The 57671-nt window shown below is 40.7% G+C and carries 54 protein-coding genes and 3 pseudogenes (2 of these 57 cut by a window edge); 24 read left to right on the top strand and 33 right to left on the bottom strand.

Going from position 1 to position 57671, the window contains the following annotated elements:
* On the bottom strand, positions 1-671 hold the 5' portion of the coding sequence (locus tag HUK62_RS08235; protein WP_058869696.1) for a phosphoglycerate kinase. 520 nt of this gene lie to the left of the window's left edge; 671 of the gene's 1191 nt are visible here — the first part of the coding sequence; it begins with the start codon at positions 669-671; the stop codon falls past the left edge of the window.
* A gap of 139 nt (positions 672-810) precedes the next feature.
* Between HUK62_RS08235 and HUK62_RS08230 the strand changes: the two genes are divergently transcribed.
* A complete protein-coding gene (locus tag HUK62_RS08230) occupies positions 811-1197 on the top strand; it encodes a DUF2237 domain-containing protein (protein ID WP_004984725.1) in 387 nt (128 codons plus the stop codon).
* Positions 1194-1787, top strand: coding sequence for a Maf family protein (locus tag HUK62_RS08225; RefSeq protein ID WP_176537596.1), 594 nt, complete (start codon positions 1194-1196; stop codon positions 1785-1787). Before HUK62_RS08230 ends, HUK62_RS08225 begins: the two co-directional genes overlap by 4 nt.
* A 115-nt stretch (positions 1788-1902) precedes the next feature.
* Here HUK62_RS08225 and HUK62_RS08220 read toward each other — a convergent pair whose 3' ends face one another.
* On the bottom strand, positions 1903-2325 hold the full coding sequence (locus HUK62_RS08220; RefSeq protein WP_176537595.1) for a hypothetical protein: 423 nt from the start codon (positions 2323-2325) through the stop codon (positions 1903-1905).
* A 193-nt stretch (positions 2326-2518) separates the two neighbouring features.
* Here HUK62_RS08220 and HUK62_RS08215 point away from each other — a divergent pair, with 193 nt between their 5' ends.
* On the top strand, positions 2519-3685 hold the full coding sequence (locus HUK62_RS08215) for a cupin domain-containing protein (protein WP_078425057.1): 1167 nt from the start codon (positions 2519-2521) through the stop codon (positions 3683-3685).
* 26 nt (positions 3686-3711) lie between these two features.
* On the opposite strand, the gene HUK62_RS08210 is transcribed toward HUK62_RS08215, so the two are convergent.
* Entirely contained in the window at positions 3712-5610 is a 1899-nt protein-coding gene (locus HUK62_RS08210; RefSeq protein ID WP_176537594.1) for a 7TM diverse intracellular signaling domain-containing protein, read from the bottom strand.
* Entirely contained in the window at positions 5607-6293 is a 687-nt protein-coding gene (locus HUK62_RS08205) for a response regulator transcription factor (protein WP_125281639.1), read from the bottom strand. The genes HUK62_RS08210 and HUK62_RS08205 overlap by 4 nt, the downstream gene beginning before the upstream one ends.
* A gap of 298 nt (positions 6294-6591) precedes the next feature.
* On the opposite strand from HUK62_RS08205, the gene HUK62_RS08200 reads away from it, so the two are divergent.
* Complete coding sequence (locus tag HUK62_RS08200) at positions 6592-8262, top strand: FMN-binding glutamate synthase family protein (protein WP_176537593.1); 1671 nt, start codon at positions 6592-6594, stop codon at positions 8260-8262.
* A gap of 59 nt (positions 8263-8321) precedes the next feature.
* Here the strand turns inward: HUK62_RS08200 and HUK62_RS08195 are convergent, their stop codons facing one another.
* From HUK62_RS08195 to HUK62_RS08180, 4 genes are read right to left on the bottom strand one after another with little or no spacing between them, the layout of a single operon-like run.
* Entirely contained in the window at positions 8322-9353 is a 1032-nt protein-coding gene (locus tag HUK62_RS08195; protein WP_004696940.1) for an alpha/beta hydrolase, read from the bottom strand.
* Entirely contained in the window at positions 9353-10465 is a 1113-nt protein-coding gene (locus HUK62_RS08190) for a YdcF family protein (RefSeq protein WP_176537592.1), read from the bottom strand. The genes HUK62_RS08195 and HUK62_RS08190 overlap by 1 nt, the downstream gene beginning before the upstream one ends.
* Before the next feature lie 4 nt (positions 10466-10469).
* Positions 10470-11507, bottom strand: coding sequence for a UDP-N-acetylmuramate dehydrogenase (murB, locus tag HUK62_RS08185; RefSeq protein WP_176537591.1), 1038 nt, complete (start codon positions 11505-11507; stop codon positions 10470-10472).
* Positions 11508-11520: 13 nt separating this feature from the next.
* Complete coding sequence (locus tag HUK62_RS08180) at positions 11521-12030, bottom strand: low molecular weight protein-tyrosine-phosphatase (protein WP_176537590.1); 510 nt, start codon at positions 12028-12030, stop codon at positions 11521-11523.
* 114 nt (positions 12031-12144) lie between these two features.
* On the opposite strand from HUK62_RS08180, the gene HUK62_RS08175 reads away from it, so the two are divergent.
* Together HUK62_RS08175 and HUK62_RS08170 are read left to right on the top strand one after the other, a co-directional pair.
* Positions 12145-13305 (top strand): iron-containing alcohol dehydrogenase, encoded by a 1161-nt coding sequence (locus tag HUK62_RS08175; protein ID WP_176537589.1) that lies wholly within the window; start codon positions 12145-12147, stop codon positions 13303-13305.
* Between the two features lie 51 nt (positions 13306-13356).
* Entirely contained in the window at positions 13357-13800 is a 444-nt protein-coding gene (locus HUK62_RS08170) for a thioesterase family protein (RefSeq protein WP_176537588.1), read from the top strand.
* Here HUK62_RS08170 and dnaX read toward each other — a convergent pair.
* From dnaX to HUK62_RS08145, 5 genes are all read right to left on the bottom strand, one after another.
* Entirely contained in the window at positions 13793-15880 is a 2088-nt protein-coding gene (dnaX, locus tag HUK62_RS08165; protein ID WP_176537587.1) for a DNA polymerase III subunit gamma/tau, read from the bottom strand. The genes HUK62_RS08170 and dnaX overlap by 8 nt on opposite strands.
* Positions 15881-16140: 260 nt before the next feature.
* The gene (locus tag HUK62_RS08160) at positions 16141-16596 is read right to left on the bottom strand and encodes a copper resistance protein NlpE N-terminal domain-containing protein (RefSeq protein WP_176537586.1); all 456 of its coding nucleotides are present in this window, start codon (positions 16594-16596) and stop codon (positions 16141-16143) included.
* A gap of 71 nt (positions 16597-16667) precedes the next feature.
* Positions 16668-17918 carry a serine hydrolase domain-containing protein gene (locus tag HUK62_RS08155; protein ID WP_176537585.1) on the bottom strand — a complete coding sequence of 417 codons (1251 nt, stop codon included), beginning with the start codon at positions 17916-17918 and terminating at the stop codon, positions 16668-16670.
* A gap of 67 nt (positions 17919-17985) precedes the next feature.
* The gene (locus HUK62_RS08150) at positions 17986-18840 is read right to left on the bottom strand and encodes a MaoC/PaaZ C-terminal domain-containing protein (protein ID WP_176537584.1); all 855 of its coding nucleotides are present in this window, start codon (positions 18838-18840) and stop codon (positions 17986-17988) included.
* A gap of 151 nt (positions 18841-18991) precedes the next feature.
* The gene (locus HUK62_RS08145; protein WP_176537583.1) at positions 18992-20383 is read right to left on the bottom strand and encodes a 3-oxoacyl-ACP reductase; all 1392 of its coding nucleotides are present in this window, start codon (positions 20381-20383) and stop codon (positions 18992-18994) included.
* A 241-nt stretch (positions 20384-20624) separates the two neighbouring features.
* Between HUK62_RS08145 and HUK62_RS08140 the strand changes: the two genes are divergently transcribed.
* Positions 20625-22142, top strand: coding sequence for an acetyl-CoA C-acetyltransferase (locus HUK62_RS08140; protein ID WP_078388861.1), 1518 nt, complete (start codon positions 20625-20627; stop codon positions 22140-22142).
* Between the two features lie 255 nt (positions 22143-22397).
* Here the strand turns inward: HUK62_RS08140 and HUK62_RS08135 are convergent, their stop codons facing one another.
* The 3 genes from HUK62_RS08135 to HUK62_RS08125 all read right to left on the bottom strand — a co-directional run bounded on the left by HUK62_RS08135 (position 22398) and on the right by HUK62_RS08125 (position 24891).
* Entirely contained in the window at positions 22398-24044 is a 1647-nt protein-coding gene (locus HUK62_RS08135; RefSeq protein ID WP_034595387.1) for an IS66 family transposase, read from the bottom strand.
* A 74-nt stretch (positions 24045-24118) separates the two neighbouring features.
* Entirely contained in the window at positions 24119-24454 is a 336-nt protein-coding gene (gene tnpB, locus HUK62_RS08130) for an IS66 family insertion sequence element accessory protein TnpB (RefSeq protein WP_004669045.1), read from the bottom strand.
* Positions 24451-24891 (bottom strand): transposase, encoded by a 441-nt coding sequence (locus tag HUK62_RS08125; protein ID WP_004669044.1) that lies wholly within the window; start codon positions 24889-24891, stop codon positions 24451-24453. Before HUK62_RS08125 ends, tnpB begins: the two co-directional genes overlap by 4 nt.
* 144 nt (positions 24892-25035) lie before the next feature.
* On the opposite strand from HUK62_RS08125, the gene HUK62_RS08120 reads away from it, so the two are divergent.
* The 4 genes and pseudogenes from HUK62_RS08120 (at position 25036) to HUK62_RS08105 (ending at position 27694) form a co-directional block, all read left to right on the top strand.
* Positions 25036-25401 (top strand): hypothetical protein, encoded by a 366-nt coding sequence (locus HUK62_RS08120; RefSeq protein WP_176537582.1) that lies wholly within the window; start codon positions 25036-25038, stop codon positions 25399-25401.
* Positions 25402-25473: 72 nt separating this feature from the next.
* Complete coding sequence (locus HUK62_RS08115; RefSeq protein ID WP_176537337.1) at positions 25474-25878, top strand: transposase family protein; 405 nt, start codon at positions 25474-25476, stop codon at positions 25876-25878.
* 37 nt (positions 25879-25915) lie between these two features.
* Positions 25916-26308 (top strand): annotated as a pseudogene (locus HUK62_RS08110) (transposase family protein); the annotation flags it as partial.
* Between the two features lie 148 nt (positions 26309-26456).
* Positions 26457-27694 (top strand): annotated as a pseudogene (locus HUK62_RS08105) (IS3 family transposase).
* A gap of 32 nt (positions 27695-27726) precedes the next feature.
* On the opposite strand, the gene aceI reads toward HUK62_RS08105, so the two are convergent.
* On the bottom strand, positions 27727-28167 hold the full coding sequence (aceI, locus tag HUK62_RS08100; protein WP_176537581.1) for a chlorhexidine efflux PACE transporter AceI: 441 nt from the start codon (positions 28165-28167) through the stop codon (positions 27727-27729).
* 99 nt (positions 28168-28266) lie between these two features.
* Between aceI and HUK62_RS08095 the strand changes: the two genes are divergently transcribed.
* From HUK62_RS08095 to HUK62_RS08080, 4 genes are all read left to right on the top strand, one after another.
* Complete coding sequence (locus HUK62_RS08095; protein ID WP_228723752.1) at positions 28267-29214, top strand: LysR family transcriptional regulator; 948 nt, start codon at positions 28267-28269, stop codon at positions 29212-29214.
* A 33-nt stretch (positions 29215-29247) separates the two neighbouring features.
* Positions 29248-30234 carry a transaldolase gene (tal, locus tag HUK62_RS08090; RefSeq protein ID WP_004984782.1) on the top strand — a complete coding sequence of 329 codons (987 nt, stop codon included), beginning with the start codon at positions 29248-29250 and terminating at the stop codon, positions 30232-30234.
* Between the two features lie 70 nt (positions 30235-30304).
* The gene (gene leuE, locus HUK62_RS08085; protein ID WP_176537580.1) at positions 30305-30955 is read left to right on the top strand and encodes a leucine efflux protein LeuE; all 651 of its coding nucleotides are present in this window, start codon (positions 30305-30307) and stop codon (positions 30953-30955) included.
* 125 nt (positions 30956-31080) lie between these two features.
* Positions 31081-32256, top strand: coding sequence for a benzoate/H(+) symporter BenE family transporter (locus tag HUK62_RS08080; protein ID WP_176537579.1), 1176 nt, complete (start codon positions 31081-31083; stop codon positions 32254-32256).
* Positions 32257-32321: 65 nt separating this feature from the next.
* Here the strand turns inward: HUK62_RS08080 and HUK62_RS08075 are convergent, their stop codons facing one another.
* The 3 genes from HUK62_RS08075 to HUK62_RS08065 form a co-directional block, all read right to left on the bottom strand.
* Positions 32322-32879, bottom strand: a complete 558-nt coding sequence (locus HUK62_RS08075; RefSeq protein ID WP_176537578.1) for a TetR/AcrR family transcriptional regulator — start codon at positions 32877-32879, stop codon at positions 32322-32324.
* Between the two features lie 5 nt (positions 32880-32884).
* The gene (locus HUK62_RS08070; protein WP_005401176.1) at positions 32885-33229 is read right to left on the bottom strand and encodes an SMR family transporter; all 345 of its coding nucleotides are present in this window, start codon (positions 33227-33229) and stop codon (positions 32885-32887) included.
* Between the two features lie 83 nt (positions 33230-33312).
* A complete protein-coding gene (locus tag HUK62_RS08065) occupies positions 33313-34326 on the bottom strand; it encodes an alpha/beta hydrolase (protein ID WP_176537577.1) in 1014 nt (337 codons plus the stop codon).
* 302 nt (positions 34327-34628) lie between these two features.
* Between HUK62_RS08065 and HUK62_RS08060 the strand changes: the two genes are divergently transcribed.
* On the top strand, positions 34629-35072 hold the full coding sequence (locus HUK62_RS08060) for a universal stress protein (protein ID WP_125281140.1): 444 nt from the start codon (positions 34629-34631) through the stop codon (positions 35070-35072).
* Between the two features lie 84 nt (positions 35073-35156).
* Entirely contained in the window at positions 35157-35600 is a 444-nt protein-coding gene (locus HUK62_RS08055; RefSeq protein ID WP_004696899.1) for a universal stress protein, read from the top strand.
* Positions 35601-35666: 66 nt separating this feature from the next.
* On the opposite strand, the gene HUK62_RS08050 is transcribed toward HUK62_RS08055, so the two are convergent.
* Complete coding sequence (locus tag HUK62_RS08050) at positions 35667-35882, bottom strand: hypothetical protein (RefSeq protein ID WP_004696898.1); 216 nt, start codon at positions 35880-35882, stop codon at positions 35667-35669.
* Positions 35883-36129: 247 nt separating this feature from the next.
* Positions 36130-38739: an aminopeptidase N gene (gene pepN / locus HUK62_RS08045; RefSeq protein WP_176537576.1), complete on the bottom strand. Its 2610-nt coding sequence runs from the start codon at positions 38737-38739 to the stop codon at positions 36130-36132.
* A 423-nt stretch (positions 38740-39162) separates the two neighbouring features.
* On the opposite strand from pepN, the gene HUK62_RS08040 reads away from it, so the two are divergent.
* From HUK62_RS08040 to thiM, 3 genes are all read left to right on the top strand, one after another.
* Positions 39163-39420, top strand: coding sequence for a hypothetical protein (locus tag HUK62_RS08040; RefSeq protein WP_058869723.1), 258 nt, complete (start codon positions 39163-39165; stop codon positions 39418-39420).
* A 186-nt stretch (positions 39421-39606) separates the two neighbouring features.
* Positions 39607-40770 carry a hypothetical protein gene (locus HUK62_RS08035; RefSeq protein ID WP_176537575.1) on the top strand — a complete coding sequence of 388 codons (1164 nt, stop codon included), beginning with the start codon at positions 39607-39609 and terminating at the stop codon, positions 40768-40770.
* 11 nt (positions 40771-40781) lie between these two features.
* Positions 40782-41657: a hydroxyethylthiazole kinase gene (thiM, locus tag HUK62_RS08030; RefSeq protein WP_176537574.1), complete on the top strand. Its 876-nt coding sequence runs from the start codon at positions 40782-40784 to the stop codon at positions 41655-41657.
* A gap of 24 nt (positions 41658-41681) precedes the next feature.
* On the opposite strand, the gene HUK62_RS08025 is transcribed toward thiM, so the two are convergent.
* Together HUK62_RS08025 and HUK62_RS08020 are read right to left on the bottom strand one after the other, a co-directional pair.
* Complete coding sequence (locus HUK62_RS08025; RefSeq protein ID WP_176537573.1) at positions 41682-42413, bottom strand: hypothetical protein; 732 nt, start codon at positions 42411-42413, stop codon at positions 41682-41684.
* 245 nt (positions 42414-42658) lie between these two features.
* On the bottom strand, positions 42659-44185 hold the full coding sequence (locus tag HUK62_RS08020; protein ID WP_176537572.1) for a TerC family protein: 1527 nt from the start codon (positions 44183-44185) through the stop codon (positions 42659-42661).
* A gap of 539 nt (positions 44186-44724) precedes the next feature.
* On the opposite strand from HUK62_RS08020, the gene HUK62_RS08015 reads away from it, so the two are divergent.
* Together HUK62_RS08015 and HUK62_RS08010 are read left to right on the top strand one after the other, a co-directional pair.
* Positions 44725-45042 (top strand): hypothetical protein, encoded by a 318-nt coding sequence (locus HUK62_RS08015; protein WP_004696886.1) that lies wholly within the window; start codon positions 44725-44727, stop codon positions 45040-45042.
* A 153-nt stretch (positions 45043-45195) separates the two neighbouring features.
* Positions 45196-45660: a MarR family winged helix-turn-helix transcriptional regulator gene (locus HUK62_RS08010; RefSeq protein WP_176537571.1), complete on the top strand. Its 465-nt coding sequence runs from the start codon at positions 45196-45198 to the stop codon at positions 45658-45660.
* Positions 45661-45665: 5 nt separating this feature from the next.
* On the opposite strand, the gene HUK62_RS08005 is transcribed toward HUK62_RS08010, so the two are convergent.
* The 4 genes from HUK62_RS08005 to HUK62_RS07990 form a co-directional block, all read right to left on the bottom strand.
* Positions 45666-46328 carry an SOS response-associated peptidase family protein gene (locus HUK62_RS08005; RefSeq protein ID WP_176537570.1) on the bottom strand — a complete coding sequence of 221 codons (663 nt, stop codon included), beginning with the start codon at positions 46326-46328 and terminating at the stop codon, positions 45666-45668.
* A 260-nt stretch (positions 46329-46588) separates the two neighbouring features.
* Complete coding sequence (locus HUK62_RS08000; RefSeq protein WP_176537569.1) at positions 46589-48751, bottom strand: malate synthase G; 2163 nt, start codon at positions 48749-48751, stop codon at positions 46589-46591.
* A 362-nt stretch (positions 48752-49113) separates the two neighbouring features.
* On the bottom strand, positions 49114-50265 hold the full coding sequence (gene zapE, locus HUK62_RS07995; protein WP_176537568.1) for a cell division protein ZapE: 1152 nt from the start codon (positions 50263-50265) through the stop codon (positions 49114-49116).
* An 85-nt stretch (positions 50266-50350) separates the two neighbouring features.
* A complete protein-coding gene (locus tag HUK62_RS07990) occupies positions 50351-51358 on the bottom strand; it encodes an AraC family transcriptional regulator (RefSeq protein ID WP_176537567.1) in 1008 nt (335 codons plus the stop codon).
* A 148-nt stretch (positions 51359-51506) separates the two neighbouring features.
* Between HUK62_RS07990 and HUK62_RS07985 the strand changes: the two are divergent.
* Positions 51507-53011 (top strand): annotated as a pseudogene (locus tag HUK62_RS07985) (NAD(P)/FAD-dependent oxidoreductase).
* Between the two features lie 45 nt (positions 53012-53056).
* Positions 53057-53965 carry a lysine exporter LysO family protein gene (locus tag HUK62_RS07980; RefSeq protein ID WP_176537566.1) on the top strand — a complete coding sequence of 303 codons (909 nt, stop codon included), beginning with the start codon at positions 53057-53059 and terminating at the stop codon, positions 53963-53965.
* 126 nt (positions 53966-54091) lie between these two features.
* On the opposite strand, the gene pyrF is transcribed toward HUK62_RS07980, so the two are convergent.
* The 5 genes from pyrF to cmk all read right to left on the bottom strand — a co-directional run.
* Positions 54092-54787: an orotidine-5'-phosphate decarboxylase gene (gene pyrF, locus HUK62_RS07975; protein WP_176538462.1), complete on the bottom strand. Its 696-nt coding sequence runs from the start codon at positions 54785-54787 to the stop codon at positions 54092-54094.
* A gap of 223 nt (positions 54788-55010) precedes the next feature.
* A complete protein-coding gene (locus HUK62_RS07970; RefSeq protein WP_004696867.1) occupies positions 55011-55376 on the bottom strand; it encodes a LapA family protein in 366 nt (121 codons plus the stop codon).
* 17 nt (positions 55377-55393) lie between these two features.
* Positions 55394-55699, bottom strand: a complete 306-nt coding sequence (locus HUK62_RS07965) for an integration host factor subunit beta (protein WP_004696865.1) — start codon at positions 55697-55699, stop codon at positions 55394-55396.
* 161 nt (positions 55700-55860) lie between these two features.
* Positions 55861-57537: a 30S ribosomal protein S1 gene (gene rpsA / locus HUK62_RS07960; protein WP_004696863.1), complete on the bottom strand. Its 1677-nt coding sequence runs from the start codon at positions 57535-57537 to the stop codon at positions 55861-55863.
* A gap of 113 nt (positions 57538-57650) precedes the next feature.
* Positions 57651-57671, bottom strand: partial view of a (d)CMP kinase gene (gene cmk, locus HUK62_RS07955; protein ID WP_176537565.1) — the final stretch only. The gene runs 663 nt beyond the window's last position; 21 of the gene's 684 nt are visible here — the last part of the coding sequence; the start codon falls outside the window, past its right edge; it ends in the stop codon at positions 57651-57653.

Raw genomic sequence — 57671 nt, 5'->3', positions numbered from 1 at the left:
GCAGCCAAGAACGTATTGGCAATACCACCACCCACGATCAATTGATCGCAAATATCAGAAAGTGATGTCAACACATCTAACTTAGTCGATACTTTAGAACCCGCAACAATAGCAACCATTGGTTTTTCAGGCGTTTGTAATGCACGGCCAAGTGCATCTAACTCAGCCGCCAATAAAGGACCAGCCGCCGCAACTTTCGCTAAACGTGCCACACCTTCAGTTGATGCTTCTGCACGGTGCGCTGTACCGAATGCATCCATCACAAATACATCGCATAGTGCTGCATATTTTGCAGCAAGTTCTGGATTGTTTTTCTTTTCACCCGCGTTAAAACGGCAGTTTTCAAGGAGTACCACTTGACCTGCTGCAACTTCAACACCATCAAGGTAATCCGTCACTAATTGAACGTCTTGACCCAATGCTTCAGTCAAATACGCAGCAACAGGCGCTAATGATTGTTCTGGTTTTGGCTCACCTTCAACTGGACGACCAAGGTGAGAATAAACCATTAGTGCTGCGCCTTGTGCTAACGCTGCTTTAATTGTTGGTAAAGCGGCACGTAAACGTGCATCGCTTGTAATCACACCATTTTTAACAGGAACGTTTAAATCTTCGCGAATAAGAACACGTTTACCCGTTAAATCGAGGTCAGTCATACGCTGAAAATTCATGTAGAGCTCTCTTTCTATATATAAAAATCGCGTCGATTTTAAATGATTATGCAGAAAAAGGTTAGCTTCTTTTGCAGAAAAGCAAACGAAAGGCAAAGTTTTGCTATCATAGTAAAAAGTCTCACTAGATTTAGCATTTATGTCTATTCATCCTGATCCAAATCTAAACCGTTTAAACGTTTTGGGTGAACCTTTAGCCAGCTGTTGTTATTCCCCGATCACGGGATATTTCCGTAATGGTTTTTGTCATACAGCACCTTCTGATTTGGGACAACACACGATCTGTGTCGAAATGACCTCTGAGTTTTTAAATTTTTCTCAGCGAGTGGGTAATGATCTCATTACCCCCGTACCTGAAGTTGACTTTCCAGGTCTACAACCTGGCGATTTTTGGTGTATCTGTGTGACCCGTTGGGTAGAAGCATATCAGGCCGGTTTTGCGCCTCCTGTTAAAGTTCAAGCTTGCCATCAAGCTGTACTCTCCTATGTACCGCTGAATGTGCTTATGGAATATGCAGTCGAATGAATACTTCAGAAATCATCTTGGCATCAAGCAGTCAAACTCGTAAAGACCTCATGAATCGTTTACGTCTAGAGTACCGCTGCGTTGTGCCTGATATAGACGAATCGCCTCGCGGTGAAAGCCATGCCGATGATTTAGCCAAACGACTGGCTTTTGAAAAAGCGCATGTCATTGCGTCACAGAACCCTGAAGCAATCGTAATTGGTTCAGATCAAGTGGCATGGCGTGAAGGTGCACCCGATATTTTTATTGGTAAGCCATTGAGTACTGAAAAAGCCATTAAACAGCTACAGGCCAATTCGGACAAAATTGTGTACTTCAGTACCGCACTCAGCGTGCAGCAACACTCAACTGGATTTGAACGTAGTCTAGTTGAACACTATAAAGTCAAATTCCGTAAACTGGGACTGCCTGAAATTCAGCGTTATGTTGACGTTGAACAGCCACTGATGTGTGCTGGAAGCTTCAAGTGTGAAAGTCTTGGTATCAGCTTATTTGAACAAATGATAGGACAAGATCAAACTACATTGATGGGTATGCCTATGATTCAGTTGTGTCATATTCTGCGTGAATTAAAAGTGCTTGTGCCATAATTATGTAGAAGTATTTTTAGTTGATTCCTCAATAAATTGAACAGCAGCAGATGTTGCTGTTCAATTTTGAGCATTAAATGTAACAACAGCATGAATAAAATATATAGCCAATCGCTCAAAGCTTTTTAGACAAATTTACTGAGAGATAAGCTTGTATGAGTCGTTTAAAGTACATTCGAATTAATAAACTACGGTATAGCGTCATCAGCATAAAAAGAATAAGAAATGAAAATAGACCAATATTATTAGGGTCAAAGCTACTCACACTTTCCCTCTGTCTAAAGAGATATTTGACAAATAACAATGCCAATACCAAATAGCCATACCACATTTTATTATATAGCGGATGATCTTCAGCAAGACTTTTGGCTTGTCTAAAAAGTAAGATATGCTGATATTGGGGCACCTTAGCCAAATTTTTTGTTTTATATATCCTATCGATTGAGGATGATTTTTCCGCTAATTTGGACTGACTTTTCTCTCTTTCTTTTTGCAATATCTCATTCGCCATTTTCTCGGCATCTTCTTTACTTAACATTATTTTTCTTCACTATATTTTAGACCTATTATGCTGTAAAAATTTTGATGCCTGCAATCATAACGACTCAGACAAACTTAATTTATTTAAATCAACCAAGCGCATTTAAATAAATCTAACGATACTTGCGCATAGGCCTTCGATCATAAGACAATAGTCACAATATTGTTTTAAATTTGCTTAGGCTATTTTCATGTCCCAATCTCTTGATGTTCTTGGCGGTATTACAGCTGAACAATTCCTTGCCGAATATTGGCAAAAAAAGCCATTATTGGTCCGCAACGCGCTGCCTGAAATTATCAATATTTTAGAACCTAGCGATATTATGGAACTGGCTTTAGATGAAAATGTCACAGCTCGTCTCATCAAACAAAAAGACCGTGACCCAAATCAGTGGTCGGTAAAGTCTTCACCGCTGTTAAAAGCTGATTTCCAAAAGATGCCAAAACTCTGGACTTTATTGGTTCAAGCCGTAGATCACTACTCTTTTGACTTAGCAGCACTGTGGAAAAAATTTCCTTTTATTCCGCAGTGGCGCCGTGATGACATCATGGTGTCTTATGCGCCTAAAGGTGGCTCTGTCGGAAAGCATTTTGACTTTTACGATGTCTTTTTAGTTCAAGGTTATGGACACCGTCGTTGGCAATTGGGTCAAATGTGCGATGCTGAATCTGAGATTGTTGCAGGCCAACCTTTAAAATTACTACCTGAAATTGACGTACATTTTGACGAAGTATTAGCACCAGGTGATCTACTTTATGTACCACCAAGTTTATCACATTTTGGTGTAGCTGAAGATGACTGCCTGACCTTCTCTTTTGGCTTCCGTATGCCAAACGTCACCGACATGGTAGACCGTGTAGGCGATAAACTATCTGATAACGCTCTGCTGCGTAATCCTTTGCTCGATATTGTCCGTGATCAACAAAGCCCGATCGGTCAATTAACACAAAACGAATTGGATTATTTAAAAGCAGAAATTTTGGCTCAGCTACAAAATTCAACTTTGCTTGAAGATGCTATTATGACCTTGATATCAGAGCCGAAATACCCTGAAAATATTCCTGAAGCTGAAGAAATTGGCACAGGAGATTTAGAAGGTATTTTAGACCAAGGCTATCAGCTGATCTTAGAACCCGCTTCTCGCCTACTTTATACTCACGATGAAGATGAATTCTTATTTTGGGCAAATGGTGAAGGGCTATGCATTTCGGAGCAATTTGCACCATTACTCAAGAATTTAGCAGATGGTGAAGCACTGTTACTTGATGAAAGCTTATATGATGCCGATATTCTAGAAGACATTGCAATGCTGATGAACGAATCCGTCTTAATGCTACTCCCACCTGACGAAGCTTAAGCAAACCAAGTGCTGAGGAATCTAATCTACTCAGCACTTTCTCCCTCACCAAACCTTAAACTGGCAATAATTTTGGTACAGCCTTTTTCAGATTCGATATTGAGCTCAGCACCAATTTTTTCTAAACGCATTTTCATACTGCGCATACCAATGCCCATCCCGTGGTTAAGCACACACTCCACATTAAAACCTACGCCATCATCCTGAATAATCATGACCAAGTGAGTTGTACTTGGATAATACATTTTTACATCAATATGCCGTGCTTGACTGTGCTTCATAATATTAGTCAAACTTTCTTCAAGAACACGAATTAAAGTCAAACATTGTAGTGCTGTCGGTTGTATTTCCCATGCCTCAGGAATGCTCCAAGTCGCCTCAATGTCCAACTCATCCATGATCTGACTAAACCGATGCCGAACAGGAGCAATCCATAACACTGGATTATCTGGCGTTTTGTTATTGGTTAAAGAACCACTATCAATAATTTGTCTTAAATCATCTCGAAGCAATTTGAGGATGGATAAAAATTGTTGATTCGACATGGTGCTGGAGCTCTGATCCACCAAAATCATGGAACGAACCAAAGATGCACCCAAACCATCGTGCAAATCATGTGCTAAATGAATACGCTCTTGTAAGCGGACATTTTCAAGCTCTAATTGGTGTCGAGCATATAAACTAGAGGACAGGTTACTGGTCACAAAGCTCACTCGTTGCTCAAGTTCACTATTAAATCTTTGTATCTTTTTAATATTTTTATCTAACCGCGTTGCGAGAATAATCACAATAAAAAAAGTGATCACCGGTGAGGTATACGGCGACAAAGGCTGATGGTCATTAATATGCCCATCAAAAAGTAGTGAAATATCGTAAAGCATGACGATAAGAATCACACTTAAACAAACCACCAACAAGATATAATCACGGCGCTTGGTCTTATAAGCACGATAAATCACAAAGCAGAATGATGCGATAAATAATGCAATACATAACAGGAAAATCACAGCAAATACGATATTGACCATCAAGCTCGGGATAAACAAGATAGTGACAATACACACTGCAGCAACTAAAAATAAGGTTTTCTCTAACTCAGCAAACTTTGTCTTCACAAAACGCAGCAAGTAAATGCAAAAGCAAACATTGTATAAAACAAAAAAAGTCAGGTTAGTTTTCATGACCCACAAGGAGTTTGGATATGGAAACACTTCTCGGTTGATGACATTCCAAATAAACAATACCCAAAACAAACAGCTAACAGAAAACCACAGAAATGTCGTTTCATTGCGTCTAAAAAACCAAATGACAAAGCACACCAAGCCTAAGGTGGTGGAAATGACTAAATTAACTTGAAACAGCGCCCTTTTATTCCAAATTCGTTTTTGTTGTTTATCATATGCTGTTGTGATGTCAGAAAATTCTAAATTACCTAAACCCGGACTTTCATAACTATTACCAACCACATAGACCCAAATGTCATTGTTTTTTTGTTTTAAGCTTTCGACAGGAAGGATCCAAAAACGCGGAGTATTCCAACTTTTTGATAGGGGTTCAACTAAATGCTTATCTTTCCAAAGCAGGTTTCGATTAAAAAAAACAGCGCCTGCGCTACTCATGCCTTCCACAGAAAATGCTAAAGGCTGCTTCAGTTCATTACTGTCGTTACAACTCCAATGCCAATTAAAATGGTACCAAACGCCACCATCGTAATGTGGCCAGCGTTCTGTCCACACGTCAGGGTTTTTGACCTCTACCCATCCAGTCTTCGGAACAACATCGACAGAACTAGTTTTCACCGCAGAAATTTTATCGACATTCACTTTACAAGTTGGACTAACAGCAAAGTTGGTTTGCGCATAACTGGCAAAACTAAGCACACACAAACACAGTGTGACAAAAATGCTCAGCCAGCCATTTCTCATAAAATACCTAAAGAACGCGCAGTGCTGACAGCTTTGGTTCTTTTTGAAACAGAAAGCTTGCGGTAAATATGCTTAATATGGCTTTCAACGGTATAGCGCGAAACAAATAATTGCTCAGCAATTTCGCGGTTACTCAGGCCTTGTGCCACCAAGTTTAGAATTTCAGTTTCTCGATTAGTGAGTTGGTCATAGTCCTGACCATCTAACTGCTCTACACGCTCAGTTTGGGGGGTATTTGAGGTTGAGATTTGATTTAATATTTCACGAGCAATAAAGGGGTCAATCGGTGCACCACCGCGCAAAATACTCCGTATCGACATCAGCACTTCGGCATCATCACGTTCTTTCAATACATAGCCATTCGCTCCAGCCTTAATCGAGGCAAATAAGCTTTGCTGTGTACTCCATGCCGAAATCACTAGAATTAATGCACTTTCATCTATGCCTCTGAGTTTTTCAATTAAAGTGATGCCATTTCCATCAGGCAACCCTAAATCGACTAAGGCTAAAGAAATGGGTTGTGAGGCAATGATTTGCATGGCTTCAGCTAAATTTTTAGCAAAAATCAGCATATCTTGACTATAGCCCAGTTCTGACAGAATTAGATCTAGACGTGAGCGAATCATGGCTTCATCTTCCACGATTAAAACAGGTGCAGGCAAAACAGTTTCCTTATTTTTCACTGAAGCTTCCCCTTTTTCTTATCATTCTTGAACCACACTATACCGATGAAAGCTTGGCCTAACCTATCCCTAGAAGTAAGTAATTTATAATTTTTTCTTTTGAACAATAAGCGCTTGTTCATATTCATTTTATATACTTTAAATTCTTAAAGATATCAATCTATATAAAATTTATCCATTATTTTAATATTGGATTGCTCCTGCGAATAATAACGGGCTTAACAACAATTTATTACTTGTAGATGAAACAGAGACTTGGCACATTAGGTCTAAACAATCAGGAAGGATGCCCAGCCATATGTCTAGCCCTGCTCAATCCATACGTCATAAATTACTCAATACTTTTTTTTCACGGCACTCCATTTGGCTATTGTGTATTTTTATTTTTTTGAGCATTACTTTTTTTCATAATAGCCATACGCCCCTCTATATTAATTATTTTATTTCGGATACTTTCCTGAACAGTCTTTGGCTAATCACAGGTTTACTGAGTCTTGTTGGCTTGCATGATGTTTTACAAAATAAACATTCGATCTTAAAGAACTATCCGATTATGGGGCACTTTCGTTTTATTTTTGAAGATTTCCGCCCTGAAATTCGCCAATATTTTATTGAGGCCGATCAAGATGCACTGCCTTTTTCGCGTATGCAACGCAGTTTGGTCTATCAACGTGCAAAAAACCAAAATGCAGATAAACCCTTCGGCTCCATTATCGATGTCTATGCAGACAACTACCGCTTCATGACTCATTCACTGAGCCCATGTACACCTGCTGACCCTAAAACCTTCCGTATTTTGGTGGGCAATTCGCAATGCTCACAACCTTATAGTGCTTCTATTTTCAATATTTCAGCCATGAGTTTTGGCAGTCTGAGTGCCAATGCTATTCGCGCTTTAAATAAAGGAGCACAAATGGGTGGTTTTTACCATGATACTGGCGAAGGCAGTTTAAGTCCGTACCATCTTGAATATGGAGGCGATATTGTTTGGGAGTTAGGCAGTGGTTATTTCGGTTGCCGTACTCTAGATGGTCAATTTGACCCTGAAAAATTTGCCGTTCAAGCCAAGCGACCTCAAGTCAAAATGATCGAAATCAAGCTCTCTCAGGGAGCAAAGCCCGGTCATGGCGGGATCCTACCGAAAGATAAAATTTCTGAAGAGATTGCCGAAATACGAGGTGTCAGTCGTGATCATGACTGTGTTTCCCCCTCAAGTCACTCTGCCTTCAAAACGCCAATTCAGATGATGCATTTTATTCAAAAACTGCGTGAGTTATCTGAAGGCAAACCTGTCGGTTTCAAGCTGTGTATTGGTCAGCCTTGGCAATTTATGAGCATTGTCAAAGCCATGCTGCATACTCAAATTATTCCTGATTTTATTGTCGTAGATGGCTCCGAAGGCGGTACTGGTGCAGCACCTATCGAGCTGATAGACAATATGGGCGTACCACTACGTGAAGGCTTACTTTTTGTACACAACACACTGGTCGGTGCTGGTTTACGTGATCAGATCAAAATTGGTGCCAGTGGCAAATTGGTTAGTGCCTTTGATATTGCCAGTACCATGGCAATTGGGGCAGATTGGGTCAATTCTGCACGAGGATTTATGTTCGCGGTGGGCTGCATTCAAGCGCAAAGTTGTCATACCAACCAATGCCCTGTTGGTGTTGCAACGCAAGACAAAGAGCGTCAGAAAGCAATACATGTGCCCACCAAAGCCGAACGTGTACTTCATTTTCATGACAACACATTAAAAGCACTTTCGGAAATGATTGCTTCAGCGGGCTTAAAACATCCAGCAGAAATTAAAGCACGCCATTTAGCACAGCGCATTAATGACCGAGAAATTCGAAACTATGCGCAGCTGCATTTTTGGTTAAAAGATGGTGAACTGCTGTCTTGTGAAAATAAAGATGAAGAGAACTTCTATTTCCGTATGTGGAATATGTCTAAATTAGAACATTTCTAAATAAAAAGGAGGCTCTATCAGCCTCCTTTTTTATTTTCGATAAGAGAAATCACAGAATGTTAGTAATATCCACTCGATGAACCCTGCGCATGTAAAAAGGCTGGAATTAGACCTGTTAAGGCCGCACGAATATCCGAACGCTCATTGATCAATTGATGCGAACCTTCCTCCAACATCAATAAAGTTTGTAAGCGGAACTTTTCACGAATAAACTCAATGTTATAACGCCAGTCTACCGTCTGATCCAGCGCACCTTGGGCTAACCAGACAGGAATGCGGCAAGCTGGGCGCTGCTCCATTTCCAACATCCATTTAGACATAGCCAAAATCCAGTCCATACCCATCATGCGAGGTTGTAGTGGATCTTTTAAACGGACAAAACGTAAGAACTCAGGGTTATGGTTATTCCGCCTAAAATGACGCGGCACTTGACGTTTAATCCGTCGAATAATGCCTAGTCCAACCGAGTTATGCCACCAAGCGGATTTTGCAGGTCGAATGAGTGGCGACAACAACAAAACACGTTGCACATAAGGGTTTTCACGGCGCTCAGCAAATTCAAGCAAATGATGCATCAAAATTGCACCACCCGTGCTCTGCCCTATGCCTAACCACGGTTGCGGTAGCTGTTCTGCATGTTTGACATAGCGCACAACAGCATGTAACACATCTTGATAGTGATCAAAATTTTGGATATTCGCAGGTGACCCATCACTGAGTCCATGCCCCGGAAGATCATAGGTCAGTACACTAAAGCCTTGTTCAAGCAACTCTTTAATAATGGGTTGATAAATTCCGCTATGCTCTAAATAACCATGCAACAGACAGACTGAACCTTTGATTTTTTCAATTTTTGGTGCAAAAACTTGGACATGCAGCTTAAACAAAGGCATTTGAACATAACCTTGCCAGTGATCACAGTCCAACGCATCTAAACCATATAAACGACGATAAGATACCATCTCCACCGATGCTTCATACGGCTGGTTTAGATTCAAAGGCATTAAAAGCTGTGGTGTCGTCTCACGACTCGGCACAGGAAGTTCAAGTTGTTTGAGTACGGAAGGATTTAAAAAAGGAAGTTCAGGCATTATGGAATCTCCCTACAGTCACTCGAACCCAACAGTACATCGCGTATCGTTGCGAGCATTTCATAATTGGCACGGCGACTATGATCATAATTTTGTTCACTTGGACGCCATTGGGTTAATTGGGTCGGCATTGGCGCCTCTATCGGCTGTGTTTCGATACCATTTAAAGCAAATAAACGGCGTGTACGTGGCATATGATATTGATCTGTAATTAAAATCACTCGTGGTGCGCCACCTTTTTTCTGCAACAGCAAAGAGCTAAAGCGCGAGTTTTCGCAGGTATTCATACTACGATCTTCCAATAGTTTCGCATCGACTCCACGTGCCTTTAACCATCTTTGCATATACGGGGCTTCGACACCGCTAAGCACAATGGGGAGCTTGAACTGTTGTTCGACCTGCAATGTGGTTTCAAGACGTAATCGCGTATATTCATTCACTACAATATCTTTACGATTTTTGTCTAAAGTTAATCCACCGCCCAAAACAACTATGGCATTCGGCATGTTTAATGCCGCTTTTCTCTCTTCATTTTGTGCATGTATTTGTGCGATGTCCTGATAGATTTGTTCATCTATCGGCTCTTCCCCTACAGTCTCAACTTTATGTGTTTTTAAAAAGTCGAGATAATGTTCCATCAGGGCTTTATTTTCTTTGCTATTCAGCTCTAGCAGTTCTTTGACATTTTCAGTCGGGTCAACCTCAGAACTTGCTGTCTCAATCACCAAAGGAATTTGAGGCTTTTGCTCTTTTTCTTGCTCTTCACGCTGTTCAGAAATAATTAACTGTTGTAGTGCTTTATAACGTGCCTGAATCGTGGTTAGGTTTTGCGAATTATGTTCTTTAATTTGCTCTTCCATCAACTGTAAATACGCTTGACGGGCAATCCACAAATCAGAACCTGGTTCTAAGCTCTCTTGCTCACTGAGTGCCGCCATTTTTTGACTTTGTGCTGCAACTTCATTGACGTCTACAGGGACAAAGGCATTTAATGTCGCCACAATCAGCTTAGAGTAAAAAGGCGTATAAATAAAAATCATTAAACAGCCGAAAAATGCAAACAGCACCGAAGTGATTTGCATTAAACGTACCATTTTATGGGTTTTACTCATACTTTTAACGATCCTGATGAGATTGGATGAGACCCGCCGAATTAAATAGCACAGGCTCAGGTTCCAACAAAACTTTAAATTTATTATACACATCCTGCTGTACTGCACGGTATGTGCTCTGTACATCGTTCAAATCTGCATTGGCATAATTCACTAAAACCAAGGCTTGTTTGGCAAACATCCCGACCACACCAAGCTGCTTACCTTTCCAGCCCGATTGATCAATCAACCAACCTGCTGCAATTTTAACATCACCATTCGCCTGCGGATAATGTGGCAGTTTTTCAAATTGTTGGGCTAAAAGGTCATAAGCTTGCTGACTAATAATTGGGTTCTTAAAAAAACTGCCTACGTTAGGAAATTCTTTCGGATCAGGCAATTTACTTTGACGAATCTGAATCACTTGTTGTTGTAAATTAAAAGCAGTGAGCTCATCACCCACAGCTTGTTTTAAGTCACCATAGCTAATTTTCAAATCTTCTTTTTTCAATAACTTGAAAGTCACATGTGTAATCACATAGCGATTTGGATCATCTTTAAAAATACTATGACGATAACTAAATGCACAGTCTTTAGCTTGAATATCGCTAAATGTTTTCAACTGTCGGTCATAGACTTGCACGCTTTCGATGAACTCACCGGCCTCTACACCATAAGCGCCAATATTTTGTACAGGAGATGCACCCACGAGCCCTGGAATCAACGCCAAATTCTGTAAGCCAAATAAATGGTGTTCTGTCGTCCAAAGCACAAAGTCATGCCAAACTTGACCCGCACCGACCCGTATAGTTTTGGTATTCGCATCTTCAGACAGGTTTTCTACGCCTAAAATGTTCATATGCACAACCAGAGCATTAATTTGTGCAGGAAGCAGCATATTACTTCCACCAGATAGAATCATGACATTCAAAGCGTGTTGCTGTGCATAATCCAATGCTTCTACAAGCTCATCTGGACTGTGAATTTGAACATAATGAGAGGCTATCGCATTTAAGCTTAACGTATTAAAAGGTTTAAGCTGTTTTTGTGTTTCGATTTGCATGCACGAACCTTAATTACTGTTCAAATTGTTGTTTAAAAATACTGATCCACGCTTGGCTGCTCGACTCACATTGGTCAAGAACACGTTCAAAACCATCAAAGCCACCATAGTAAGGATCAGGTAATGCTTGCTGCGGATACTGCGCGTCATGTTCAGACATCAGTGCAACTTTAGCGCGGAGAGGTTGAGTACCAAATTCAGTTTGCGCTGTTTGATACAAGGCTTGAATATCATCATAATTACGATGATCCATCGCCAGAATTAAATCGAAATGGACAAAATCACGGGTCTGTAACTGTCGTGCGCGTAAGCTGGATAAATCATAGCCCCGTTTTAAAGCATGTTCTTGACTACGTAAGTCAGGTGCTTTGTTGGGATGGTAGTTACTGGTTCCCGCCGAATCGACTTCGATGTTGAGCTGATGTGCATCACAAAAATGTCTGAGAACAACTTCTGCCGTGGGAGAACGACAAATATTTCCTAAACAGACACATAACACCTTATAGGGCGCTGTGAATGACATAACCACCTCGAAACAGCTTTATTTTCAAGTGTCTTATGTTAAGTTATTTAGAGGATGAATCCTATAGAAGTACAAAACAATATTGTTGGATAAGATATAAAAAAGGATGCTGATATGAACCAATTTCAATTTCAAACTGTGCCGAATATTATTTCAGGCTTAGGCAGCATTCAGCAACTCAGAGGCATTTTAACAGCACGTCCTTATCAGCATCTGTTATTGGTTACCGATGCTGGCATGTTAAAGCATCAGCTTCACCTTCCCATCTTAGAAATATTAGAAGATCTCTCTCTGACTTACAATATTTACAGTGAGGTTGAAGCAGATCCAAGTGAACAAATTGTTTTAAATGCGGTTGATTATGCCAAAGAGCAAAAGGTAGATATCGTTTTAGGTTTTGGTGGCGGCAGCTCTATGGATGTTGCAAAAATTATTGCCATCCTCAGCCATCCTGCACAGCAGCAACAGTTATCAGATCTTTATGGGATGAATAATGCCCAAGCACCTCGTCTATCCTTAATTTTAGTCCCTACCACTGCAGGGACAGGCTCTGAGGTCACACCAATTTCGATTGTCACCACAGGTGAAACGACAAAGACTGGAATTGTAGCACCCGTTCTTTTTGCCGATGTGGCGATCTTGGATGCGACATTTACTGAAAATCTGCCGCGTCATATTAGTGCTGCCACAGGCATTGATGCGATGGTACATGCGATTGAAGCTTATACCTCTAAAATCAAGAAAAACCCCTATGCCGACATGTTAGCAAAACATGCTTTAAAACTGCTGAATCAGAACCTCAGTTTAGTGCTAGAAGATGGTCGAAATTTAGAAGCTCGACAAAATATGTTAGTCGGTTCGATGTTGGCAGGACAAGCCTTTGCCAATGCCCCTGTCGGTGCTGTTCATGCGCTTGCTTATCCATTGGGTGGGCATTTTCACATTTCTCATGGACATAGCAATGCCTTAGTGCTGACAGAGGTTTTAAAGTTTAACCTCCCCCAAGCCAAGCAACATTATGCGGAACTGATCTGCTGGCTCGATCCAAAAAGTACAGGCTGTACCGATGGTCTTTCTGATCTTTTCGTTGATCATATGCAAAACCATTTAGACCGCAGTGGTTTAACCTTAAAACTCAAGGCATTGAATGTTTCTGAACACAGTCTAGATCAGCTTGCAACCGATGCCATGTTACAAACACGCCTACTACAAAACAACCCAAGAGAACTAGAGTGGCAACAGGCACGGGAAATTTATCAAGCCATTTACAGCTAAGCCATATAATTAGCTTAGGCTATTTATAAGACGATTTTAAGGATGATATCGATGAGACAAGCTGCAAAGACACGTGACCAATTTCATTATTTTCTACCGATTCAAACACGTTGGTCAGACAATGACCTCTATGGCCATGTCAACAACGTCACCTACTATAGTTATTTTGATACTGCCGCAAATGCCTTACTGATTGAAAAAGCAAATTTTGATATCCACCAATCACCTATTATTGGTTTAGTGGTCGACTCAGCATGTAGTTTCTTGCATGAGTTGTCTTATCCTGAGATTATTGATGTTGGTGTGACTATTTCAAGAATAGGAAACTCTTCACTCACTTACGAACTTGCCATTTTCAAATTTGGTCAAGAAACTGCTTCAGCTCAAGGACATTTTGTTCATGTCTTTGTAGACCGTGAAACACGAAAAAGCACCCCGATTCCCTCTGAAATGCGGAGTGCTTTGCGCCACTACTTAAGCCATGACATTACTTAAGTTGGATATTATGTAATTCACCATCAAAAGTTTGTACAAGACCTTTTACAGTGTCTTCGTTTTGCAGTAACTCATGTGCACGTTGAAATGCTTTTTGCTTGCGCTGCGCCTGCATGGTGTACGGGGTAATCGTTTCAACTTCTGCATATTTCACATCAAAACGCGTCTGAGGCCATTCAGCTTTAAGCGCTTCTTCCAAGACATGACGTAATTGGGTGAGGAGCTGCTCATAACGCTGCGGAATCATAAACACAGACTCGGCATTAATTTGCCCAGCCATTAAACCTTGCTGAGCCAATTCTTGTACCGCGGGCGATAAGCCGCTGCTTCTGAACCAGTACTCCCACTTCTCCACCGTCCACTCACCGACTAACTGCTGCGGTTGAAGTTGCAAAATATCTTGCGGCATTAAATCGCCTGATGCAGTTGAAACCTGTTTAGGTTGAACGGGCTCTACAATAGCGGCAACAGTTTGCAGGCTTTCATTTTCTACAACTTGGGTGTCCTGTACACTATCAGCAGACAGCACTTCATTTGCTAAATCAAACGACTTCGCTCGCACAGCGGGTTCAGCTATTACTGCGGCAGGTTCAACTGATGCTTCATTTTGAGTTTCTAGGTCTAGCGGTACAATTTCATCAAATAAGAAATCATCACTATTTGGTTCATCGTCATTGCTTTGCGCATTAAATTCGTCTGCTTCATCTAAATCGAACAACACTTCATCGCTTGAAGGGTCGAATACGATTTGATCAGATTGCTGAGATGAGTCCACTGGTGGTTTATTATCTTCGGCGCTTTCTGAAAGATCGACATCATCAAGTCCAGGCTTAAACTCAGGTTCTGCATTCTGAGTTATTGCAGCATCTTCAAATGCAACTTCAACATCTGCGTCTTGATGCAAAGTCGTTTCTGGATCTGCACTCGGTATTACCGCTTGATGTACAGATTCAACTACAGCGTTATTCGTCTGAGCCACCAGCACTTCATTCGGTTGTAATGGACGGAACGCCAACATGCGCAGCACTGACATTTCAAAGCCTTGCTCTTGTGTGACTGCTAGCTGTAATTCAGCACGCCCTTTACATGCAATTTGGTAATAAAGTTGTAAGTCTTGCGCAACAATTTGCTGAGACAATTGCATGATTTTTTTATTAATTTCAGCACTATATTTGAGACTAAGTTCAGGCAAATATTGTAATAGCGCCAACTCATGTAAAGTCGAAATCAGCTGATCCAAAACTAAAGATACATCCAGTGCTTGCTGGCGAAATTGCATCAGCAACTCACTCACCCGTTGTTTTTGGTTTTGATGTATCGCAAGGATCAGATCATAAATAATGGTACGGTCGATTAAACCCAACATTTCTTTGACATCTTGGTGCTGGATAGCGCCCTGACCGTAAGCAATTGCCTGATCTGTCAAAGAAAGCGCATCACGTAATGAGCCTTGGGCAGACTCTGCAATTTGCCAAATTGCATCTTGTTCGGCTTGGATGCTTTCTTTATTTAAAATATTCCCCAGATGCTCGGTAATTTCATCTACAGCCAACGGGCGTAGTGTAAATTGCAAACAACGCGAAATTACAGTAATTGGGAGCTTTTGCGGATCTGTCGTTGCAAAAAGGAATTTCACATGTTCAGGTGGTTCTTCCAATGTTTTGAGTAAAGCATTAAAAGAATGCGTAGACAGCATATGTACTTCATCGATTAAATAGACCTTAAAACGACCTTGTGTCGGCGCATAAGGAACATTGTCTAAAAGTTCTCGCGTATCTTCAACTTTAGTACGTGATGCCGCATCAATCTCAATCAAGTCAATAAAACGGCCTTCATTCACGGCGGTACAGGTTGGGCAAACTTCGCACGGCGTAGAAGTCACACCTGTTTCACAGTTCAAGCACTTCGCCAAAATACGGGCAATGGTGGTTTTTCCGACCCCACGCGTTCCTGTAAATAAATAAGCATGGTGCAAACGTCCGCGCTCCAAAGCACTGGTTAGCGCTCGAGAAACGTGGTTCTGACCCACTAGCTCATTAAAATTGCGAGGACGATATTTCCGTGCAAGTACTTGATACATGTATGCTCCTTTTTATAGGCCTAAGCATACTGTTTTTTTGCCAAAGAGTGAATGAATTACTTCACCCCGTTCTCGCATTTCTAAGCTATAAAGCTGATTTAGATCAATAATTCAAAAACCATTAGCTCCATTTTTATCCCACTCCCTATCTCAAGCTATTTATGTATTTAGATTATAGATTTGAAATAAAGTGAGAGCTTTGGAAAAGTAAAAAGATGTAAATATTAAAATGAATTTCTAAAATACAGATATTTAGAAAATTAAGCTGGTTTCACCAAAACAAAATCACTCTGCATTTGGTATTTTTTACCAGTCAGATCTTCACGTATTTCTAAAACACGATCTTCTAAATCGACATAAAGTAAGTTTCGCGTTGTCACGTTCACCAACTCTACCTTATGCTGATCTTGAGCATTAAAACGAAGTGGTCCAGTCAAAGTTTCGATTTCGTTATGACCGCTCAAACTTTCTCGTTTTAGGGTATAGGTCATGTTTTCATGCAGCTCTAGTGCAACTGCCATACCCGGACAGTCTTCACAACGGGACAAACACCCCATACACGGCGTTGTCCCCTGATAACCCCCAACCCACGCAGGAATAATCTGCTTGTGTTCTGCCACTTGAAGTTTAGACTGATCATGTTGCGTTTGATTGGCGTCGGAACAACCTAAGAGTAATCCTGTAGCAACCAGCGGGATAAGAATGGGAGCCTTCATGTCACAAATATTCAAAACCTAAACCGCGACGAACATAACATATTTTAGACGATGACTGAATCTCAGACCCGTCAAAACCAGCCTTTTTTGCCTTTTAAAACCGCATCTGCGCAGCGTAAACTTTCTTGGCTCAAAGCCCAAAGTCGATAATCCCCAGTCAAAGAACCTGTAGCAAAGTTATGTATATAAGCAAAACTCAAGCCTCGCTCACTATCGCCCCAAGCCCCTGAACCATTAAAGCCCATATGACCAAAACCCTGCTCTGCAGTTTTGCCTAAAGTTAATATACGGTGATATCCCAAGCGCCAATGCATAGGTATCGGCATCACGCGATCTCGATAGCTATATTGCACTCGACTCAACTCAGAAAACACATCAGGACGAATCAACTGCTGACCTTTCCAAATCCCTTTTTGAGATAGCATCGCATACACTTTGGCTAAACTATTGGCTGTAAATACACCATTTGCTGCGGGAATGATCGCCTGAATCGCATCATCATGGTAAAAGCTGACCTTTTTCATGCCTTTGGGAATCATGCCATCTTGAAAGTCTTGTGGATCTTGCCCTGACCACTGCATCGCTTTATCCAGCAATGAAACTTTACGCACTTTCGTTGGACTTTTTTGATTTGATTGGCTAGGCACAGGACGAGTAATAGGTCGTGCGATACGTTTTAATTCAGCACTGGGTGCACCAAAGTAAGCCCCATCTAGCTCAAGTGGCTCAACTAAATAGGTTTGGAAGAGCTCAGTTAAAGGTTTGCCCGTTGCTTTTTCCAAAGCACCACCGACCAGCCAACCAAATGACAAAGGTTGATAGGCAGCATCTTCACCAATTGCAAAACGTGGTTGTGCCTTTTCAAATACGTCTAACATATGTGCCCAGTCCAACATCTCTGTTGCATCGGCAATGTTATTACGGATATCAAATAATCCACTTTGATGACTCAGCACATGTCTTAGCGTCATCTTTCCTTTACCATTTTGGGCAAATTCAGGCCAATAATCCGCAATCGGTTGGTCATAGCTCAGCACACCTTGACTGACTAAAATATGCGCCAAGGTTGCAAGCACGCCTTTTCCTGTCGAATAACACACCGACATGGTATTGGCCTGCCAAGGAGAATCTACCGCTGCTAACCCCGTATAGATATCGACAACTTTTTCACTTTGAAAATATAAAACACAGGCTGCACCACCATATGCTGAACGAGCATCCTGTAAGCGGCTAAACAGATGGGCAACACTTTGAAAACGTGGGTCAACATAGCCTTGGTAATGGTTCGGATTCGCTTGTAAATATTGTTTTAAAATTTTCATTTACACATCCTTGTATTTTAAGCTGGCATAAAAAAGCCCAGTGTAATCTAAACTGGGCTTTTTAAAATTATAGTGCTTTCACCTGTCCCGTCACATGCGGTTTTTGATTCTTACTATTTCGAATGAAGAAAGCGGTATTTGCACCTTCTGTCGCGGTCATAAAATCGACTGTTGACGGCAAATACATCGGCAGTTTAAACCAAACATCCGCTTCATAAGCATCAGGCAATGTAATAGAAGCCAACGCTCGGGCCTTACTCCACATGCCGTGCGCAATGGCCTGTTTGAAACCAAAAGCTTTTGCTGTCACCGCATGAATGTGGATGAGGTTGAAGTCGCCCGAGGTCATTGCATAACGACGACCTGTGTTTTCAGAGACTTCCCAGACTGCATTTGGCTGATAATCTGGAGTCGTTGCTTCAACTAATTTTGGTGCTGTTTTACCATCGGTCTTTTGACGTGCTAAATACGTGGTTAAGGCTTCAACCACCACTTCATTGCCAATTTTCACTGTGGTAATAAAATCAAATTGAACACCTTTATCATGTGGCTCAAGCGCGCCATATTTACATGATAAAGTGAGGGTTTCATTGACACCAACTTTACGCATTTGTTTGACTTGATTGCGAATATGTACCAAACCTAGCACAGGAAATGGAAACGGCTCTTGCCCCATCATGTGCATTTGTAGGCTTTGCGATAATACGGCCAAATAAATCGCAGGAATATAACCATTATTTTTAAAGCCACACACTTGGTTATAAGCTTTCAAATGCTTTTGATCGACGTTAAAAGAATCCACCACATACTCAACCTGCGGTAAGACTTTTTCACCTTTTGGTTTTTTAAAAATCAAACCTTGAATGACCTTCGGATAAGCCATATATGGTTTTGGAAGTTGACTAAAATGGCGAGTCTTCATACTGAACCTTTAAGAAGTTTTTATTTCAATATTTTTTGAAAGCACCTTCCCCCTCAGGGAGAAGGTTAGGATGAGGCGAAAATACCATCCCATTTATAATATAAAGAATTTATCTCCCCCTCAAAAGGAGAGATAAATTCAAGCTTTTAAATTAAGCACCCAACAAGCTTTGACCACAAACACGTACCACGTTGCCGTTTAAACCAGTCGATGCTGTCGCTGCAAATAAAGCAATGGTTTCAGCAACATCTACAGGTAAACCACCTTGGCTCATCGAGTTCATACGGCGACCCGCTTCACGGATTGCAAATGGAATTGCAGCGGTCATTTGCGTTTCAATGAAACCTGGCGCAACCGCATTGATAGTAATGCCATTCGTCAACATTGGAGCAGTAAATTTAACCACACCAATGACACCTGCTTTCGACACAGCATAGTTAGTTTGACCTAGGTTACCTGCAATACCTGAAATAGATGATACACAAACAATACGACCATTGGCATTTAAACCCTCGTTCGCAAGTAAATAATCATTTACACGTTCAATTGCAGACAAGTTAATGTTAATCACCAAGTCCCAAAGCTCAGGCTTCATATTTGCCAACGTTTTGTCACGAGTAATACCTGCGTTATGCACGATGATGTCTAAACCACCTTGAGCAGCTGCCGCAGCTTTAATTTTCTCACCAGCATCGTTTGCAGTAATATCAATTGCCAGTGTTGAACCACCGATCTCACCTGCAACACGGTCAAGATCTGCTTGTTGCTGTGGTACGTCTAAACAAATCACATGCGCGCCATCACGTGCCAAGACATGCGCAATCGCTTCACCAATACCACGGCTCGCACCTGTCACTACAGCAGTTTTACCTGCCAGTGGTTTAGCCCAGTCTACATCTACAACATCAGCTTTAGATACACGAACCACTTGACCAGAGACATAAGCAGAACGTGGCGATGCTGCAAAACGTAAAGTTGACTCAAGATTTGCTTCTGCACCTGCATCCACATAAATCAAATGTGCTGCAATCCCCTTTTTAAATTCTTTGCCGACAGACTTGACAAAGCCTTCAAGCGCGCGTTGTGCAATCGCTTTTTTCACGCTACCCGCAGTTTCAGGTGTCGTACCTACCACAATCACACGACCAGAAGCAGCCACTTGACGTGCGATAGGGTTAAAGAAGTTATATAACTCATTAAGTTGCTCTGATGACTCAATGCCAGATGCATCAAAAATAACAACTTTGAATTTAGACTCTTTGTCGCCTGCATTAAATGCACTTAAATTTAAGCCCACTTTAGCCGCAGCTTGCTGTAACTGTGCATTGTTACCTGCATAGCTATTGGCATGAACATTTGCCAACACTTGCGCAATTGCACCAGATAATGAACTGTTTGCTGCTGCACCCAGTAAAACAGCACCTTTAATCACAGGTGTTGCTGACTCAAAACGGTCTAAAAAAGTTGGTGCAGGTAAACCCAAATTTTTAATGACAAATTTACCAATCGGAGATTTTGCAAAAGTTTGGTATTGATCAGTCATGTTTTTTATCTCTCATACAAATTAATTGTTGATGGATTCAAAGATATCCTTTTAACTTCAAAGTGATGTCTAGAGTCTTATATTTCAATAGTTCCATCGGTTTCTATAGAATCATACTTGAGTTATAGATGATATGTCTTGACCTGAAAGCCTGTTGCAATGTCATTCTAGTCAATTCAGCCCTTTTTATAATATGCTAATGTACACCCTAAGAATAGATTAACATGCTTGGAAAAGCCTTATGAGCAAAACAACTCAAGAAAATCCAGCAGTGGAAAATTCTGCTACGGAAACTGTGTCAAATACATCAAAAAGTACACCGCGTAGAACTAAAAGTACTGGCACAACAACCCAATCAGTAAATAACACGACTAAGCCGACTCGCACCCGTGCTGCGTCAACTCGTAGTAAAAGTCCCGCTTCTTCTACAAATGCTTCAAAACCAAAAACTCAAACTGCTGTTCAACAGGATCAAACCATGAGTCAAAACACTGTTCGCCGCGTGGCTATTATCGGTGGTAACCGTATTCCTTTCGCTCGCTCAAATGGCGCATATTTCACCGCTTCGAATACAGATATGTTCACAGCAGCGCTAAACGGTCTTGTTGAACGTTTTAACCTTCAAGGTCAACGCCTTGGTGAAGTGGTTGCTGGTGCTGTTCTTAAGCACAGCCGTGACTTTAACATGACCCGTGAATGTGTACTAAACACTGCACTTGCACCAGAAACACCTGCTTACGATATTCAGCAAGCATGTGGCACTGGCTTACAAGCAGCTTTCTTAGTTGCCAACAAAATCGCACTAGGCCAAATTGAAGTGGGTGTGGCTGGTGGTGTAGACACGACTTCTGATGCACCAATTGCATTTGGTGATGGTTTACGTAAAGCATTGCTTGAACTCAACATTGCAAAAACGGGTAAAGACCGTTTAAAAGCTTTAACTAAAATCAACCTAAAAGACTTAATGGATGCACCGAAAAATGGTGAGCCACGTACAGGTCTTTCTATGGGTGATCACCAAGCGATTACTGCACTTGAATGGGGTATTGCACGTGAAGCACAAGACGAACTTGCTGCATCTTCACACCAAAAAATGGCTGCGGCTTACGAAGAAGGTTTCTTCGATGACCTCATCACACCATTCTTAGGTTTAGAGCGTGACAACAACTTACGTGCTGACTCTACTGTTGAAAAACTTGCTAAGCTCAAACCGGCTTTTGGTAAAGGCGATGCGCGTACCATGACCGCGGGTAACTCAACACCCCTTACGGATGGTGCGTCTTGTGTGCTTTTAGCATCTGAAGAATGGGCGAAAGCAAACGGTCACGAAGTACTTGCTTACTTAACCTTCCAAGAAACAGCTGCAGTTGATTTCGTTGAGAAAAAAGAAGGCTTATTGATGGCACCTGCTTATGCAGTTCCACGTATGCTTGAGCGTGCTGGCATTAAACTTCAAGACTTCGACTACTACGAAATTCATGAAGCATTTGCATCACAAGTTCTTTCAACGTTGAAAGCTTGGGAAGATCCAAAATTCTGTAAAGACCGTTTAGGTTTAGATGCTCCACTCGGTTCAATTGACCGCACTAAACTCAACGTAAAAGGTTCTTCACTTGCAGCAGGTCACCCATTTGCTGCAACGGGTGGCCGTATCATTGCTACTGCTGCGAAATTGATTAACCAAAAAGGTTCAGGTCGCGTACTGGTTTCAATTTGTGCTGCTGGCGGCCAAGGTGTAACAGCGATTATTGAAAAATAATCTCGCCTTCATCGTTAAAAAGCACCTCTTTTGAGGTGCTTTTTTACTGGTCAAAATGATCAGTTCAATCTATAAATAAAATCATAAAATAACCAAATACAAAACTATGCGGAATTCATCCCCATTATTGGCTTATCTCAATACATCGATTCCCTATTATTATTTTTACCTCATTCCCTTAGGACTAGCACTCCTTATGGTCAGTTTTGATGTTCACTTTAAAGGTAAGCATCCGCTGAACCCCATTACTATGTTTTAACGAGGTTCAGGTTTCCAACGGTGTGGTAGCAAATCCTCAATTTCTGTGACTTTATGGGTGGGTAGTCTTTTTAGGACATCACTTAAATAGGCATACGGATCCAGCCCATTCAGTTTTGCCGACTGGATTAAAGTCATGATATTGGCCGCTCGCTGACCACTGCGCAGCGAACCTGCAAATAACCAGTTCTTGCGCCCCAACGCCCAGGGACGCATCTGATTCTCGACCCAATTATTGCAAATCGGTAGATTGCCATCATCCAAATAGCGACTTAAAGCTGGCCAACGCTTCAGAGTGTAATTGATAGCCTTGGCAATTGGAGAACTCGACGGCACCGTCAGATAATGTTGGTTGAGCCATTCATAGAGTTGTTGCATCACCGGTTGACTATGCTGTTGTCGGTATTCGCGGCGGTGTTGCGCTGTACCATCCGTCTTTTTCCTGAGTTCTGCTTCTATGGCATACAGTCTCTGAATCATCAGTAATGCCTGTTCAGCGACCTGACTTTTTTTGGTCACATGCAGTTCATGAAATTTACGACGGGCATGCGCCATGCAGCCCACCTCAATGACTTTACCTGATCTAAAGCGTGCTTTGTAGCCACTGTAATCATCACAGACTAAATGACCTTGCCAATCTTTTAGAAAGGCTTCGGCATGTTCACCAGAGCGACTGTCTTGAAAGTCATAAATCACGGCTTGAACTGGATTATATTGGGTTGTTGCATAAGCCCAGACATAACCTTTCTTCGGTTTTTTATCTTTATCATCCATCCGCATGATGGTGACGGGTGTTTCATCTGCATGAATCACCGCTTGCTGTAGGATCACCTTTCTTAATGCATCGGTTAGGCGTTCTAACTCTACACCACAGCGACCAATCCAGTCAGATAAGGTTGATCTGGACAGATCAACACCTGCGCGTAGAAAGATCTGGCGCTGACGGTACAGCGGTAAATGATCTGCATACTTCGATACCAGTACATGGCTGAGTAATTCAGGACTGGCAATGCCTTTCTCAATCACATAGGCCGGCATTGCTTGTTGGGTCAGTGTGTCACATTGATCACACACCCATTTGCCTCGAATATGCTGTTCCTTATAGAACTGTGCCGGTCTGAAATTCAGTTTTTCACTGATATCTTCACCGATACGACGCAAGGCACAGCCACAGGCACATTCTGTCGATGCAGGTTCATGCTCAATACGGATGGTGTGTAGATGATCTGGTAATGGTCGACGTTTAGGTTTGTTGGCTGTGGCTTTCTGCGCAGCTGCATCGGTTTTAGCTGCATTCAGTCGTTCCAGTTCCAGATCAACCGCTGCGATATCTTCTTCAACCGCTTCGTCCCATAGGTGGATTTGTTTTGCGGTTAGATGTTCGTTTTTACTGCCGAATTTATGCTGTTTAAATAGTGCGAGCTCATGCTCGTATTTTTGCGTGAGAATAGAGAGATGTTGGTTGCATGCTTCAAGATGTTGAACTTTGGCATCTAATTGTTGATTTGATACTTCTAGATGTTGAACCTTGGTATCTAACTGTTGATTTGATTGCGCTAGAGACTGATGCTGAATCGCCAACTGCCGGGTAAATTCCAGCAGTTGTGTATGGGTCAGTTGGCTTAAATCAGGCAGCGTATTCATGACCACAGTATGGCTGAGATCATGAATATGTGTAAATAAAACGTTTGGAGAATAGCAGAATGGATGAGCTTGGTTTAGAGCATTGTTACCACTTGCTGCAGTCCGATTCTCTGCCAAGCTAAACCTTGGATCAGTGCCTGTAACTGTTCCGGGCTGATCGCCACGGTTTCACCCTGGTGAACCTGAGCCCAGTGAAATTTGCCCTGTTCCAGCCGCCGGGCACACAGCCAGATACCCAGTCCATCATGCACCAGCACTTTCATGCGATGGCCACGTTTATTACAGAACAGGTAAGCACAATGCGGTTTGATATAGCCAAAGGCTCTCAGCACCTGAGCCATGGCCGTATCCATACCTGCACGCATATCCATCGGCTGGGTAGAGAGCCAGATTTCATCGATACGGATCATTTGATCAAGCCCTGAATTAAAGGCAGTAATTCCTTTGCCGACTCCACCGGCCAGTCGATCTCGATCATCTGATCCCTTGCGGAACCTTGTTCCTTATGCAATGGAATCCTGATATGAGCGACAGCATTCTTCTCCGGCACAGGTGGTGGAGGTGTTTCTTGTCTGACTGGAGTCGGGTGAAGAATGACGGGAAGAAAGTCGGTCTGTGGACTGGGTGGGCTTTTTAATGCCGGGACCATTGATCTGGACTGGCGAATCCATTTATGTAGCAGATTGGCATTGATCTGATGTTGCATTGCCACCTTGGCCACCGATGTGTCTGGCTGCAGGCAAAGCTCGACTAGGTGCTGTTTAAACTCAGTTGCGAAGATTCTGCGGGTTCTTTCTGTCGTTTGTTCAGTGTCTATAAAAGTGTCTATAAAAGTGTCTAAGGCCATAAACATAATGTCCATTTAATAAATAATGGACACTATCGGGATATTGAGAAAATAAGAAAAGTGGGGTTCAGCGGACGCTTACCTTTAAAGGAATATTTCAAACCACCATCACATCCAACTTGTCGAGCCGACATAAATTTCTCAATGACATGTACCTTCATCTGTATTGCCCTTATTTTTATCAATTATTTTCGTCTACAGCTCAATAGACAACAAGTCCAACACATTAAACAACACTACGCAAAACTGAATACACATCAACGTTCAATGTTTACACCGCTAGGCTTAGTGTTTTTTATTTTTATGTTGCTCTTTTTCTGTTTAAGCTGGTTTTTGATCAGTGATGAAATTCAATACACAGATTCCAGTACAAAGAAAGGCGCAACCATGGTCTATCTAAAAAGCTTTGCACATCCATATATTAGCGCTGTAGTGAATAGCTTACACTATGCCCTCACGGTTCTTTTTGCCTTGATTATCCCTTATATTTTCAATAGACTTCCGTCATAAATCAAAAAACGTACAATTTATTTGATCTTAAATTAATCAGCAAAATTATTTAATTCAAGGGATAATCCTTGGATGAAATTCAAAGATATTCAAAAATTATCAGACGTTAAGTTTCGTAGGCTTAGCGGTGTTAGTTGGGCTACATTTAACCTCATGTTGGCCGAGCTAAATAAGCATTTACCTCGTCATATTGGTAAAGGACGACCGCATAAATTACCGTTGGAAGATCGTTTGCTCTTATGTATAGAATATTGGAGAGAATATCGAACATTTTTCCATCTTGGTATGAGTTACGGTGTATCTGAAACGAGTGCAATTCGTATCACACGTGTTATTGAAGATACCTTAATCGGTTCTGGAAAATTTAACTTGCCAAAACAACTTCCTAATCGAGATGAAGTGGATTGGGAAGTTGTTGTGATTGATGCAACTGAAATATTAGTTCAACGTCCAAAAAAAACAGAAGAAATGGTATAGCGGTAAAAAAAAGCGACATACCTTTAAATTTCAGCTATCTATGCACTATACAACAGGTGAAATACTGAGTGTATGTGGAAGTCATGGAAGCATGCATGATTTTAAAATATTTAAAAAAAGCATGAGGAAATTAAAATTTAAGCCCTTTTTTATTGTTGATAAGGGGTATTTAGGGATAAAGAAATTGGGTTTTGGATGCCTCATGCCATCTAAAGCAAAGAAAACTGAAAAACTAGATTCTGAATTAAAAAAGTTAAATAGAGAGATTGGTCGTAGACGAATTCAAGTAGAGCATGTATTTGGAAGGATGAAATGTTTTAAGATTTTATCTTGTGTATATAGAAATCGTCGTAAAAGATTAAACCTGCGGTTTAATTTACTTGCTGGCATATACAATTTAGATTGGGTGAAAGATAAACAATTAAATTGATTGAAAAATGATTTATGAAGGAAGTCTAATGTCATAAAATTCAAATAAGAAAATCATTACATTAAAAAAGCCACAACATTGCGTGGCTTAATTTTTAATTTGAATGTCCCGTCCTGAAATAAGTTTACACCTTTAAGAGGCTTATTTTATGGAACATGAACGAGAACAAAGAGTTAAACGTACACAAGGTGATTATAGCTTTGCCTTTAAAATGATGGTTGTACATGAAGTAGAAAAAGGGCAAATTACTTATAAACAAGCTCAGGCAAAATATGGTATTCAAGGAAGATCAACTGTGCTGGTATGGTTACGCAAGCACGGACAACAGGACTGGACTTCGAATATGCCGCCTTCTTCTAAACGCCAATTAACACCCCAACAACGAATCCGCCAATTAGAAAAGCAGTTAGCCGCAGAAAAGCTTAAAACTGAATTTATTCAGGATGTGATTTATCACATTGATAAAGAATGTGGGACTGATCTTGGAAAAAAGTATACCGAGCACGTTTCAAAGATTGGCAAAGCCAAAGAGGACTAAGCGTTTCACGTTATTGTCAGTGGTTGGGAATCACCCGACAAGCTTATTATCAAGCAGAAAAACGTGCTCAAATGACTGCACAAGCAACTGAACAAATACTTGAGTTGGTTATGGAATATCGTTGTCTCATGCCAAGTATCGGAACACGTAAGTTGTATTGGCTTATTAAAGGCAAATTGTTGCAGCGTGGTTTAAAGTGTGGACGGGATCAGTTATTTAAAATATTGAAAGAGCATAATTTATTGATTCGCCCCAAGCGTCGCTATACAAAAACTACGGATAGCAAGCATTGGATGAAGAAGCATCCAAATTTATTAAAGGATTATTCAGCAGTGCAAGCCAATGAAGTCTTTGTCAGTGATATTACCTATGTTGAGAGTGCTGAAGGCGTACATTATTTATCCTTAGTGACAGATGCTTATACCCGCCAGATTAAAGGTTATAAGTTATCGAATGATATGCGTGCAGAGAATGTTGTGCAGGCACTACACATGGCGATGCAGCATGTGACAGATCGGGCAGCCAGGATGATTCACCATTCAGACAGAGGCTCTCAGTAATGCTCTGAACTATATCAATCGGCATTACGCCATTATGGGGTATGTCCATCTATGACAGATGGCGCACTTGCGAAACAGTGTTTCTCATACCAGAATGCATTAGCAGAGCGGATTAATGGAATATTAAAGCAGGAGTTTTTAACTACACGATGTCAAACCATGAAGGAGTTAGATCACTTAATTGCGGAATCTATCATGATTTATAATTGCTATAGACCACATTTAAGTTTAAATATGAACATCCCGAATCAGACGTATGAGCAAACTAAAACCGAGCTAATTGCTTAACTCGGTTTGAAGTGGAATACTGTCAATCTATTTCAGGACAAGACAGAATATTGTGTTTCAGGTTGAATACCCAATTTCGCCTCCAGCATGTCATAACACCACTGGAAAATAAAGGTATAAACCAAAATACACATGGTTAAACTGAAGTCGAGCACGATGGCTTGCCAAATACTCATTTGCATTGCATATGCGACCATTGGGATGGTTGCAAGCATCAAACCACCTTCAAAACCAATCGCGTGAAGAACACGCACGCCGATGGTTCTTTTTAGCTTTCTTTTCGCTTCAAACTTTTCAAAAAAATGGTTAAACACCATATTCCATATGACCGAAGTGACAGCCATGGCAATACCGAGTACACCGGTGACTTCTAAAGGCATATGGAATATGAAACTTAAGGCAACAGCAATGATCACCAATAGGATGATTTCATAGCTGAGCGCATGAATAATCCTTCTTTTGGAAATCAACATTTTTAATTACTCTTTCATGATTGGATGTTGGCTATTTTATTTTTATAATATTGATTAATCGAGTTAGGTTCTTTCAATAAAACTGAAAGATGGAAAATTATGAATATCAATCAAGAGCAACTGATTATTTTTAAAACTGTGATTGAGTCAGGCTCATTTTCAGCTGCTGCACGCAAGTTAGGGAAAGTACCATCGGCCGTGAGTATGTCAATTGCTAACTTGGAAATAGACTTAAATTTACAACTCTTTTTACGTGAAGGACGTGAGCCCACAGCAACTGCGCAAGCCCTGACCTTGTATGAAAAGACCGAGCAACTGTTGACCGAAATGAATCAATGGAAACAGCATGCCTATGCCCTAAGCCACGGTTTGGAGTCCTCGCTCAACATTGTAGTGGTATCTGAGCTTCTACATATGCAATGGATCGACTACATCGCAATATTAGAAGCCGAATTTCCCAGTCTACAAATCAATATTTTTTCTGCACCTCAAGAAGATGCGCAGAAAATGTTACTCAACGGCACAGCACAACTGGCGCTGATGTTTGAACGTGAGCAACTGGAAAGCAGCGAACAGTTTGTAGAATTAAAACTCGAAACTTTAGTTCCCGTCGCCAATAAAGATTTTATTCTGGCGCAATTTCCACAAGTCAGCTTTGAACAAATTCAACATAGCCGTCAAATCGTGGTTGCCAGTCGCGATAAAAGCATTAAGCCAGAATTGCTATATTCCAAACAGTATTGGCGGACAGACAACCATCACTCAGCTTGCGCCTTAATCATGCAAAACTTTGGTTGGGGTGTTTTACCCTTAGAAATGTTGAATGAAAATCCGCAGCTCAAAAAGCAGCTCAAAATATTAGATCTGCTAGATTTCACACCGAAGTTTGAATATTTTGTGGACTTGGTCTGGAGTCGTGAAAGTGAATTGGGCGCGGCTGCGCGTTTTTTAATCCAATACATCAGAAATCAGCGTAAAAAAAGTATAATAACTGCTGTTAAAACGTCCGAATCCACTTGGGTTAAAAGCAGTTTGTGTTATAAATAATTTACGGGTAATAACTTTAAGAACGAACGATCAATGACACAAACCGCATTAAACCAATTAAAAAGCTTAACCACCATTGTTGCCGACAGTAGCGATTTAGCGGCGATTAACCAATTTCGTCCGCTCGATGCAACCACCAATCCATCTCTAATTACAGCCGCTGCAAGTCAACCTGAAAATAAGGAATTAATTGAAGATGCTTTCGCTCAAGCCAAAGCTGAAGGCTTTGAAGATGACTTACTTATTGAACGCACAATCGACATTCTTACCGTCAAATTTGGTGTTGAAATTCTCAAATTGATTGAGGGTCGTGTTTCCACAGAAGTAGATGCAGCGCTGTCTTATGATACCAATGCCACCATCGAAAAAGCCAAAGAGCTGCTGGCGCTATATAAAAACTACGGCGTAGATCAAGATCGTATTTTAATTAAAATTGCTTCGACATGGGCAGGCATTCAAGCAGCGAAAGTGCTGGAAGCTGAAGGTATCCATACCAACTTAACGCTTTTGTTTGGTGTGCATCAAGCACATGCTTGTGCGGAGGCGAATGTCACTTTAATCTCACCTTTTGTTGGACGTATTTTAGATTGGTACAAAAAGGCCGAAGGCGTGGACAGCTATCCCGTTGAAAAAGACCCTGGCGTACTGTCTGTGAAGCAAATTTACCAGTTCTATAAAGCACATGGGGTTAAAACAGAAATTATGGGCGCAAGCTTCCGGAGTATTGACCAAGTGTTGGGACTAGCCGGCTGTGACCTGCTGACTGTTGCACCTAATTTATTGGCTGCACTTGAACAAGACACGCGTGAAGTCAAAGCACAACTGTCAGCAAGTGATATTGCACCAGCGACAACTGCACTTAACGCACTCGGTGAAACTGAGTTTAGAGATCAAATTGAACATGACCTCATGGCAACGCAACTGCTACAAGGGGGGATTGATGGATTTATTAAAGCTCGTCAACAACTGAACACACTGTTACGTCAGTCTTTTGGTTTAGATGAAGAAATTTCGGCTTAACTTGATTTTTCTTCTTTTAAAAGCCGATTTTGTTATCATGCAACATCGGCTTTTTTATTGAGAATACGTTGTGTTTGGTATTATCGATATCGGTACTTATATCATCGGTACAATTCTAATTGTGATTTTGCCAGGCCCAAATTCTCTTTATGTGATGTCCATTGCCTCACGATTTGGTATTAAGACAGGTTACTGGGGGGCATTAGGTGTTTTCACAGGCGATTTGATCCTCATTCTATGTACCGTGCTGGGTGCAGCATCTCTTTTACATGCTTTTCCTTGGCTGTTTATTTTATTAAAAATTGTAGGCGCACTTTATCTGTCATATTTAGGTATAAAACTCTTGATTGCAGCAGTCAAAACGTGGAAGTCAAGCCCACAACAGCTTGCAGCAGGTACAGATCAGAGTACGTTACAAACCTTACATCCTTTTCGTTCAGCGCTGACCATTAGCCTTTTAAACCCAAAAGCTATTTTGTTTTATCTGTCTTTTTTTGTTCAGTTTGTCGACCCAAATTATGCTTACCCAGCACTGAGCTTTGCCTTACTTTCCATTATTCTACAAATCATCAGTATGGCCTATCTTAGTATCCTGATTTTTTCAGGTATTAAGCTGGCGAGCTATTTCAATCGTCAGTTTAAAGTTGCAGCCGTTGCGGTGGCGACCGTCGGTCTGCTGTTTTGTGGCTTCGGCTTAAAACTGGCACTTTCTACACTGTAATTTTCGTGAATAATCTCATTATTTTCGATAAAAAATCTATCATGTGCTGTTTTGTTTTTCAAGGACCAGCGTATGACCCTTGAACAATAGTAATTTTCACTCATTCAAATTATGTTTTGATCTTCATGCAAAAATTATTTCAAGATTTCTCAGTTCCAGCTGTATTCGCAGGTTTTATTACCTTCCTCATTGGCATTAGTGTGTCTTCAGTCTTGGTCATTCAATCCGCCCAAGTCTTAGGTGCAAATACCGCGCAAATCAACTCATGGTTCTGGGCTTTAGGTCTAGGTATTGGTTTGAGTGGCCTGCTTTTATCTTGGAAACTTAAATATCCTGTATCGACCTCATGGTCTACGGCAGCACTGGCCTTAATTATTGCGACAGGCAGTGGTTATAGTTTGCATGAAGCGATTGGCGCATTTTTAGTCTGCGGTTTAGTTACTGCCATTTTGGGCTTTTTCGGTATCTTTGAAAAAGTACTGACGTATATCCCGCAAAGCCTAACCAGTGCCATGCTGGCAGGTGTGTTATTGAAGTTTGGTATTTCATTGTTCGCCAGTATGCAAGACCATTGGGGTTTTATTTTATCCATGCTGGCGGCTTATATTGTTTCTAAGCGACTTACCCCACGTTATTGCATTGTCATTACAGTGATTGCAGGCTTGTTACTCTGCCCGTTATTCTTAGACTTCCATACTCCTCAAATCACATGGAGCCTAGCGCAACCTGTTTGGATGGCACCGGAGTTCAGCATGTCTGCTATTTTAGGTTTAGCACTACCTTTGTTTGTGATCAATATGGCATCGCAGTACTTACCGGGTATTGCTATGATTAAAAGCTATGGCTATAGCCCCCACGTCAATCAACTGATTAGTTGGACGGGTACCGCCCAAGCTTTACTCGCACCCTTTGGCTGTTATAGTGTCAATACCGCAGCAATTAGTGCAGCCGTCAGTTTAGATGAACAAGTTCACCCTGATCCATCAAAACGTTATATTGCGGGCATGAGCTGCGGTTTCTTCTACATCTTAATGGGACTATTCGCAGCCACCCTGACCAGTCTTTTGCTGTCTTTCCCTGCGATTTTTATTACAGCATTGGCTGGTATTGCTTTGTTTGGCACGATTAGTCATAACATCGCGATTGCATTTGAAGCGGTATCAGACCGTGAGGCAGCCCTCATGACGTTCTTATTTAGCGCATCTGGGGTACAGTTCTTTGGTATTGGTTCTGCCTTTTGGGGACTACTCTTTGGTTTTGCGGTTATGCTTATATTTAAGTTTAAAGCCAAAAAAGTTTAAGCCCTCATATAAAAAAGCACCCTCGATGGGTGCTTTTTTATATTCAAATATTGCTAACTTGAAAATTAATGCTGATAACTTCGTTGAATCAATTCTTGCTTAAGTTGCATGGTCTCAGACAAATTTTCCACCTCGGTAAATGCTGTGAGCCAAATGCCATCTGCAGCATAGCGCAAAATTTTAAGCTCCAAATCATTGTCTGTATCCTGATGTCGAGCCAAACGTTTTTCTAGCCACTCAATCCAATACTCATTAAAGGTCCGATCCGTCAGCATAATCATCGAAATAGCTGACCAAGAATGCTCTAAACCTAGTACCTGCTTTTCCAAAGTAATTTCAATATAGGCTCGGGTAAAGCAACCATAACGATCACGGTCTTGACCAATCAACTCATCAACAACACGATCTAATTGTTCAAGCTGTTCCACAACCATCGCTTCTAGTAGCTTTTGTTTGTTTGGGAAATGATGAAAAACACCACCCTTACTCACGCCAACCAAATCAGCCACTGCTTGTATGGAAACCCCAGTCACGCCTTTTTCAGCAGCCAAACAGATCGCATGCTGTAGGATACTTTGGCGAACCTGTTCTGGTGCCTTTTTACGTGGACTTGCTTGTTGCATCGAACTTAATGCCCTGTTGAGTTTGAAAATAAATTAATTACGACCACACCAGAAACAATCAGTGCAATACCAATCATTGCTGCGAAATCTAGACTCTGTCGGAAAACAAAGTAACCAATCAGAGCGGTTAAAACAATACCAACACCCGCCCAAATCGCATAAGCGATACCCAATGGAATCACTTTAATCACTTGAGACAATAAATAAAATGCCAACGAAAATAAAACCACCACCGCCAGTGAAGGCAATAGCTTGGTAAAACCTTCCGACTTTACCAAAAAAGTCGAACCAATCACTTCAGAAATAATTGCCATCGCCAGCAAAGCATAAGCCATTAATATAGGATTCAACAGAAACTCAATAAAAAAACATACCAATCGGTCGGTATGTTATTAAAATAGCAAAAATTAAACAAGGCTTTCTGCATACTTTTTTATTTTGTTTCAGTCGGCCTTGAGGTTTGCTTTATAAAATCAATAGTTCGATCAAAGGTGATCTGACTCGCTTGTTTGCTCATCATGAACTGATATTCATGCACCAAAAACTCATTAGAGTCTGGATAAAAAGCCTCCGTGACTGCAACCTGATGCTGCTTCAACACCTCGACGAAAGGTAAAGACTGGCTCTTAGTTAAAAAGTCTTTATTTCCTCCACTAATAAATACAGGTGGATACTGTGACGTAATATGTTCACTGGTTGAAATCGACTTTAGAAAAGCTGCATCCTCTTTACGCTTCCCCGTATAAGCTTGAACCAGGTTATAAACGCCCCATTCAATAAGTCTACGTTCCTCAGGAGCGGTGTTTACAAAGCGATATAAGTCATAAATACCACAATGCAAAATTAGCCCTTTAAGCTGTTTCGGCTGAATGCTTGGCTTAAAATTGGATGCTTGAGCAAATGTTGGATTGGTCAAAAGCGCAGCATAATGACTGGCTATATTGGCTCCAGCAGAGTCTCCTGCTAAATACAGTTGGTTCGGGTTAATATGATACTGAGCAGCATTCAATTGTAAGAAATTCAGTGCATGATCGACTTGCTGTAACTGAGTAGGATAAATAGCCTCAGGCGCAAACTGATACTGTACCGAGACCACGTTAAAGCCTTGATTAGCTAAAAGCTTAAAATAACCTCGCGCATGCTCTTTTGACCCCGAAACCCAACCCCCACCATGAATCCAAACCACCGTAGGCACTGCGTTTAATTGTTCAATATTTTTGGGTTGATAGATATCAACATTCAGCTCAGGGCTAGCTTGATATGGAATATTATTGTGTACGATGACATCGGGAGGCGCAAAGCGATCCAGCATTTTCATTTGAATATTGGTTGCTGTATTGAATGTCCCCGCAATCAGTTTGGTGTTCTTTTCTACACTTTGACACGCGCTCAATAGCACAATCATGAAAACAGTACTAAGTACTTTTATTATTGATTGAAAAATCATACTGTTCGGCCCCACCCTTTTTTCAAATGATTCTAATACAATCTCTATCGCATCGCATAATTAAACAGGTCTCATTTCAGCCTCATTTAAACACTAGAAGCACCTTTTAAAGAATATTGCTTTAAATCTGAAACTTGAGTTTTTTACTCAACATTTTGGAAACGTAAATCGGCTTTTTTTTGAATTATTTTCTTTAAATTTCATGAATTTTCAATTTTTAGCCCGATCAAAATTGAACATTCAATGGAAGTGTGTTATCAATAAATTAAGAACTAAATCTTATACAAAAAGGAGTCCCTCTGATGGCTTACCAACATATTTTAGTCCCTGTTGACGGTTCACAAATTTCTTTTTCTGCGGTTAAACAAGCGGCTGAAATTGCCAAAGTTTTTGGCAGTCAACTCACATTGATTAGCTTAGTTGCTGAAGACCCTCTCAAAGATGCTGATTTTTACTATACTTCTCCAATCATGAAAGAATATTTCATACAAGCCTACAACAATGCTGAGAAAGCCCTTCAGGATGCTGTTCAAATTGCACAAGAACAAGGTGTAACAGCACAGTCTAAAATCATCAAAGGTGAAGTCTCTGAAGATGCTGTGGTCGAAGCAGCCGCTTCACTAAAAAATGACTTGATTGTGATGGGTTCACATGGCCGTAAAGGCTTTCAAAAATTCCTATTAGGCAGCTTTGCTCAAGATGTTCTCAAGTCTACTGAACTCCCAGTTCTCATTGTTAAAGCTTAATCAACATAACGCGTCTTTATATGAATTGATTTCGCATATACTGCAAAATGATCCGTATAAAGATGCACCCTTAAGGAGAAGATAATGAGCTACAAACACATTTTGGTTGCCGTCGATGAATCCCCGATGTCTTATGCTGCTGTTGAACAAGCACTTGAGTTAGCCAAAGATTTAAACAGTCGTGTGACGCTCATGAGTGTGATTGCAGTTGATCCATTTGTCGGTGTCGACTTCTATAAAGTTGCACCAGCCATCACCGACTATTTCCTACATGCTGAAAAAGTTGCTCAAGACCGTTTAGCCGAAGTAAAGCTCTCATTTGACCGTGATGAAATTGAGGTGGATACCAAAGTAATTCGCGGCATCTCTCCTTCTGAAGGTATTATTCATGTGGCCGATGAAGTCGGTGCAGACCTGATTTTGATGGGCTCACATGGCCGTACAGGTTTTAAAAAGATGATGTTAGGTAGTGTGGCGCAGAATGTTCTCACACAGTCTCCGATACCTGTGCTGATCGTAAAAGTTTAAGTATTGTTTTAAATAAAAAAGACTGCCGAAGCAGTCTTTTTTGTTTGGCAGAACTCGTTCACTTCATTAGCTTTTACTAATCTGCTGATGCAAATTTTGCAAATAATGCTCTGCTGCCGACTGTTGCATAAAAGTTTTTTGAAATAAACCCGAAGCCTGATGGTTATGCGGGCTATACTCAACATTGACTTGAAATGTTCCCAGTTCAGCACTTTTCGCAATACGAATAGCAATAATATGAACGGTATTTAAATAAAACCCATCTTCAATTTTAACTAACATATCTATTTACACTCTACATGTTTGTCTGCCCAATAGCCTGTATACAGAAGCCGAAAAAAATACAGAATATTGAGCTAATCATCTGTTATGCCATAACATTATACCCATAAAATGCGATTCATTTCACACTATTCACATGAATATTCATTATTTATAAAAATAACAATGTGAGCTCTTCATACTGTCATTCTTCAGTTTGCATAAAAAAAGCCAGTCAGTAGACTGGCTTTTTTTATGCGTAGATGAGTTAAATACTTAACATACTGCTTAAAGTTTCACTGACATTTTTAGATTTCACTTGTGGTTTTAAAGCCTCAAGCTTCGCTTTCACTTCGCTACGCTGTGGCTCTGCCAATGTGTACCAACGTGACAAAACCTGAAGCAAACGAGAACCAACTATTGGGTTTTTCTCATCTAAATATTTTGCCAGCCCAATGAAATGATCCACACCAAAACTCCATGTGTTCACTGGGTTTGCATTTAAGCCACCACTCACAGAACGAATACGGTTCGGCACGCCCAAATCATAATCGACATGAGAAGTGAGGTATTGAATGGTGTCTTCTGTAGCGCAAGGATGTGCCGCTTGAAGTGTGAACCACTGATCTAGTGACAAAGCCTCATCTTTAAAACGTTGATAAAAATCATGTAAAGCAGCTTCTGCTTGCGGTGCATCGTTCCACACCAAGACACGTAATGCGCCTAAACGTTCAGACATATTGCCTGTGGCTTCATATTGCTGATATGCCAGTTCAAAAGCGGTTTCATCACCTTGACGTGCCATCATGCTGAGCATGATGTTTTTTAGCGCACGGACTCCCATGGCTTGTGAGAACTCTTTTTGCAAATCTGGGTCTAAAGCCAAATAAGTGTCTTTACAGAACTCACCTAACTCACGTGCCAGTTTGTCAATTAAAGCATTACGCTGTTCTTGAATCTTCGCTGGTTCGTAGTCGGTGTCAATGCGGCTACCCAAATAACCTTCGCTTGGTACATCAAATAAACGTGATGCCAAGAGTGGATCTTGTTCAACAAGATCTGGCAGCGTGTTTTTAATGGCTTGAATATAAATATGCGCATCATGACCATTGAGTAAAATACGCTCAAGCAGTGTTTGCGTTGCTTGCCATTGGTTAAAACCATTGGTTTCGTATTGAATCAGGAACGCCAACTCTTCATCGGTATAGTTAAATTCTAAGTTGACGGGCGCTGAAAAATTACGCAGTAATGACACGACAGGTTTCGTGCTTAAACCGCTAAACACAATGCTGGCTTGATCTTTATCGAAAAGATACACACCGTCTTTGACGGCATTTTCAAATAAACTGTCTGAGTTTAAAACCAATTGCTCACCTGTTGCAGCATCGAACAGCGCTAAAGCGACAGGGATTGGAACAGCTTTTAGATTCGGATACTTAGGATGTGCTTTTAAACTTTGCTTAAAGTTTAAGGTATAAGTTTGTGCAGCAGCATCATAGTGACCTTCAGCTTCTAACTTTGGTGTGCCTGGTTGGTTATACCACGTTAAGAAGTTGGATAAATCTACGCCTGAACCTGCGGTTAAAGCAGCTACCCAGTCTTCAACTGTCACAGCTTGACCATCATGGCGTTCAAAGTATTCATCGGTTCCTTTACGGAATTTTTCTTTGCCTAATAAGGTTGCCATCATGCGGTTAATTTCCGCACCTTTTTCATAGACCGTTGCAGTATAGAAGTTATTGATTTCCACAAAATGGTCTGGACGCGGTGGATGAGACAATGGGCCTGAATCTTCTGGGAACTGATGCGCTTTGAGTACCGCAACGTCGTCAATACGTTGAACCGCAGCCGACTGCAAATCTTCTGAGAAAGATTGATCACGGAAAACCGTTAAGCCTTCTTTTAAACACAATTGGAACCAATCACGGCAAGTAATGCGGTTACCTGTCCAGTTATGGAAGTATTCATGAGCAATTACCGACTGTACACGCATGATCGCGGCATCTGTCGTGTATTCTTCATCCGCCAAAACACATGACGTGTTAAAAATGTTGAGTCCTTTATTTTCCATCGCCCCCATGTTGAAAGCACTGGTAGCCACAATCATATAGTTGTCTAAATCATAGGGACGACCATAGTGTTCTTCATCCCAACGCATTGAATGCTTTAAGGCTTCCATTGCAATATGACATTTCGGAATATCTTTTTCTTCGGCATAAATTTCTAAAGCCACATCACGGCCTTCCGAGGTCACATAACGGTCTTTTAAAACAGCCAAATCACCAATCACACAAGCAAACAAATACGCTGGTTTTTTGGTTGGATCTTGCCAAATGGTATAGTGACGACCTTCGCCTGCCTCGCCCGCTTCAATCAAGTTACCATTGGCAAGGAGCACTGGATATTTTTTGTCAGCTTCTACACGTGTGGTAAAGACTGAAAGGACATCAGGACGGTCTGGGTAAAAGGTAATTTTACGGAAACCTTCAGGCTCATTTTGGGTAACAAACAAATCTGATGCCGCTTGATATAGGCCTTCAAGTTGTGTATTTGACTCAGGATGAATGATCACCGATGTCTCAAGCTTGATCTGATTTGGTGCATTTCGAATCACCAACTGCTCAGCATCGAGTACATATTGCTCTTGGCTGAGTTGCTGACCATTCAGGACTACACTTTTCAACTCTAAATCACGACCAAGTAAAACCAAATCACCGTCGGTTTGGCGCGTCAGCTCCAGTACAGCATCAACTTGGCTATGCTCATCATAGACTTGAATATCAAGGTAAATGCTGTCTACTAAAAAAGATGGTTTTTGATAGTCTTTTAAATAGACGGTTTGATCTGCTTCAATAATTGGATTTGCCGCAATATTCATGTCATGTCCTAATGCTATTGGTCTACAGCTTTATATTGTGTATGTTTTGATCATACGACAAGTTTGCCATACTGTCTGTGTATGTTGAATGATATTTATATGGGCACGTTGAGCAGGCTTTTCAATTCTATTGTTCTTATCCCGCTCATATGACTGCACCAAGTGAATAAGAAACAGACAACTCCTCACATCGTGCCGTGCTTGTCTAGCAATATTTACACCAGCCTTTAGACTTGCACAGTGCCATTAGCTCTCCGCCATTCAAACGCTGAGAAACTTAAAGACATCGATAAGATATAAAGACAGCTCTTTTCAAATATCCAACTTAATTTTCAAATCGGCTACATTTTGTGCACAGTTTTTGCTTGTATCTAGATATGCATAGCGCATGATGAAACTTAAGCAAAATAAAAGAGGTGTGAGATGTACTTAAAAGACCATATCGTCCGCGTCGAAAATATAAAAATGCTGCAAGCAATGCATGCTGCAAAAATTGATCATAAAGTCATTGCCCTGTTCATGAGCTGTGAAGGGATGCCATTACAAGCACATGATGTCAGCAGCATTCTAAATCACTACGACACGCTAGGGACTAAAAAGTTGCCAAGCAAAAAAGTTCAAGCCATGATTGAAGCTAAGAAATTAGGTATGGAAGATGACTCTCTACCTTGCCCCGTTTAAATTCTACTTCTACAAAAAATACGGTGCATGCCGTATTTTTTTCGCCCTATATTCACCACTGCATTGCTTCACCCGTCTAGCGTTTACAAAGCACCTCTGCTTGTTCAATTACACTGCAATTTACAGCGCCTTTCTGAAATTTTAGCGTGTATAATTTGAGAAAATCCTGAGTTTCAAATTCATCTTATGTCGCTTCAAATTTTGCACAAACAACTTGATGAGAGCACGCCTTGTCCACTTTGTCAGGCGGCCATGTTTTGGGTGGATGCTGAACAATACGACAAAGAAATTAACTTTCATGAATGTAGCCACTGCCAACATCGTGTTTTTAGCAATTCAAACTTAAATTGCCACTGCGACAGTTGTTTAGCCCAGCGCAAAAAAATATTGAAAGAAACTCGTCAGCAAGAACAGCGTAAATCCAAAACCAAAACCAAGGACATTTATGAGTTTGAACTGGGTCAACTCAGTTTTATGCATAAATTATTTTTATTGTCCCTGTTAGATGACTACGCACAAGAACATACACAGCACCAAGAGTTTATTGATTGGGAACAGATCAAATATTTTAGCATTACCCCCAATTATCTGTTTCAAAATAGTCTCGTCAAACAACTGGTAAAAGAACAAATCCTCGTTGCCAAAGATTTTGCCAGTGAAGCCCATCAGTATTATATTAATGTGCGTTTGGACGGCTATTCTGAACCTAGCCTATTTAGTGTTACGCAGCAATTACGTTATTGGTTTTATGAAAACCTTAGCCTTGGTGTGCCTTTTAAGACCGCGGATGAAGTCAAAAATGCCTTGTACCAATTGCTCTATCAGGAAATTATCCAATTTATGCAGTTTTACTGCCGTACTTGGGGCATTCAAATTGCGGGAAATAACAGTTTCCAAGTGTTTTGTTATCGTTTACTCGATGTACTCGCAGTCGGACAAATTTATTATTTAATCCAAACTGCATTGGAGTATTTATATGAACGTAAAGCCTTACAACCCAGAAATGAAAACTTCATCAACACCAACTTGTTGAAAAAAACTCTACAACAATACCGTGAACGCAGTGTGGCTGAAAAATGGGAAACTTCAACGCTGCCTCGACCGCATAACCTACCATTCAGCAAAATGAGCGAAGTCTTATTTTTCCGCTTTTTAGGCTATGACGAAGCTATTTTCTTCCAGCCCGTCTCTCGTTCATGGCAAAAAATTGAGCCGCGTTTAAGCTTCTATTCACAAAAACGCTGTATGTACTGTGGGTCAAATGAGCTCACCGTAGATTATGATGCTGACCAATATGTGACTTTATTTTGTCGCAAATGTAAGCATCAAGACCACTATTTCACCAAATAAGGGCACCCACTATGACCCAGCTTTTAGACCTGTCCTTGCTTAACACAAAACAATCGATTCAAGACCAAACCGATGTCTTGATGGAATATGTTGCTGAAGCTTGGACTGCCCTGCAAACGCAACAACCTTTGGTGCAATGTATCACCAACAGTGTGGCTGCCAATTATGCAGCCAACGTTTTATTGGCTGCGGGCGCCTCACCTGCCATGATTGATAATCCCTTTGAAGCTGAAAGTTTCACACGCATTAGTGCAGCACTCAGTATTAACCTAGGTACGCCAACCTCTGAACAAATGCAAGCCATGCAAATCTCGGCACAAACCGCACAGCAGCAAAACATACCGTGGGTATTAGACCCTGTAGGATATGGGCCATTTTTAAAATGGCGCTCTGAAATGGTAGATCAGCTTTTAGCTTTTCAACCCACCGTTATTCGTGGCAATGCATCGGAAATCAGCACACTTGCAGGGAAGCAGATCGAAACCAAAGGCGTTGACAGCACGGCAAGCAGTGCCGATGTCTACCATCAAGCAAAAACACTTTTAGCACAGGCTGAAGTCATTGCCATTTCGGGTGAGTCTGACTATATCCTTTCCAAACAGCTTGATGCTGTAATCCAAGTCAATGGTGGTTCACATTTACAACCTAAAGTTACTGCTACGGGTTGTGCCCTTGGTGCATTAATTGCAGCCTATAGCGCAGTCACCAATCCTGTCATTGCTGCACTGTCTGCCCATGTCCACTTTGCCATTGCGGGGCAACTTGCTTATACCCAAAGCCAAAGCACAGGAAGTTTTAATGTAGCGTTTATGGATCACATTCATCAAATGAAAGCTGAAACCATTTATGAATATGCGCATATACAGCTTATCCGTAACTCAGCCTAAATAAAGTATGGCGAGAGTTTCTGCTTAGGCAACTTCTCGCCCTAAAAACACGTTCATCGCCGCTTCTATCAGATTCAACAAATCTAATTTACAGATACACATCAAGCCCATACCAATAAAATAATCAGGCGTATGTTGCATATAAAAGTTGATATGACGACTGCATCGATTTCGAAGCCGCATCAATTGTTCAGGCGTGGTCTGTGGCAGTACACAAGGATGCACAAACACATCATCACTGCGCTGTTGCACATTCACATGACGGTTTTGTATGAGATCAAGAACCTGTAAATAATCCTCAGGCATTGGCACTTCTGCACGTGGATAAAAACGTTTTGAACGTGAAGCAAACAGCCGATATACTTTTGGCTGCATCAAACTCGAAACAAACCATAACTGACGCGTAGGATATTTTAAACGATAACCTAAAGTTACTCGAATTGCAGATAAAAGTGTTCTATTTTGATTTCGGTAGTCTGGTAAAAAAGCTGCACGCGAGCTAAGAATATATAAGGGTTGATGCGCTGTCTTAAGCTTCAAGATGGCAATAATATTTTGCCCAACTATTTTTCCGCGATGATAAAAACGAATAATAGGTAATGCCACTACATCAGGGTTATACAACAATTGATACAGTTCTGCTGGGATTGCATTTGGGAAAATTTGTCGATCAAAATTTTCAAGCTCTTCAAATAGAACTTGTTTTTTCTCTACTGAAAGCTTTTTAAAATCAACGACCTTTTCCATAAGTTGCATGAAGTGTTTCCGTTCTTATTTTGATCACTTGTTTTACTGATATAGTCTAAATGCAATGCTTTGATGACCACAGGGATAGAAAAAACTGTCTTCACCAAACAGGTAATTTCTAGTACGAAATACGACAGCCCAATTGCGGGCATAGAATAACTTCTTTTTATTTAAGTGCATAGCGCTTACTTTATAAGCAGAAAAAATGCCAGCACGAAGCTGGCATTTTTTCTCACAATCTATTATTGCAATGATTAAGCAGTACGATAGCTAATATTCACGGTCTTAATTCGGTTTGAATCCAACTCAAGCACTTCAAAGTGAACACCACGGTAGTCCAGTTGAGTTCCAACGTGTACATCACCGTGGGTTTTATCTAGGATTAAACCGGCAACACTGATATAGCCTGCATCTTCTTCAACCAAATCGATCATCCCAAGTTCCAGTTCAAGCTGATATAAATCCAGCATGCCTGTCGCCTTCCACGTCTGATCATCTATCTTCACCAAATCAAGTTGCTCATCGGCATCGGGAAATTCACCAGCAATCGCTTCAAATACGTCAAGCGGTGAAACAAGGCCCTGCACATTACCAAACTCATCGCTCACCAAAACCAATGAACCTTTAGACGTTCTTAGCGTATTAATCGCATCAATGACTTTCATTTTTTCAAAAATGTAAATTGGGCGATGACGCTTGATCAGGTCTTTCAATTGCTCTTCATCATCTAAGACATCAAGCAATTCTTTGGCACGCGCAATACTGATCACTTTATCCAAGCTACCGCGGCACACAGGAAATAAACTGTGCGGTACAGACAATACCTGTTCACGAATTTTCTCAGGTGAATCATCAAGATTGACCCACGAAATTTGACTACGCGGTGTCATGATCGACGCGACTGAACGTTCAGCCAACGTCAGTACACCACCAATCATATAACGTTCTTCATCCGCAAAAGTTTCTTGCGCTTGAAGCTGATCAGGGTCTTCAGCTTGGAGCTTGCCACCCATGAGTTTTAAAATAGAATCCGCAGTACGATGACGCAGAGGAATTTTCGCTTCATGTTTTGCCGCATTGCGCTCACCAAATTGGTTAAAGGCTTCAATTGCAATAGCAACACCAATACCCGAATAGATATAACCTTTAGGAATGTGGAAGCCGAAACCTTCCGCAATCAGGCTGATACCAATCAACAATAGGAAGCTTAAACACAAGATGACCACAGTCGGATGACGGTTTACAAAAGTCATTAATGGTTTTGACGCCAACAGCATGACCACCATGGCAACGACCATAGCCACCATCATCACATTAATGTTGTCGACCATACCAATCGCGGTAATCACCGAATCCAGAGAGAACACCGCATCCAAGATCACAATTTGTGCCACAACTGCGGTAAAACCTGCATAAACCACATTGGTGGTCAGCTTAACTTCTGGCTTACCTTCAATTTTTTCATGCAATTCGGTAACGGCTTTATAGACTAAGAATAAGCCACCAAATAAAAGAATCAGGTCTCGCCCAGAGAATGTCCAATCTAAGACAGTAATCAGCGGTCGAGTTAACGTGACTAACCAAGTGATGATAAACAACAAGCCCAAACGCATTAAAAGTGCAAGCGAAAGACCAATGACACGCGCTTTATTGCGTTGCTCAGGAGGAAGTTTTTCAGCCAAAATGGCAATAAAGACTAGGTTATCAATACCTAAAACAATTTCTAATATAATCAGCGTAAGTAAACTTACCCATATTCCCGGATCTAATAAAAATTCCATTATTTCATTACCCCAGAATTATGTTTCTGTTTTAAAAGCTTAGAACTGCACGGCGACGGATCCATATTTGTGACCTGTTCAACTAAAGATGAAATAATTATGCCTGAGATGTTTGGCTTGTAATAATTTTTTTATGGTTTTTAACAAAATTTTAATATTCGACCACTTATTATGCAAAAAATACATAAAAATATCGAAATCACTGTTTGAAATTTTGTCACTTAATGCCAATTGTCGCATTCTATAAAGATTAGACGCCACGGTCATTTTTTAGTTTTTCTAATAAAACACATCTTAAATAAAAACCAAATAATTGTTTTTATTTAATTATTTATTTTAATAATAGTTAAAAAATATCAATTCACTACATTTATGATTTTAATAAATGACACTTTTTGTTAAAAACACTAGTTCACAAATCCATTTTTTTCACTAAAATGAAACACGACCAGCATTGTTGTAAAAGTGGTCAATTACCCAAACCAAGGATGCGCGGATTGACAATCCGATCAAAGTAATCGAAGACAGGATTCATCGCTATGAACAATGAAAAAGCATTGACCTTCAATAAAACGTCAAAAATGCTTGCCAATACTAGCTATGAAGGCGCATATCTGCATTTAGACTCCTCATTTGATCAGCATCAAGTTAAAGTTGTGGTTTCGCATAATAACCAAAAGTTTGAAATGCACTTGCCTATCGTTCTACAGGACGGTGTTCCCATGGCTAAACTCTCTTTAGATTCTCACCAGAATGCTGAAGTCGAAGATGAAGTTGTACAATTTGCTCAAAGTATTGTGAGCTTCCATCAAGATAAAGACGGCTATACCCTGTCTCTTCTAAACAACCACGCTTAACTTTTCTTGATTACTGGCAAAGGCTATCCATTAACAGATTTCCTTTATGATGAGAAATCCAGTAATTTTGTATTGATAAGTGTATGAGTGTTCACATAAAATGTGTTCAAATGATCTATAAAATAAAAATACGATTCACGGGGAATCCGTCACATGACCAAAAAGTACAGTAAGTTCCTACCAGGTTCTGAAGATTTTTCTTTAGAAAGCTTTCCATTTTACTGGGTAACGCAAGTACATGCACAGTATGTACTCAATGTCGATCATGCTTTAAAAAAGTATGGTTTAGATAACTCACGTCGTCGTATTTTACTGGCTCTAGATTCAAAGCCACATGCCAGTGTTTCTGATTTATCTGACATGGTGGTCTCTAAAATGTCGACAACCACCAAAATTGTTTATCGCTTAAAGGATGAGGGATTAGTTGAAACTTATTCTTGTGAAGATGATGGACGTATCACCCGTGTTCTTCTCACCGAAAAAGGTGTTGAAATGACCAATAAGATTAATGATCTCACCAGTGTTGTACTTGAGCAATCATTTGAAGGCTTAACACCTTTGCAAATTGAAAAAATGATGGAAAGCTTAAAACACGTTTTTAAAAATTTAGCTCGCTAAACCGTTTAAAAGTCGAAAAAGTTGAGTTGGGGACTCTCTTTTTCGACTTTTATTTTCGGCACATGTGAACATTCAAACTCTTCAACAGGAAAGCCTTTTACAAAGGATTGAATATTCGGTGATTTCCAGCTGAGCCACTCCTCTAAGCGTTCATGTGGAATCACAATTACTGAGCGCTTCACATCACCTGGCTCATGAAACTCCCGCATCATTGGATGGTCTATAGCATCCATTGTAAGCATGGTTGCTGAACGTACTACCTCGCCTGTTATACGACAGATTTCATATAGTGCGGCAACAAAAATAACCTGCCCATCCTGTCGTCTAACACCCCATCTCTGCGGCTTTTGTTCTATATATTTGGACTCATAAAATTCAAAAACGGGAATCACCCCAAACTGATACTTGGAAGTGGCCTCAATAAAACTAGCCTTTTGCAAGAGTGTCTCACTTCGAGCATTATAGGTTTTGCTTGCAATACTCTTATCTTCGGCCCATTTCGGTATTAAACCAAAATGTACCTTTCGCCACTCAAAACCTATATTTGATTTGAACAATAAAGGCAGCTCATAACCAGGATAAACTTCTTCGACATAATCAAAAGGAATTTCAGGTAGACCAAACTGTTGTACTTGAGCAAAGGTTACAGGTTTAAAATTAGCGCACATGGATTTTCATCCAACTTGATGGTTAACAATAGTATGACGAGCTTTATATAATGAATTGTATAAGGCTTTTATCCGCAGCGTCTAGCTGAAATACTTGTTTAGCCCTATGCTTAAACCCATTCATAGCTCTAAGCAAGTGCCAATCTATAGATCACTATTACTCAAAATTAAATCAGTCTTATTGTTTTCCTCCATAGACATAGTGCGACTTATTTCAGCCAATAAAAAAGCCTCCGAAGAGGCTTTTTTAGCTTTACAGATTAGTCACCTGTATAACCTTTTAACTTCAAGCGTGCAGCATGCAGAAGTGGTTCTGTATAACCTGATGGCTGCTCACCACCTTTAAACACAAGGTCATAAGCTGCTTTGTATGCATAACCATCGAAGTTTGGCGCCATAGGGGTGTAAAGCGGATCGTTTGCGTTTTGCTCATCAACGATTTTCGCCATACGCTGCATCACTTCTTCAACTTGCGCCGCAGATACGATGCCATGACGCAACCAGTTAGCAACGTGTTGAGATGAAATACGTAAAGTTGCACGGTCTTCCATTAAACCCACGTTGTTGATGTCTGGAACTTTCGAACAACCTACCCCCAAGTCAACCCAACGCACAACATAACCCAAGATCCCTTGAAGGTTATTTTCAAGTTCTTTAGTTTTCTCTTCGACAGTCCAGTTTGTGTCTGTCGCTAAAGGCGGTGTTAACAAATCATCTAATGATAAAGGCTGAGTATTCAATAATTCTTTTTGACGCTCAGACACGTTGCATTGGTGGTAGTGAATCGCGTGAATAACAGCACCAGATGGAGATGGAACCCATGCACAGCTTGCGCCCGCTTCTGGATGTTCAATCTTGGTTTTATACATGTCTAAAAGCATATCTGGTTTTGGCCACATGCCTTTACCAATTTGTGCTTTACCACGTAAGCCCGCTTGAAGACCGATCATCACGTTACGATTTTCATATGCTGGGAACCAAATTTGTGATTTCACTTCACCCTTACGAACAAATGGACCTGCTTCCATAAAGGTATGGATTTCATCTCCTGTACGGTCCATGAAACCAGTGTTAATGAAGATGGTACGGTCTTTTGCTTGCGCAATACAGTTTTTCAAGTTTACAGATGTACGACGTTCTTCATCCATAATACCGATTTTTAACGTTTTCTCAGGTAAACCTAATGCTTGCTCTGCACGTTCAAATAATTCAACTGCAAAAGCAACTTCTTCAGGACCATGCATTTTTGGCTTAACGATGTACATAGAACCTTTACGGGAGTTCTTGTTTTCGTTTTCACCTTTAATGTCTGCAAAAGACAAAAGCGGAGTGATTAATGCATCCATGATACCTTCGTAAATTTCAGCACCATCTACCAAGATCGCAGGGTTGGTCATGAGGTGACCCACGTTACGAAGAAGCATCAATGAACGGCCATGAAGTTTCGTTTCACCACCAATCAAGTTTTTGTGCGTACGGTCTTTATTCAAAGTACGCGTAACGGTTTTATCATTTTTCTCGATAGATTCTGAAAGTGTACCTTTCATCAAACCTAACCAGTTACGGTAGCCTTCAACTTTCTCTTCTGCATCTACGGCAGCGATCGAATCTTCTAAATCCTGAATAGTCGTTACAGCAGCTTCAAGAACTAAATCTTTTACGCCAGCAGCATCTGTTTGACCAATTGGGCTGTTTGCATCAACTTCAATCACAACGTGTAGGCCGTTGTTTAAAAGTACGATTTCTGTTGGAGCAGATTCTTCGCCATTAAAACCAACAAATTGTGCTTCTTTAGCCAAAGTCGATGTCGAACCGTCTTTTAACGTCACAACTAACTTTTTGCCTTCAACTGCATATTTTGTCGCCTCAGCATGCGAACCATTCGCTAATGGGAAGGTTTCATTTAAGAAGTTTTTAGCAAATGCAATAACTTTGTCGCCACGTACAGGGTTATAGCCTTTACCTTTTTCCGCGCCACCGTCTTCAGGGATCACGTCAAAACCGTAAAGTGCGTCGTATAAAGAGCCCCAACGCGCGTTTGCAGCATTTAAGCAGTAACGTGCATTACGCACAGGTACTACCAATTGCGCACCAGCCAATAATGCGATTTCTTCATCTACATTTTCTGTGCTGATTTGGAAATCTTCTACTTCTGGTACTAAGTAGCCAATTTCAGTAAGGAAAGCTTTGTAAGCTCCAAGTTCAAATTTGTTGTTGCGGTGCCATTCATCGATCTTCGCTTGAATGTCGTCACGCTTAGCCAATAGTGCTTTGTTCTTTGGGCTAAGATCGACAACGACTTGTTCAAAGTTTTTCCAGTAAGTTTCACTGTCCAAACCTGAACCTGGAAGTGCTTCATTTTCGATGAAATCGTAAAGTTCTTTAGCAATCGCTAACTTGCCTTTTTGAATACGTGCAGTCATTGTCTTTCCTGATATTGCTACTTTTTATACAAGAGATTCTAGTATACCGATTTAAACTTGGCTGAATAGTAATATCACCGTGCGAAATAGTGATCATTTTTTATTTAATAAAATATACAAACTACCAAATAAAATACTGCTCAAGGCACAAGCATTATCAATTTACAAAATGCTCTTTAGTAGTTTATTAAGTTTTTGAAATGCCGAAATTAGACTTAAGTGCAGGTTTGTATATTTTTTACACTTAAAACCAATATTCTCCCTATTTTCAATCCTGATTAAGCCATGATTATTCAAAAAAGTCGATAAATTAATCGATGAAAATGCACATAAAAAAAGCACCCTTTGGGGTGCTTATATTTTTAAATTTCTTCTTGTTGTTTACTTGCTTCAGCTTGTATTTGTCGATGTGCTTCATTCAAGTAATCATCTGATTGCATTTCCAATAAACGTGAACGCGTGCGTTCAATTTCAAAGGCTAATTTATCACCAGAGTATAAATCAATAATTGTATCTTTTGAGGTTAAAATCAGTTTTACCCCACGGTCATAAAACTCATCGACCAGATAAATAAAACGACGTGTCCCTTCAGAAAGATAATCGGTCAAATGCGGAACATTACTCACCAACACAGTATTATAAATATTTGCAATTTCGATAAAGTCAGCAGGACTACGTGGTTTTAAACACAGCTCTGAATACTCACACCATAAAACATCTTCAGTATGCCCGACCGTTTCTACAATACGATTATTAATAATAATCGGCTCATCTGAAATGGTTTGGGTCTGTGTCAATGCGCTAAAACGCTGTGCAATCCAACGTTGGTGCTCATGTGTTAAAGGAGATTTAAAAAGTTGCGCTTGTTTTAAAACACGTAAACGGTAGTCCACGCCTGCATCTACATTTAAAATCACACACTGCTGTTTCACCATTTCAATGGTTGGAATGAAACGATCACGGTGAATGCCGTTTTTATACAAACCATCTGGCGCAATGTTTGAGGTTGCCACCAAGGTAATGCCACGTGCAAAAAGCTTTTGGAACAAATCACTAAGAATCATGGCATCCGTCACATTTGAGACGAAGAACTCATCGAAACAAATAACCACTGCTTCTTTATAAATTTGATCCGCAACCGCATCTAAAGGGTTACGCTGACCTGAAAGCTTGTTGAGCTCACGATGTACATGTTGCATAAAATGGTGAAAGTGCATCCGTGTTTTACGACGAAATGGAATTGAGTCATAAAACTGATCCATCAGCCATGTTTTACCACGGCCTACACCGCCCCACATATATACACCACGTGGAGAAGTTTGACGGCGGAAACGACGGAATGCTTTTTTAGATGCCTTAAAACGTTGAATTAATTCATGCCAAACGCGATCCAACTCATGAACGGCCTGAGCTTGTGCCTCATCAGACATGAACTGGCCAGATGCCAAGGCTTGCGCATAGCGCTCTGCAGGAGATAAAGGACTGAATGCGGTAGGTGAATTAAAATCTGACATATCATTTAATACTGTTTTTAGGCTATATCAATTATAGCGGAGTGGAAAAGTTAATATATAACACTTTGGCATAATTATGCTTAGGCTATTTCCCATATTGTCGTGGACTGTAACCAAACCACCGTTTAAATGCATGATTAAAGGCTGCAGGCTCCGAGTAACCCAATAACTCTGCAATCATTTCAATGGAATATTCCTGATATTCCATTAAATGTAGTGCACGATCTTTCATTAATTGCTCACGAATTTGTTTATAACTGCTATTTAACTGTTGCAACTGATGTCTTAAGGTTCGCTCTGGCAAATTCAAAGCTTGCGCGGTTTCAGCCATGGTCGGCAGTAAACCTCGTTGCAACTCCAAATAATCTTGTACACGTTGAATCAGACTCGGCTGCTCTGCTCTTTCTTCCAAACGCTGCAATTCCGCCTGACATTTGCCTGCATAAACGTTAAATGTCATCAAATCTGCTGAAGGAATCGGCACATTTAAAACCCATTCATCAAACCAAAATTCAGCTTGCTGCGTACCAAAACTCACTTGCTGACCATAAACCTGCTGATAGAGCACCAGTTTTTTCGCATCTTCAGGTCGTGCAACAGGTAAAGTCATTCGAATCTCAGGCATTTCCAGCCCAATCATCTTATAAATATCTTTTAGGAACTTATAGGTTCCTGCAATTTCTGAATGTGCTCGCAACTGTCCTACAGGTGTTTGTAGGTCTCGTGGTAGATAACACAGTGCCACTTGCTCATTTTGTTTTTTCAAACCCAATAAACCACTTAAATGCGTCAAACTCTGATAGCGGATACCCTGTTCCAATGCTGTGCGTGTCGTCGGGCTGGTCATCAATAACATGAGTAAAGGGCCGTACCCTGCCAAAACATAATGCTGACCAATGAACAAGCCTTGCTCAGGCTCAATACCTTCTGCAATGATTTTCAAAATATCCCACTCTAGAGCAGGATGGATGATCGCATTCGGATCAAGCGACTCCACACGTAAGCCAATGCTTTGTAACTTTTGATCGACTGCGACTCCTGCTTTACGCATTCCTTGAATCAAATACATCAAGCCAAGTACAGAACGTTTCATAATCAATTAAAAGCAAAATATTGGCCTATGTTTTACTACAGCCGCCTAGCGCACAACAATTGCCGAATCTATCAATTTTCTTGTCAGGGCTATCATAGATCTTCTGGATAGTTACTCTACAATAAAGTAAAACAAAAAGGAAAAACAAATGCAGGCAGCAAATTCAACAACCCCTCAGGTAAAAATCGCCATTATTGGTGCAGGCTTTGGTGGTTTAGCGATGGCTATTCGTCTTTTACAAAACAATATTCGTGATTTTGTAATTTTGGAAAAAGCCAGTGAAATAGGTGGCACATGGCGTGAAAACCAATATCCGGGCGCTGCTTGTGATGTACAGTCACATCTCTATTCCTTGTCTTTCTCACCCAAGACTGACTGGTCTAAACGTTATGCTGAAGCACCTGAAATTTATCAATACACGCAAACTCTCACTGCTGAGCATCAATTGCAGCCTTATATCCGCTTTAACACCCAAGTCAGTGCAGCACATTACTTAGAAAATCAGTGTTTATGGCAACTCACCCTTAATCAAAATGAAACACTAACCGCTCAATTTGTTATTTTCGCATCTGGTCCGCTGCATGTACCACAAATTCCGCGTATTGCGGGTATCGAGAAGTTTAAAGGCAAAGTTTTCCATTCATCGCAGTGGGATCATGACTATGACCTCAGTCATAAAAATGCTGCCTCTATTGGCACTGGGGGAAGCGCTATTCAATATATTCCTGAAATTGCAGAAAAAGTGAAACAACTCTACGTACTACAAAGGACAGCTGCATGGGTTATTCCTCGGGATGAACGTCGTTATTTACCCATTGAAAAAGCACTGTTTAATCGATTTGATTGGTTTCGAAAACTTCATCGAGCTCGTCTGTATTGGACGAATGAATCTCGTGTAGTCCCATTATGAAACCACAGGTCATGAAATATGCACAAAAACTAGCAGAAGCGTATATTCGCCATCAAGTCAAAGACCCTGTAACCGCAGATAAGTTAATTCCCAACTATATTATGGGTTGCAAACGCATCTTGGTCTCCAACAAGTATTACCCAAGCTTTAACCGTAAAAATGTTGAATTGGTTACCGATGATATTTTGGAGTTAACTGAGGACAGTATCATCACCAAAGATGGGAAAAAGCGTAAAATTGACTGCCTCATCTATGGCACAGGTTTTGTGACTGACCCACGTATTTATCTTAAATCCTTTAGCTGTACAGGGCTGAATCATGTTGAGCTTACAGACGCGTGGAAAGATGGAGCCGAAAGCTTCTATGGGATTAGCACCAAAGGCTTCCCAAACTTATTTCAGCTTTTAGGGCCCAATACAGTCTTAGGTCATAACTCAGTTATTTTTATGATTGAGTCACAAGTGAATTACATTCTACAGCTCATCGAAATGGCAGAAAAAGCCCAATCTCAAGCAATCGTTGTGAAAGCAGATATTCAAGACCAATTTAATCAGCATTTACAAAGTAAATTTACAGATACCATTTGGCAATCTGGCTGTGTCAGCTGGTATCAACAAGCGGACGGGAAAAATTTCTCTTTATGGCCCAGCTATACATGGAAGTATTGGCTAAAAACACGAAAAGCCAATCCAGCAGACTATCGTTTTTTAAATTCTAAGCAAGATAGTCAAGCAATAAATTAAGATCGCGGTCATAATAAGTTAGTATTTTTTCACACTTTATTTGACATGCAATCGTTTTGGTTGATTTTTCAGCTTCTTATTTGTTTAGCACTTGGATTTGTTTTGGCACGCCGTTTACCCAAATGGCTTGAACGACTTTCCTTTCAAATCCTACCCTATTTTACGTATATTCTCTTAATCGCAATTGCGATTGAGTTTTCAACGGCTTTGCATAGCATTGCCGAACCTTGGCAGATACTCAATCATGCAGCACTTTTAGCAGTTATGACCAGTATCGGTGCTTTTGTCTGTTGTTACATATTATTTAAACTTTTGGGCTATCAACCGAGTCATGGCAAAGTATCCATGAGCCTTGTGAGCAAATCATTAATCAATATCAGTTATGCATTTATCGCACTGGCCTTAGGTTATGGTTTGGCAGAGCTATCTTCAGGTTTCGGTTATACCCTTCATATCAGTACATGGAACTTGTTACTGGTTTTCATGTTCCTGATCGGGCTTGATTTAGCCTATTCCCCACTAGATCGCTCATGGTTGAACTGGCAAATCCTGCTCGTTCCACTTGGTTGTATTCTGGGTTCAATTATCGGGGCGTTTGTAACGGCCTATTTTGTGCCGAGCATTCAACTAAAAGACTTGATTATGTTGTCTCAAGGTTATGGTTTCTACTCCATGACTGGCATTGTGGTCACAGAGTTAAAGAATGCACATTTAGGCAGTATTGCACTGATGAATGATTTGTTCAGAGAAATCTTTGCGATTGTGTTTATGTATATCATTGGCTGGCGTTACCCCCGCTCTGCGATTTCATCTGCAGGAGCTACAGCAATGGATGTCACCCTACCGATGGTCAAACAAGCCTGTGGGAATGACTTTATTCCACATGCAATGGTGAGCGGTTTCATCTTGTCAGTTTTGGCACCGATTGTTGTCAGTGTATTGGCTGTACTATAAAGCGTAGCGCTCTATTCAATGCTGTCTTTTATTTTGCTATTGCCACCTCGCTTACCAACAATTCTTTTTAAAATTTAATCCATAATAAAGCCTTTCAAATGAAAGGCTTTTTAGATTTCTAGTCGCTTAAAGCGTCGCTAAAATATCTTTGAGCATCTGACATGGGTTTGCAGACTGTGTAATTGGTCGACCAATCACTAGATGTGTTGCACCGTCTAACATTGCCTCTTTTGGCGTTACGATACGCTTTTGGTCATCAGCACTTGAGCCCTCAGGGCGAATGCCCGGTGTTACCAATGCAAACTCTGAACCCAAAGCCTCACGCAGCATTTTTGCTTCTTGCGCTGAACATACCACACCATCTAAACCACTATCTTTAGTCAGTTTTGCTAAACGTTTGACTTGTTCAAATGGTTCAATATCCAGACCAATATCAGCTAAGTCTTCACGGCCCATTGAGGTTAACACCGTTACTGCAATCAGTTGAGTGTTATAGTTACCCGCCTTTAAGCGCTCAACGCAGGTTTCCATCATTTTACGGCCACCTGAAGCATGGACGTTTACCATCCAAACCCCCATATCTGCAGCAGCACATACCGCTTGCGCAGTCGTATTTGGAATATCGTGAAATTTTAAATCTAGAAAGACTTCAAAGCCTTCACCATGTAAAGCTTTAACAATAGATGAGCCTTCATGGGTAAATAATTCTTTACCGACTTTTACACGGCATAATTGAGGGTCTAATTGCCCAGCAATCGTCATTGCGTCATAATGACTTTTTGCATCCAAGGCAACAATAATACTCATGGGGAGACCCTTCAAACTCACAAAATTATGGCATTATACGGATTAAGCCTAAAACGACCAAGACTATTTTTCGATTAACCATTTAAAATTCAAACTAAGTTCTTTATTCATATACTTTTTATATAGTTATCAATATTTTAAAGCACAATAAAAAACGCCTTTGGATATATAACCAAAGGCGTTTAAATCAAACTTGCTTCAATACTTTTAAGATAGAACTCTTACTTCATATTGTGGCTTAAAGCGGTGTAGATGGACGATCATTAGGATTGATGTCTAACACCGTTTTCTCATGTCTTGTATGTGCTGCAGCTTCAGCAGCAGCCAACTGAGCGGATTGAATCTGCTCTTTACGAAGGTGATCAATGTCTTTACGTAGTCGCTTAATTTCCCAACCTTTCTGGAATACACGAAATACCTGAACACCAATTAACAAACCCAACACAATTCCTAAAGCCATTGTTAATAATAACAATAGACCTAAACGCATTGCTGGAACCTGTATAAACAACAGATCAACGGTTAACTCAGTTCCGTTTTGTAGTACCAAAGCTAGGCAGTAGCCAAACAGTACAATTAATAATGCGAATAATACGTAACGCATAAGCACCCCAATAAATTTTATTCGCCTGCAGTCTCGTTTACTGCATCGCGTAATGCTTTACCTGGTTTGAAATGTGGAACAGCTTTAGCAGCCACTTCTACCGACTTACCCGTTTTAGGATTACGCCCAACACGAGGCTCACGGTGATGGAGTGCAAAACTACCAAAACCACGAATTTCAATACGATTATCTGAAGACAAAGATGCAATCATTTGATCAATCATAATCTTAACAGCTTCTTCCACTAATGGCTCTGCTAAGTGCGGGTTTTTAAGAGAAATCCGCTCTATTAAGTCAGACTTATTAAGTGCTTCAGTAGTCATCTGCGACCTCTTTAATTATCAAGCTACCTTGTAGATAGATTGATAATAACCTGTTTAAATACAAAACGGTAGCGTAATAAGTGAATACTACGCTACCGTTTATTGTATTTGTGTAAAAAGTATTAGTTAACTTACATTAACAATACAATTCAAACATCTACTTAGTTGCCCATTTGAGCTTTGATCAAATCACCAATAGTCTTAGGACCATTGTCTTGACCAGTAGTTGCTGTCTTCAAGTTAGCAACTGCTTCTTTCTCTTCAGCTTCGTCTTTCGCTTTGATAGACAAGTTGATAGAGCGAGATTTACGATCTACGTTGATGATTTTCGCTTCAACTTCTTGACCAACTTCAAGGAACTTAGTTGCATCTTCAACGCGGTCGCGGTTGATTTCAGATGCTTTAAGAGTCGCTTCAACTTCGTCAGCTAACTTAAGTGTTGCGCCACGAGCGTCAACAGCAGTTACAGTACCTTTTACAAGTGCACCGCGTTCGTTAGCAGCTAAGAAATCGTTGAACGGATCGCTGTTCATTTGCTTAATGCCAAGGCTGATACGGTTGCCTTCAGCGTCTACAGACAAGATAACCGCTTCAACTGTGTCACCCTTCTTGTAACGACGGATAGCTTCTTCGCCTTGTTCGTTCCAAGAAATGTCAGACAAGTGAACTAGACCATCGATACCACCTGGTAAACCGATGAAGATACCGAAGTCAGTGATTGACTTGATCGTACCTGAAACTTTTTCACCTTTGTCGTGGTTCTTAGCAAACTCTTCCCATGGGTTAGCACGAGTTTGTTTGATACCAAGAGAAATACGACGACGCTCTTCGTCAACTTCAAGAACCATAACATCAACTTCATCACCAATCTGAACAACTTTAGATGGGTGGATGTTTTTGTTCGTGTGGTCCATTTCAGAAACGTGTACTAAACCTTCAACGCCTTCAGCGATTTCTGCGAAACAGCCGTAGTCAGTTAAGTTAGTTACGCGAGCTTTAACGATTGAACCTTTAGGGTAACGGTTCATGATCGCTAACCATGGATCTTCGCCTAATTGCTTAAGACCTAAAGATACGCGGTTACGTTCTTTGTCAAACTTAAGTACTTTAACAGTAACTTCTTGACCAACTTCAACAACTTCTGATGGGTGCTTGATACGTTTCCAAGCCATGTCAGTGATGTGAAGAAGACCATCAATACCGCCAAGGTCAACGAATGCGCCGTAGTCAGTAAGATTTTTGATAGTACCAGTAACTGTTTGACCTTCTTCAAGCTGAGCAAGAAGAGCTTCACGGTCAGCTGAAGATTCAGCTTCCATAACAGCACGACGAGATACAACAACGTTGTTACGTTTAGCATCAAGTTTGATTACTTTGAATTCTAACTCTTTACCTTCTAAGTGAGTAGTATCACGAATAGGACGAGTATCAACTAAAGAACCTGGAAGGAACGCACGAACTGGACCGATGTCAACAGTGAAACCGCCTTTAACTTTACCAGAGATAACACCAGTAACGATTTCGCCGTCTTCAAAGATTTTTTCAAGTTTAGTCCAAGTTTCAGCACGTTTCGCTTTTTCACGTGATAAAACTGTTTGACCCATGCCGTTGTCAAGCGCTTCAACAACAACATCAACAGTGTCGCCAACTTGAACTTCAAGTTCGCGTTGTTCATTTAAGAATTCAGCGCGGTCAACAATACCTTCTGATTTAAGGCCAGTGTCAACTGTTACCCAATCAGAATCGATGTTTACTACAACGCCTTGGATGACAGCACCCTTTTCAACGTTGAGGTTTAATTCGCTTTCTTCAAAGAGGGCTGCAAAAGATTCGGTCATGATATACCTGATAAAGTCAGCGGTCTTGGATCAGACAAGGCCGGTTTAGTTAAGCGTCTACATAGTCCATTTTGAACTGATCAAGCTATGCTTCTGCTGAATATAAAAATTCGTTAGTTTGCTAATTGCTTATC

This window comes from Acinetobacter sp. NEB 394, assembly GCF_013374795.1.
Classification (GTDB): Bacteria; Pseudomonadota; Gammaproteobacteria; order Pseudomonadales; family Moraxellaceae; genus Acinetobacter; species Acinetobacter johnsonii.
Note: the sequence above shows the minus strand (reverse complement) of the source record. Positions and strands in the feature narration are given on the sequence as shown.

What these genes read in the sequence shown, in the direction of transcription:
- HUK62_RS08020 (WP_176537572.1), bottom strand. Translation starts at nt 44,185, where the DNA reads ATGGAATTTTTATTAGATCCGGGAATATGGGTAAGTTTACTTACGCTG.
- HUK62_RS08200 (WP_176537593.1), top strand. Translation starts at nt 6,592, where the DNA reads ATGTCTAGCCCTGCTCAATCCATACGTCATAAATTACTCAATACTTTT.
- HUK62_RS08230 (WP_004984725.1), top strand. Translation starts at nt 811, where the DNA reads ATGTCTATTCATCCTGATCCAAATCTAAACCGTTTAAACGTTTTGGGT.
- HUK62_RS07990 (WP_176537567.1), bottom strand. Translation starts at nt 51,358, where the DNA reads ATGAAACGTTCTGTACTTGGCTTGATGTATTTGATTCAAGGAATGCGT.
- HUK62_RS08025 (WP_176537573.1), bottom strand. Translation starts at nt 42,413, where the DNA reads ATGCAACTTATGGAAAAGGTCGTTGATTTTAAAAAGCTTTCAGTAGAG.
- HUK62_RS08170 (WP_176537588.1), top strand. Translation starts at nt 13,357, where the DNA reads ATGAGACAAGCTGCAAAGACACGTGACCAATTTCATTATTTTCTACCG.
- HUK62_RS07965 (WP_004696865.1), bottom strand. Translation starts at nt 55,699, where the DNA reads ATGACTACTGAAGCACTTAATAAGTCTGACTTAATAGAGCGGATTTCT.
- HUK62_RS08210 (WP_176537594.1), bottom strand. Translation starts at nt 5,610, where the DNA reads ATGAGAAATGGCTGGCTGAGCATTTTTGTCACACTGTGTTTGTGTGTG.
- HUK62_RS08145 (WP_176537583.1), bottom strand. Translation starts at nt 20,383, where the DNA reads ATGACTGATCAATACCAAACTTTTGCAAAATCTCCGATTGGTAAATTT.
- HUK62_RS08060 (WP_125281140.1), top strand. Translation starts at nt 34,629, where the DNA reads ATGGCTTACCAACATATTTTAGTCCCTGTTGACGGTTCACAAATTTCT.
- HUK62_RS08125 (WP_004669044.1), bottom strand. Translation starts at nt 24,891, where the DNA reads ATGGCCTTAGACACTTTTATAGACACTTTTATAGACACTGAACAAACG.
- HUK62_RS08190 (WP_176537592.1), bottom strand. Translation starts at nt 10,465, where the DNA reads ATGAGTAAAACCCATAAAATGGTACGTTTAATGCAAATCACTTCGGTG.
- HUK62_RS08055 (WP_004696899.1), top strand. Translation starts at nt 35,157, where the DNA reads ATGAGCTACAAACACATTTTGGTTGCCGTCGATGAATCCCCGATGTCT.
- HUK62_RS08215 (WP_078425057.1), top strand. Translation starts at nt 2,519, where the DNA reads ATGTCCCAATCTCTTGATGTTCTTGGCGGTATTACAGCTGAACAATTC.
- HUK62_RS08120 (WP_176537582.1), top strand. Translation starts at nt 25,036, where the DNA reads ATGACATGTACCTTCATCTGTATTGCCCTTATTTTTATCAATTATTTT.
- HUK62_RS08040 (WP_058869723.1), top strand. Translation starts at nt 39,163, where the DNA reads ATGTACTTAAAAGACCATATCGTCCGCGTCGAAAATATAAAAATGCTG.
- HUK62_RS08015 (WP_004696886.1), top strand. Translation starts at nt 44,725, where the DNA reads ATGAACAATGAAAAAGCATTGACCTTCAATAAAACGTCAAAAATGCTT.
- HUK62_RS08220 (WP_176537595.1), bottom strand. Translation starts at nt 2,325, where the DNA reads ATGTTAAGTAAAGAAGATGCCGAGAAAATGGCGAATGAGATATTGCAA.
- zapE (WP_176537568.1), bottom strand. Translation starts at nt 50,265, where the DNA reads ATGTCAGATTTTAATTCACCTACCGCATTCAGTCCTTTATCTCCTGCA.
- HUK62_RS08195 (WP_004696940.1), bottom strand. Translation starts at nt 9,353, where the DNA reads ATGCCTGAACTTCCTTTTTTAAATCCTTCCGTACTCAAACAACTTGAA.
- HUK62_RS08010 (WP_176537571.1), top strand. Translation starts at nt 45,196, where the DNA reads ATGACCAAAAAGTACAGTAAGTTCCTACCAGGTTCTGAAGATTTTTCT.
- tal (WP_004984782.1), top strand. Translation starts at nt 29,248, where the DNA reads ATGACACAAACCGCATTAAACCAATTAAAAAGCTTAACCACCATTGTT.
- HUK62_RS08115 (WP_176537337.1), top strand. Translation starts at nt 25,474, where the DNA reads ATGAAATTCAAAGATATTCAAAAATTATCAGACGTTAAGTTTCGTAGG.
- rpsA (WP_004696863.1), bottom strand. Translation starts at nt 57,537, where the DNA reads ATGACCGAATCTTTTGCAGCCCTCTTTGAAGAAAGCGAATTAAACCTC.
- aceI (WP_176537581.1), bottom strand. Translation starts at nt 28,167, where the DNA reads ATGTTGATTTCCAAAAGAAGGATTATTCATGCGCTCAGCTATGAAATC.
- HUK62_RS08180 (WP_176537590.1), bottom strand. Translation starts at nt 12,030, where the DNA reads ATGTCATTCACAGCGCCCTATAAGGTGTTATGTGTCTGTTTAGGAAAT.
- HUK62_RS08160 (WP_176537586.1), bottom strand. Translation starts at nt 16,596, where the DNA reads ATGAAGGCTCCCATTCTTATCCCGCTGGTTGCTACAGGATTACTCTTA.
- HUK62_RS07970 (WP_004696867.1), bottom strand. Translation starts at nt 55,376, where the DNA reads ATGCGTTACGTATTATTCGCATTATTAATTGTACTGTTTGGCTACTGC.
- HUK62_RS08075 (WP_176537578.1), bottom strand. Translation starts at nt 32,879, where the DNA reads ATGCAACAAGCAAGTCCACGTAAAAAGGCACCAGAACAGGTTCGCCAA.
- HUK62_RS08095 (WP_228723752.1), top strand. Translation starts at nt 28,267, where the DNA reads ATGAATATCAATCAAGAGCAACTGATTATTTTTAAAACTGTGATTGAG.
- HUK62_RS08155 (WP_176537585.1), bottom strand. Translation starts at nt 17,918, where the DNA reads ATGAAAATTTTAAAACAATATTTACAAGCGAATCCGAACCATTACCAA.
- dnaX (WP_176537587.1), bottom strand. Translation starts at nt 15,880, where the DNA reads ATGTATCAAGTACTTGCACGGAAATATCGTCCTCGCAATTTTAATGAG.
- HUK62_RS08035 (WP_176537575.1), top strand. Translation starts at nt 39,607, where the DNA reads ATGTCGCTTCAAATTTTGCACAAACAACTTGATGAGAGCACGCCTTGT.
- murB (WP_176537591.1), bottom strand. Translation starts at nt 11,507, where the DNA reads ATGCAAATCGAAACACAAAAACAGCTTAAACCTTTTAATACGTTAAGC.
- thiM (WP_176537574.1), top strand. Translation starts at nt 40,782, where the DNA reads ATGACCCAGCTTTTAGACCTGTCCTTGCTTAACACAAAACAATCGATT.
- HUK62_RS08080 (WP_176537579.1), top strand. Translation starts at nt 31,081, where the DNA reads ATGCAAAAATTATTTCAAGATTTCTCAGTTCCAGCTGTATTCGCAGGT.
- HUK62_RS08005 (WP_176537570.1), bottom strand. Translation starts at nt 46,328, where the DNA reads ATGTGCGCTAATTTTAAACCTGTAACCTTTGCTCAAGTACAACAGTTT.
- HUK62_RS08175 (WP_176537589.1), top strand. Translation starts at nt 12,145, where the DNA reads ATGAACCAATTTCAATTTCAAACTGTGCCGAATATTATTTCAGGCTTA.
- HUK62_RS08150 (WP_176537584.1), bottom strand. Translation starts at nt 18,840, where the DNA reads ATGAAGACTCGCCATTTTAGTCAACTTCCAAAACCATATATGGCTTAT.
- HUK62_RS08065 (WP_176537577.1), bottom strand. Translation starts at nt 34,326, where the DNA reads ATGATTTTTCAATCAATAATAAAAGTACTTAGTACTGTTTTCATGATT.
- HUK62_RS08000 (WP_176537569.1), bottom strand. Translation starts at nt 48,751, where the DNA reads ATGACTGCACGTATTCAAAAAGGCAAGTTAGCGATTGCTAAAGAACTT.
- HUK62_RS07980 (WP_176537566.1), top strand. Translation starts at nt 53,057, where the DNA reads ATGCAATCGTTTTGGTTGATTTTTCAGCTTCTTATTTGTTTAGCACTT.
- pepN (WP_176537576.1), bottom strand. Translation starts at nt 38,739, where the DNA reads ATGAATATTGCGGCAAATCCAATTATTGAAGCAGATCAAACCGTCTAT.
- HUK62_RS08135 (WP_034595387.1), bottom strand. Translation starts at nt 24,044, where the DNA reads ATGAATACGCTGCCTGATTTAAGCCAACTGACCCATACACAACTGCTG.
- tnpB (WP_004669045.1), bottom strand. Translation starts at nt 24,454, where the DNA reads ATGATCCGTATCGATGAAATCTGGCTCTCTACCCAGCCGATGGATATG.
- HUK62_RS08050 (WP_004696898.1), bottom strand. Translation starts at nt 35,882, where the DNA reads ATGTTAGTTAAAATTGAAGATGGGTTTTATTTAAATACCGTTCATATT.
- HUK62_RS08225 (WP_176537596.1), top strand. Translation starts at nt 1,194, where the DNA reads ATGAATACTTCAGAAATCATCTTGGCATCAAGCAGTCAAACTCGTAAA.
- HUK62_RS08140 (WP_078388861.1), top strand. Translation starts at nt 20,625, where the DNA reads ATGAGCAAAACAACTCAAGAAAATCCAGCAGTGGAAAATTCTGCTACG.